General features: G+C 68.4%; 38 protein-coding genes and 1 riboswitch. Of the genes, 20 read left to right on the forward strand and 18 right to left on the reverse strand.

Translation table 11 applies throughout. The annotated features are described in order from the left end of the window. Nucleotides 1-153 precede the first annotated feature (153 nt). Nucleotides 154-1,233 (reverse strand): histidinol-phosphate transaminase, encoded by a 1,080-nt coding sequence (hisC, locus tag ACIF80_RS19435; protein ID WP_399806056.1) that lies wholly within the window; start codon nucleotides 1,231-1,233, stop codon nucleotides 154-156. 557 nt (nucleotides 1,234-1,790) lie between these two features. Here hisC and ACIF80_RS19440 point away from each other — a divergent pair. From ACIF80_RS19440 to ACIF80_RS19450, 3 genes are all read left to right on the forward strand, one after another. After that, nucleotides 1,791-2,903 (forward strand): LacI family DNA-binding transcriptional regulator, encoded by a 1,113-nt coding sequence (locus ACIF80_RS19440; protein ID WP_399806058.1) that lies wholly within the window; start codon nucleotides 1,791-1,793, stop codon nucleotides 2,901-2,903. Nucleotides 2,904-3,338: 435 nt separating this feature from the next. Next, nucleotides 3,339-4,430 (forward strand): metallophosphoesterase, encoded by a 1,092-nt coding sequence (locus ACIF80_RS19445; protein ID WP_399806151.1) that lies wholly within the window; start codon nucleotides 3,339-3,341, stop codon nucleotides 4,428-4,430. 183 nt (nucleotides 4,431-4,613) lie between these two features. Further along, nucleotides 4,614-5,483 (forward strand): hypothetical protein, encoded by an 870-nt coding sequence (locus ACIF80_RS19450; RefSeq protein WP_399806059.1) that lies wholly within the window; start codon nucleotides 4,614-4,616, stop codon nucleotides 5,481-5,483. A 197-nt stretch (nucleotides 5,484-5,680) separates the two neighbouring features. Here the strand turns inward: ACIF80_RS19450 and ACIF80_RS19455 are convergent, their stop codons facing one another. Both ACIF80_RS19455 and thiC read right to left on the reverse strand, forming a co-directional pair. After that, the gene (locus ACIF80_RS19455; RefSeq protein ID WP_399806061.1) at nucleotides 5,681-7,183 is read right to left on the reverse strand and encodes a VWA domain-containing protein; all 1,503 of its coding nucleotides are present in this window, start codon (nucleotides 7,181-7,183) and stop codon (nucleotides 5,681-5,683) included. 89 nt (nucleotides 7,184-7,272) lie between these two features. Further along, nucleotides 7,273-9,087 (reverse strand): phosphomethylpyrimidine synthase ThiC, encoded by a 1,815-nt coding sequence (thiC, locus tag ACIF80_RS19460; protein WP_399806063.1) that lies wholly within the window; start codon nucleotides 9,085-9,087, stop codon nucleotides 7,273-7,275. Further along, a riboswitch (TPP riboswitch) is annotated at nucleotides 9,080-9,268 on the reverse strand. (Overlaps the previous gene by 8 nt.) Before the next feature lie 274 nt (nucleotides 9,269-9,542). Here thiC and ACIF80_RS19465 point away from each other — a divergent pair. Then, nucleotides 9,543-11,180 (forward strand): YibE/F family protein, encoded by a 1,638-nt coding sequence (locus ACIF80_RS19465; RefSeq protein ID WP_399806153.1) that lies wholly within the window; start codon nucleotides 9,543-9,545, stop codon nucleotides 11,178-11,180. A gap of 236 nt (nucleotides 11,181-11,416) precedes the next feature. Here ACIF80_RS19465 and ACIF80_RS19470 read toward each other — a convergent pair whose 3' ends face one another. The 4 genes from ACIF80_RS19470 to ACIF80_RS19485 all read right to left on the reverse strand — a co-directional run bounded on the left by ACIF80_RS19470 (nucleotide 11,417) and on the right by ACIF80_RS19485 (nucleotide 13,658). Continuing rightward, nucleotides 11,417-11,851: an SsgA family sporulation/cell division regulator gene (locus ACIF80_RS19470; protein ID WP_042163260.1), complete on the reverse strand. Its 435-nt coding sequence runs from the start codon at nucleotides 11,849-11,851 to the stop codon at nucleotides 11,417-11,419. A gap of 98 nt (nucleotides 11,852-11,949) precedes the next feature. Then, the gene (locus tag ACIF80_RS19475; RefSeq protein ID WP_399806154.1) at nucleotides 11,950-12,675 is read right to left on the reverse strand and encodes an IclR family transcriptional regulator C-terminal domain-containing protein; all 726 of its coding nucleotides are present in this window, start codon (nucleotides 12,673-12,675) and stop codon (nucleotides 11,950-11,952) included. Nucleotides 12,676-12,977: 302 nt separating this feature from the next. Beyond that, nucleotides 12,978-13,190: a DUF5326 family protein gene (locus ACIF80_RS19480; RefSeq protein ID WP_399806065.1), complete on the reverse strand. Its 213-nt coding sequence runs from the start codon at nucleotides 13,188-13,190 to the stop codon at nucleotides 12,978-12,980. Nucleotides 13,191-13,340: 150 nt separating this feature from the next. After that, the gene (locus ACIF80_RS19485) at nucleotides 13,341-13,658 is read right to left on the reverse strand and encodes a cupin domain-containing protein (RefSeq protein ID WP_055592339.1); all 318 of its coding nucleotides are present in this window, start codon (nucleotides 13,656-13,658) and stop codon (nucleotides 13,341-13,343) included. Nucleotides 13,659-13,717: 59 nt separating this feature from the next. On the opposite strand from ACIF80_RS19485, the gene ACIF80_RS19490 reads away from it, so the two are divergent. The 6 genes from ACIF80_RS19490 (at nucleotide 13,718) to ACIF80_RS19515 (ending at nucleotide 18,498) form a co-directional block, all read left to right on the forward strand. Continuing rightward, on the forward strand, nucleotides 13,718-14,095 hold the full coding sequence (locus ACIF80_RS19490; RefSeq protein WP_399806067.1) for a phage holin family protein: 378 nt from the start codon (nucleotides 13,718-13,720) through the stop codon (nucleotides 14,093-14,095). 5 nt (nucleotides 14,096-14,100) lie between these two features. After that, on the forward strand, nucleotides 14,101-14,592 hold the full coding sequence (locus ACIF80_RS19495) for a low molecular weight protein-tyrosine-phosphatase (protein ID WP_399806069.1): 492 nt from the start codon (nucleotides 14,101-14,103) through the stop codon (nucleotides 14,590-14,592). Continuing rightward, nucleotides 14,589-15,761, forward strand: coding sequence for a cystathionine gamma-lyase (locus ACIF80_RS19500; RefSeq protein WP_399806071.1), 1,173 nt, complete (start codon nucleotides 14,589-14,591; stop codon nucleotides 15,759-15,761). Before ACIF80_RS19495 ends, ACIF80_RS19500 begins: the two co-directional genes overlap by 4 nt. A gap of 225 nt (nucleotides 15,762-15,986) precedes the next feature. Beyond that, complete coding sequence (locus ACIF80_RS19505) at nucleotides 15,987-16,889, forward strand: LysR family transcriptional regulator (protein WP_399806073.1); 903 nt, start codon at nucleotides 15,987-15,989, stop codon at nucleotides 16,887-16,889. Nucleotides 16,890-16,991: 102 nt separating this feature from the next. Continuing rightward, nucleotides 16,992-17,474, forward strand: a complete 483-nt coding sequence (locus ACIF80_RS19510) for an NUDIX domain-containing protein (RefSeq protein ID WP_399806075.1) — start codon at nucleotides 16,992-16,994, stop codon at nucleotides 17,472-17,474. 151 nt (nucleotides 17,475-17,625) lie between these two features. Next, nucleotides 17,626-18,498: a GNAT family N-acetyltransferase gene (locus ACIF80_RS19515; RefSeq protein ID WP_399806077.1), complete on the forward strand. Its 873-nt coding sequence runs from the start codon at nucleotides 17,626-17,628 to the stop codon at nucleotides 18,496-18,498. 56 nt (nucleotides 18,499-18,554) lie between these two features. Here ACIF80_RS19515 and ACIF80_RS19520 read toward each other — a convergent pair whose 3' ends face one another. Together ACIF80_RS19520 and ACIF80_RS19525 are read right to left on the reverse strand one after the other, a co-directional pair. Further along, nucleotides 18,555-18,995 carry a heme-binding protein gene (locus ACIF80_RS19520; protein WP_399806079.1) on the reverse strand — a complete coding sequence of 147 codons (441 nt, stop codon included), beginning with the start codon at nucleotides 18,993-18,995 and terminating at the stop codon, nucleotides 18,555-18,557. 160 nt (nucleotides 18,996-19,155) lie between these two features. Next, the gene (locus ACIF80_RS19525) at nucleotides 19,156-20,364 is read right to left on the reverse strand and encodes an MFS transporter (protein ID WP_399806081.1); all 1,209 of its coding nucleotides are present in this window, start codon (nucleotides 20,362-20,364) and stop codon (nucleotides 19,156-19,158) included. 143 nt (nucleotides 20,365-20,507) lie between these two features. Between ACIF80_RS19525 and ACIF80_RS19530 the strand changes: the two genes are divergently transcribed. After that, nucleotides 20,508-20,972 (forward strand): MarR family winged helix-turn-helix transcriptional regulator, encoded by a 465-nt coding sequence (locus tag ACIF80_RS19530; protein ID WP_399806083.1) that lies wholly within the window; start codon nucleotides 20,508-20,510, stop codon nucleotides 20,970-20,972. Nucleotides 20,973-21,010: 38 nt separating this feature from the next. Continuing rightward, a complete protein-coding gene (locus ACIF80_RS19535) occupies nucleotides 21,011-21,463 on the forward strand; it encodes a GNAT family N-acetyltransferase (protein WP_399806085.1) in 453 nt (150 codons plus the stop codon). A gap of 93 nt (nucleotides 21,464-21,556) precedes the next feature. On the opposite strand, the gene ACIF80_RS19540 is transcribed toward ACIF80_RS19535, so the two are convergent. The 3 genes from ACIF80_RS19540 to dnaB form a co-directional block, all read right to left on the reverse strand. Beyond that, entirely contained in the window at nucleotides 21,557-22,942 is a 1,386-nt protein-coding gene (locus tag ACIF80_RS19540; RefSeq protein ID WP_399806087.1) for a serine hydrolase domain-containing protein, read from the reverse strand. Nucleotides 22,943-23,033: 91 nt separating this feature from the next. Next, the gene (locus ACIF80_RS19545) at nucleotides 23,034-23,804 is read right to left on the reverse strand and encodes a methyltransferase domain-containing protein (RefSeq protein ID WP_399806089.1); all 771 of its coding nucleotides are present in this window, start codon (nucleotides 23,802-23,804) and stop codon (nucleotides 23,034-23,036) included. A 57-nt stretch (nucleotides 23,805-23,861) separates the two neighbouring features. Then, the gene (gene dnaB, locus ACIF80_RS19550; protein ID WP_399806091.1) at nucleotides 23,862-25,340 is read right to left on the reverse strand and encodes a replicative DNA helicase; all 1,479 of its coding nucleotides are present in this window, start codon (nucleotides 25,338-25,340) and stop codon (nucleotides 23,862-23,864) included. Between the two features lie 458 nt (nucleotides 25,341-25,798). Here dnaB and ACIF80_RS19555 point away from each other — a divergent pair, with 458 nt between their 5' ends. Continuing rightward, entirely contained in the window at nucleotides 25,799-27,136 is a 1,338-nt protein-coding gene (locus tag ACIF80_RS19555) for an MATE family efflux transporter (RefSeq protein WP_399806093.1), read from the forward strand. A 93-nt stretch (nucleotides 27,137-27,229) separates the two neighbouring features. On the opposite strand, the gene rplI is transcribed toward ACIF80_RS19555, so the two are convergent. The 4 genes from rplI to rpsF all read right to left on the reverse strand — a co-directional run bounded on the left by rplI (nucleotide 27,230) and on the right by rpsF (nucleotide 28,941). Further along, nucleotides 27,230-27,676: a 50S ribosomal protein L9 gene (rplI, locus tag ACIF80_RS19560; protein ID WP_399806094.1), complete on the reverse strand. Its 447-nt coding sequence runs from the start codon at nucleotides 27,674-27,676 to the stop codon at nucleotides 27,230-27,232. A gap of 18 nt (nucleotides 27,677-27,694) precedes the next feature. Next, nucleotides 27,695-27,931, reverse strand: a complete 237-nt coding sequence (gene rpsR, locus ACIF80_RS19565; protein WP_003949403.1) for a 30S ribosomal protein S18 — start codon at nucleotides 27,929-27,931, stop codon at nucleotides 27,695-27,697. Between the two features lie 42 nt (nucleotides 27,932-27,973). Further along, nucleotides 27,974-28,573: a single-stranded DNA-binding protein gene (locus tag ACIF80_RS19570; protein ID WP_399806096.1), complete on the reverse strand. Its 600-nt coding sequence runs from the start codon at nucleotides 28,571-28,573 to the stop codon at nucleotides 27,974-27,976. 77 nt (nucleotides 28,574-28,650) lie between these two features. Next, the gene (gene rpsF, locus ACIF80_RS19575) at nucleotides 28,651-28,941 is read right to left on the reverse strand and encodes a 30S ribosomal protein S6 (RefSeq protein ID WP_055571119.1); all 291 of its coding nucleotides are present in this window, start codon (nucleotides 28,939-28,941) and stop codon (nucleotides 28,651-28,653) included. Nucleotides 28,942-29,259: 318 nt separating this feature from the next. On the opposite strand from rpsF, the gene ACIF80_RS19580 reads away from it, so the two are divergent. The 3 genes from ACIF80_RS19580 to ACIF80_RS19590 all read left to right on the forward strand — a co-directional run bounded on the left by ACIF80_RS19580 (nucleotide 29,260) and on the right by ACIF80_RS19590 (nucleotide 31,982). Beyond that, nucleotides 29,260-29,574 (forward strand): hypothetical protein, encoded by a 315-nt coding sequence (locus ACIF80_RS19580; RefSeq protein WP_399806098.1) that lies wholly within the window; start codon nucleotides 29,260-29,262, stop codon nucleotides 29,572-29,574. Between the two features lie 163 nt (nucleotides 29,575-29,737). Beyond that, nucleotides 29,738-30,859, forward strand: a complete 1,122-nt coding sequence (gene femX, locus ACIF80_RS19585) for a peptidoglycan bridge formation glycyltransferase FemX (protein ID WP_399806100.1) — start codon at nucleotides 29,738-29,740, stop codon at nucleotides 30,857-30,859. A gap of 91 nt (nucleotides 30,860-30,950) precedes the next feature. Next, nucleotides 30,951-31,982: an alanine racemase gene (locus tag ACIF80_RS19590; protein ID WP_055592314.1), complete on the forward strand. Its 1,032-nt coding sequence runs from the start codon at nucleotides 30,951-30,953 to the stop codon at nucleotides 31,980-31,982. A gap of 170 nt (nucleotides 31,983-32,152) precedes the next feature. On the opposite strand, the gene ACIF80_RS19595 is transcribed toward ACIF80_RS19590, so the two are convergent. Together ACIF80_RS19595 and ACIF80_RS19600 are read right to left on the reverse strand one after the other, a co-directional pair. Then, nucleotides 32,153-33,661, reverse strand: coding sequence for a glycosyltransferase family 87 protein (locus ACIF80_RS19595; RefSeq protein WP_399806156.1), 1,509 nt, complete (start codon nucleotides 33,659-33,661; stop codon nucleotides 32,153-32,155). 99 nt (nucleotides 33,662-33,760) lie between these two features. Beyond that, on the reverse strand, nucleotides 33,761-36,454 hold the full coding sequence (locus ACIF80_RS19600; protein WP_399806102.1) for a transglycosylase domain-containing protein: 2,694 nt from the start codon (nucleotides 36,452-36,454) through the stop codon (nucleotides 33,761-33,763). Nucleotides 36,455-36,851: 397 nt separating this feature from the next. Here ACIF80_RS19600 and ACIF80_RS19605 point away from each other — a divergent pair, with 397 nt between their 5' ends. The 4 genes from ACIF80_RS19605 (at nucleotide 36,852) to ACIF80_RS19620 (ending at nucleotide 40,647) form a co-directional block, all read left to right on the forward strand. Further along, a complete protein-coding gene (locus ACIF80_RS19605) occupies nucleotides 36,852-37,535 on the forward strand; it encodes a helix-turn-helix transcriptional regulator (RefSeq protein ID WP_399806104.1) in 684 nt (227 codons plus the stop codon). A 43-nt stretch (nucleotides 37,536-37,578) separates the two neighbouring features. Continuing rightward, complete coding sequence (locus ACIF80_RS19610; RefSeq protein ID WP_399806106.1) at nucleotides 37,579-38,661, forward strand: inositol-3-phosphate synthase; 1,083 nt, start codon at nucleotides 37,579-37,581, stop codon at nucleotides 38,659-38,661. 95 nt (nucleotides 38,662-38,756) lie between these two features. Further along, complete coding sequence (locus tag ACIF80_RS19615) at nucleotides 38,757-40,019, forward strand: MFS transporter (protein WP_399806107.1); 1,263 nt, start codon at nucleotides 38,757-38,759, stop codon at nucleotides 40,017-40,019. 124 nt (nucleotides 40,020-40,143) lie between these two features. Continuing rightward, nucleotides 40,144-40,647 (forward strand): hypothetical protein, encoded by a 504-nt coding sequence (locus ACIF80_RS19620; protein ID WP_399806108.1) that lies wholly within the window; start codon nucleotides 40,144-40,146, stop codon nucleotides 40,645-40,647. Nucleotides 40,648-40,819: the final 172 nt, after the last annotated feature.

Consider the following 40,819-nt stretch of genomic DNA (forward strand, 5'->3'; position numbering starts at 1 on the left):
ATCCACATCAATTGCCCCCCCACGGTTTTACTGTGGGGGGGGGGGGGCCACCTGCCCCACCACCCCTTGGGGGCCCCCCCCCCCACCCCGGGGGGGGGGGGGGGGGGGGCCCCCCCCCCCCCCCACTCCCGGCCCCGCACCTGACCCGTGCGGCTACAGCTCCTTGTGGAAGGCTTCCGTCACCTTCAGGAAGATGTCGTTGGCCTCGGCCTCGCCGACCGTCACCCGCACACCCTCACCGGGGAAGGGCCTGACCACCACACCCGCCTGCTCGCACGCCTGCGCGAACGCCGTCGTACGCTCCCCCAGCCTCAGCCACACGAAGTTGGCCTGGCTCTCGGGCACCTCCCAGCCCTGCGCGCGCAGCGCCTCCATGACACGGTTGCGCTCACACACCAGCGAACCGACCCGGCCGATGAGCTCGTCCTCGGCGCGCAGCGAGGCGATCGCGGCCTCCTGCGCGACCTGGCTCACACCGAACGGCACCGCCGTCTTGCGCAGCGCCGCGGCCACCGGCTCGTGGGCGATCGCGAAGCCGATCCGCAGCCCCGCCAGACCGTAGGCCTTGGAGAAGGTCCGCAGGACGCAGACGTTGGGCCGGTCCCGGTAGAACTCCACACCGTCCGGGACCTCGGGGTCGCGGATGAATTCGCGGTACGCCTCGTCGATCACCACCAGGACGTCACGGGGTACCCGGTCGAGGAAACGCTTCAGCTCCGCCCGCCGCACCACCGTGCCGGTCGGGTTGTTGGGGTTGCAGACGAAGATCAGCCGGGTCCGTTCGGTGATCGCCTCGGCCATCGCGTCCAGATCATGTACATCGCCCGGCGTCAGCGGCACCTGCACAGCGGTGGCACCACTGATCCTGGTGATGATCGGGTACGCCTCGAACGAACGCCACGCGTAGATCACCTCGTCCCCGGGGCCCGAGGTGGCCTGCAGCAGCTGCTGGGCGACGCCGACCGAGCCGGTGCCGGTGGCCAGGTGGGAGACCGGGACGGCGAAACGATCGGCCAGTTCCTCCATCAGCGACGTACAGGCCATGTCGGGGTAGCGGTTGAAGGAGGACGCCGCGGACGTCACAGCCTCCATCACCCCCGGCAGCGGTGGATAGGGGTTCTCGTTGGAGGACAGCTTGTAGGCCACCGGCCCCCCGGCCGCCGCCGGCTTGCCCGGCTTGTACGTGGGGATACCCTCCAGCTCGGCGCGCAGCTTGGGGCTCGTCTCGCTCACCGCAGTCCTCCTCCGAAGACCGGCGGCCCTTGACCGCCGCCGACATCCAATACTGCTCACCTTATGAGGATTCGGCGTCACTGCGTAGAGGCGTACGGCGGCGGCGAAGGCGGACCTGCCGGGGCACGGGCCGAGGTCCGGGCCGGGACACGAGCCGTAGTGCACGTCGGCGAGGGCGTCTCGGGGCGTACCGGCCTCGTGCCCCCGTCAGAACGGTCACAGCCCCATGAGACACATCGGCCTCTTCAGGAACAGGGGTATCGCCCTACGAAGGCGCACAAAAGGTGTCCGGGCAGGGGGCGCGCCCCACATATATCTATGCGCCGGTGGCTTGCGCCGTGGCGCGCGTCCCTCGTGCAGGTGAGTTGAGACCTCTTCGCAACATCGCCCCCTCGACAGGTCCGCATGCATCGACGCGTCAGATCCTGGCATTGAAACGTTAAATACCCTTACTTTCCAAGGGGATTACCGCTTAATGATCATGCAGAAACGTGCCTGTCAATACGTGCATATGCGTCCGCCCTACCCCACCGCATGAGCCCTACTATCGGCTCGCCATGACAGCAGCAGGGAAGCACCAGGTGAGCCGCGCGGAAACCTCACGCCGAAGCAGCAGGCCGGGTCGGGCAGGCATCAGGGACGTGGCCGCCGCAGCCGGAGTATCCATCACGACCGTCTCCGATGCCCTCAACGGCAAGGGCAGGCTCCCGGACGCCACCCGGCGCCACGTCCGCGAGGTCGCCGACAGACTGGGCTACCGTCCCTCGGCCGCCGCCCGTACGCTCCGCACCGGCAAGTCGGGGCTCATCGGCCTGACCGTGACCACGTACGGGGAAGAACCTTTCACCTTCACCGAGTTCGCGTACTTCGCGGAGATGGCACGCGCCGCCACCTCCGCCGCCCTGGCCCGCGGCTACGCCCTCGTGATCCTCCCCGCGACCTCCCGCCACGACGTGTGGTCCAACGTCGCTCTGGACGGCACGGTCGTCATCGATCCCTCGGACCAGGATCCGGTCGTCAGCGAACTGGTCCGGCAGGGTTTACCGGTCGTCTCCGACGGCCGCCCGGCCGGCTCGCTCCCGGTCACGGCCTGGGTGGACAACGACCACGAAGCAGCGGTCCTCGGGATCCTCGACCACCTGGCCGACGCCGGAGCCCGCCGCATCGGCCTGCTGACCGGGACCACGACCGACACGTACACCCGCCTGTCGACCACCGCATACCTGCACTGGTGCGAACGCGTCGGCCAGGATCCGGTGTACGAGGCCTATCCCGCGCACGATCCGTGCGCGGGCGCCGTCGCCGCCGACCGGCTCCTCGCCCGCCCCGACCGCCCGGACGCCGTCTACGGCCTGTTCGATCCGAACGGCACCGATCTGCTCGCCGCCGCACGCCGCTACGGCCTGCGCGTCCCGGACGACCTGCTGCTGGTCTGCTGCAGCGAATCGACCGTCTACGCCAACACCGAGCCGCCCGTCACCACGCTCTCGCTCAAACCGCGCCGCATCGGCACGGCCGTGGTGCAGCTGCTCATCGACGCGATCGAGGGCGTCGATGCCGAGCACACGGTGGCGCAGGTCATACCCACCGAGCTGATCGTGCGCACCTCGTCGCAGCGCCGCCCACCGCGCACGACGGTCAGCCCACCACGGTCACCGGAACGGACCTGACGGACGGCGAGGGCCCGACAGCGGGGCGGAGGGGTCTCGGTGACAGCGGCTCCCGGAGGGGTGAAGCCGCCGCTTCCACGAGGGTGAGTAAGGCGGCGCCGCGCCTCCCGAGCCCCTCCGGCCCCTCCGCCGCTCCTCCGTCGTTTCTCCGGCCCCTCGGAGCTCTTCTCCGCGGAAAACGGGCCGGCCCTCCCGGAGGCGGGCGACCGCCGTTCCGTGAGGAGCCCGCACCGCCGGGCGGGACCTCGGCGACCAAAGTCATGAACAAAAGCCGATGACCTGGTCAAAATGGGATGAAATTCGCGGCGAACTGGACGCGTGCGCCGATTCACCACCCCTGGGTCATCACATGGCGCGATCCGCATTCCTATGATGGGCCCACGACACCGCGGGCCGCTGCGACCAGGCAGTCCGACGCGGTGCAGTTGCGGCTTGATGGTGGAGGGGTCGATGACTCAGGGGGCCGGTCAGGGACCCGCGGTGGAGCGCACAGCGACGGTGCGCGACTTCCGGGTACCCGCTTACGTCCACGAGACCGGTCCGTACGCCCACAGCATGCACCCCGGCAATGTGGTCCCACCCTCCGAGGCGAGCCACCCGGAGGGATACACGCCCACGCAACGGGACCTCCCGGTCATCAATCGGGGTGACACTGTGCAGGTGACCGTCGACCCCGCGCCCGCACCCGCACCGCAGCCCGCCACCGGGCCCGGTCCGCTGTACGTGGTCGGTGACGTCCACGGCTACCTCGACGAACTGGTGGCCGCCCTCCAGGAGCAGGGCCTCATCGACTCCGCGGGCCAGTGGTGCGCCGGCCCCGCGCGGCTTTGGTTCCTCGGCGACTTCACCGACCGCGGTCCGGACGGCATCGGCGTCATCGACCTCGTGATGCGGCTGTCCGCCGAGGCCGCCGCGGCCGGCGGCTACTGCAAGGCCCTGATGGGCAACCACGAACTGCTGCTGCTCGGCGCCAAGCGGTTCGGCGACACCCCCGTCAATTCCGGCGCGGGTACCGCCACCTTCCAGGCCGCCTGGCTGCTCAACGGTGGGCAGAAGACCGACATGGACCGCCTTCAGGACCACCACCTGCAGTGGATGGCCCGCCTGGACGCCGTCGAGGCCGTCGACGACCATCTGCTGCTGCATTCCGACACCACCGCCTACCTCGACTACGGCCGTTCCATCGAGGAGGTCAACGACACCGTCCGCGAGACCATCACCCGCAACGACGCCGACGAGGTCTGGGACCTGTTCCGCAAGTTCACCAAGCGGTTCTCCTTCCGCGACGAGGGCGGCGCCGAGGCGGTGCGCTCGCTGTTGGATACGTACGGCGGCACCCGGGTCGTTCACGGACACAGCCCCATTCCGTATCTGCTGGGCGAAGTGGGCTCCGAGGACGGTGAGGACGACAACGGTCCCGTCGTCGAGGGTCCGCACGTCTACGCCGAGGGACTGGCCATCGCGATGGACGGTGGCGTGACGATGGACGGAAAGCTGCTGGTCCAGCAACTGCCACTCGCCCAGTGAGCGGGTTCCGGGCCCGGCACCCCTGGCCCGGAACCGCACCGAACCGAGCCCAATTTCGGTAAACCCCCTGTCATGGTGCACCGTTGGCGCTCTACCATCGGCTTATCCGTAGCAGGCTCCCCTCCGTTTCTGCCCAACGGCTCGTCAGCATGCCGAGTCACAAGCCCTACGGAGCATCGGGGGATGCACATGAACAGCGTTCCGCAGCATCTGTTGACCGAGGACCGCCAGGATTACGCGCGGGTTCTCGATGAGGTGCTGCGCTCCGCACCACAACGCCCGGAACTGGCCGCTGTCGGACAACGGCTCACCTCCGAACAACTACGCACGATGGCGCTCAACGCCACCGCGATCATCACGGTGGCCGCGGCAACCGAGTACCAGCACTACACCAAGGTCCGCGAGGAACTGCGCCGGCCACCGGCGTCGTCCACCCCGTCCACCCGGGCGTCCGGCTCCTCCGAGCCGGGGCCGGAGACGGTGGGGCTCGCCACCACCATGGGAGAGGTCGCCGAGACCGCCGGCGCGGGCGCCGTCGCCGTCGTCGCCGTCCTGGCACCTGTTCTGGCCGGCACCGCGGCCGCGATATTCCTGCTCGTCGGTTACGTCCTGCGCATGCTCGATCCCAGCGCGGCCTTCGCCCGGACCATGCTCACCACGGGCTGGACATTCGGTGCCGTGACCGCGGTCGCCATCCTGGTCGCCGCGGTGGGCCTGCTGCTGACTGCCCTGCGCAACAAGCCCTCGGCCCGGAGCGGGCCGTACGGCGAAGCCGACAAGGAGCTGACCCTGGCCAGGGAGGCCTGGCACGAGGCACTGCGGGAGCAGGGGATCGTCCCGTTCCTGCGGGACGCGCTCGCCGACCCGGGTACGGCGGCCGCACTGCATTACGCGCCGCCGTCCGAACCGGCCGGTCGCATCCCGCATCTCGGCTACGACCGGCCGGGGTTCACCAGCCCCGGCGAGGGTACGAACCGCGGCCGGCGGCCGAGCTACTCGAGCCCGGACTACAGCAGCCCGGACTTCGGAGGACCGGAACACAAGCCCGAGTAACCGGAACAACCGGACAAGCCGGCCCCACCGGAGCCGGCCCCGCCGGACGGACCGAAGCATGCGGACGGCCCAGCCGTCGGCTTGCGCTCCCTCACCGGCGGAGCCTGCCCCAGAGGCTCCGCGCCGAGGGGCGTGAGCCGGGGCCGGGGTTGTCCGGGGCTCACGCCCCACGCCCGTACAGGCCTGGGCAGTGGTCGTCAGGGACGGAGAATGCCCGCCCGGCCCGCTGCGGTGATCCACTGGGGGAACTCGGACAGCAGGCGGTCGTACAACTCCGGGTCCGGCACGGTGCCGATGTCGTCGACGGCGAAGAACCCGACGTTGTCGACGCGTCGTCCGGTCAGCGTGTCGAACCGCTCCAGCACGCCGTAGTTCGCCCGGCCAAGGCCCACGAACTGCCAGAAGATCGGTTCCTCCACCGCCTCGCGGAGCTCCCGCTCGATCTCGGCATTCCGGTAGACACCACCGTCGGAGAAGAACAGCACGAGCGTCGGGGCCGCCGCGGGACTGTCCCTGACGAACGAGCGGACCTCGGCGATGACCTTCTGTTCCTCGTTCTGGATGCCGACCTCCCGCATGTCGGCCTGACGCGGGTCCAGCCCCTTCTTCCGCCCGCGCCGGAAGAGGCTCATCTCTCCCACCCGTACGTGCAGCCGGAGCCATTCGGGCAGCTCGCCCAGCCGCAGGTCCGGCAGCCGTGCCGGATTCGAGGCGAACGTCCAGGCCTGCATCTCACCGTCGTCGTCCAGCTGCGCGGCAACCGCGGCCATGCGTTCGACGACGTCCGCCACCACCCCCTTGGAGTACAGGAAGGACATGGAACCGGAGGCGTCCAGCACGAGGATGACGCGCGCGGTGACCCCGGCGGCTCCGTGCTTGCGCAGGCTGACCGCCACCTGCTCCTTACGCAGTGACAGCCGCTTGCGCATGTCCACCGGCAGCCGCTCCTCACCCTTGGTGAGCCGCGGAGCGGCCGACGGGCCGGAAGAGGGGACGGAGGACGGGGGCACCGGGGCGGAGGCGGCCGGCGCGACCGAGGGCCGGGACGGGGTGGTGGGTACCGCGGGCGGGACGACTGGCGGCACTGCGGCCGCGGCAGGGGGCGTCGTCACGCCGGGTGCCGTGGTGGAGCCGGCAGCCGCCGTGGAGTCCGCTGCCGCCGGGGGAGCGTCGTCCACGGTGATACCGAAGTCGGTGGCCAGCCCCGCGAGCCCCGTGTCGTACCCCTGCCCCACCGCGCGGAACTTCCACTTTCCCTGCCGCCGGTACAGCTCGCCCCCGATGAACGCGGTCTCCGTCCCGGCCACCATGTCGAACCGCGCGATCTCGGCCCCCGTACCGGCGTCGAGCAGCCTGAGCACCAGTCCCGGCACCTGGCCGAACGTCCCGCCGTCGGACGACGCGCACAGCACGACTCGCTCGACGGCCGGTTCCAGCCGGCGCAGGTCCACCTCGACCGTGTCGGTCGCGGCGCCGGCGGCGCTCCGCTTCCCCAGGTGCGTCACGGCGCCGGAGGTGTGCCGCGGCTGGTTGTAGAAGACGAAGTCTCCGTCGTCCCGCACCCGCCCGCCCTCCGTGAGCAGCAGAGCCGACCCGTCGATGTCGGGCACACCGGTCCCGGCGGCCCAAGCGAGCTCGACGCGCACCACCTGGGCGTCGACGGGAAGGTTGGACCCCTTGCTCATTGATCTCGCTGTCATGACATCCAGTCTGCCGACCCATCCGCCCGGGAGAGGAGAGGGCGGGCCCGAACGGCCCGCCCCTTTGTTCCTTCGGTCCGCTCGTTCGTTCAGTCCGTCAACGGCAGGTACACACGGTTGCCCGCCTCGGCGAACTCCTTCGACTTCCGCAGCATCCCCTCGGCGATCTCCTCGGCCGACGCACCCTCCGCCGAGGTCCCGCCGAACCGCTCCGTGATGCTCCGGCTGATCTTCATGGAGCAGAACTTCGGCCCGCACATCGAGCAGAAGTGCGCCGTCTTCGCGGGCTCCGCCGGAAGCGTCTCGTCGTGGAACTCCCGTGCCGTGTCCGGGTCGAGAGCCAGGTTGAACTGGTCCTCCCACCGGAACTCGAAGCGCGCGTCGGACAGGGCGTCGTCCCACTCCTGTGCCCCCGGATGCCCCTTGGCGACGTCGGCGGCATGGGCGGCGATCTTGTAGGTGATGACGCCGGTCTTGACGTCGTCGCGGTCCGGCAGGCCCAGGTGCTCCTTGGGCGTGACGTAGCAGAGCATGGCCGTACCCCACCAGGCGATCATCGCCGCACCGATACCGGAGGTGATGTGGTCGTACGCGGGCGCGACGTCCGTCGTCAGCGGGCCGAGCGTATAGAACGGGGCTTCATCGCAGATCTCCTGCTGAAGGTCGATGTTCTCCTTGATCTTGTGCATCGGGACATGCCCCGGGCCCTCGATCATGGTCTGCACATTCAAACGCCTGGCGATCCGGTTGAGTTCCCCGAGCGTGCGCAACTCCGCGAACTGCGCCTCGTCGTTGGCGTCGGCGATCGAACCCGGCCGGAGACCGTCACCGAGCGAGTACGTGACGTCGTACGCCGCGAGGATCTCGCAGAGTTCCTCGAAGTTCTCGTACAGGAACGACTCCTTGTGGTGCGCCAGGCACCACGCCGCCATGATCGAGCCGCCGCGCGAGACGATGCCCGTCTTGCGGTGGGCGGTGAGCGGCACGTACGCCAGCCGTACGCCCGCGTGGACCGTCATGTAGTCCACACCCTGTTCGGCCTGCTCGACGACGGTGTCCTTGTAGATCTCCCAGGTCAGCTCCTCGGCCCTGCCGTCGACCTTCTCCAGCGCCTGGTAGAGCGGCACGGTGCCGATGGGGACGGGGGAGTTGCGCAGCACCCACTCCCGGGTGGTGTGGATGTTGCGGCCGGTGGACAGGTCCATGACCGTGTCGGCGCCCCAGCGGGTCGCCCAGGTCATCTTCTCCACCTCCTCCTCGATGGAGGAGGTCACCGCGGAGTTGCCGATGTTGGCGTTGACCTTCACCAGGAACCGCTTGCCGATGATCATCGGCTCGGCCTCCGGGTGGTTGACGTTGGCGGGCAGCACCGCGCGGCCTGCCCCGATCTCCTCACGCACGACCTCCGGCGATACGTTCTCCCGGATGGCCACGTACTCCATCTCGGGCGTGACCTCACCGCGGCGCGCGTACGCCAGCTGCGTGACCGCCCCGCCCTCGCGGCCCCGGCGCGGCTGACGGGGCCGGCCCGGGAACACCGCGTCGAGATTGCGCAGTCCACCGCGCGGAGAGGTGTGCCTGATCCCGTCGTCCTCGGGACGGACCGGACGGCCCGCGTACTCCTCGGTGTCACCGCGCGCGATGATCCAGTTCTCCCGCACCGGCGTCAGCCCTCTGCGCACATCGGTGACGACCAGGGGGTCGGTGTACGGGCCCGAGGTGTCGTACAGCGTGACCGACTGCCCGTTGGTGAGGTGCACCTGACGGACCGGCACCCGCAGGTCGGGGCGTGTGCCCTCGACGTACGCCTTGTGCCAGCCGATGGACTTCCCGGCCTCCTCCCCCGCCGACGCTTCCGTCGGATTCTGAGTGGAGACAGGCGTGCGTGCATCCTTGTTGGTCATGAGACCTACTCCCTACGCCGGCATTACCCGGTAACAGGTTCAGCGGTCGGCGCAGCGGCTTCCGTCTGTCGACGTTCCGTGTGAAACATCACTCGGACAAGTGGTGTTTCATGTGAAACATCGCTGGGACGGAGGTCAGCGCCCTCTCAGCCCGGTGCTCCGAGCTCCCGCGTGTACAAAAAGGTGCCTCCACGCTAGCGGGAATCCTGGCGCGGTGAACAGAGGGCCTTCATTGTTCTTGCGATGATCAGGCGGTGACCTCGACGCAACCTCCCCCGTACCCGCCGCCCGAACCGTCACGTGGCCCCGGCGCCCGAATCGGCGGCGGCCGTGGCAGAGGACCCGCAGCCGGCACCGGCCCGGGCCATGGGGGCGTTCAGGGAGACGGCCCCGGCTCCGAAGACTGGTTCGGGCGTGGACACGGCCCCGGCGAGGCGCCGGCGACACAGAACCACCTGCCCGGCCCTGGAGGCCCTGGTTCCAGAGGCTCCGACGGGCCCACCGGCCCGGGGCCCGTAAACCCGGCTTTCGGACCACCCGGTCGGGCTCCCGGGCCCGGCGCGGGCCGGCCGGGCCCGGGCCATGGACAGGGGCAAGAAGGGCAGGGGCAAGGTCGAGCCCGCGGCCGGGACCACGGTCCGGGTCATGCCCACAGCCCGGGCCTCGGTGCCGGCGGCCGTGGACGTGGCCCGAACTCCGGCGACGGCCCGAATTCGGGCGGCGGGCACGGCGGTCCGCCTCCGGGCGGCGGGCACGGGCATGGTCCGGGCGACGACGGTGGGCACGGCCACGCGCACGGGCACAGTCACAGCCACGGTCCGGCCGCTCCCGTCTCGAAGCACCTGCGCAAGGTCATCGCGGCGGTCCTCATCCCGTTCGGCGCGGCGGTGCTGATCGGCCTCGCGGTGCTGTGGCCGGGTGGCACGCCCGATCACGAACGGACCGGCGTCGGTTTCGACCGGCAGACGCAGCAGGCCACGGTCACCAAGGTGGTCGAGGTGAGCTGTTCGTCCGTCAACGCGTCCGGGGGCGTCCCGACCGGTGACACCTCGACGGCCGAGGGGTCCTCCGCTCAGCAGCAGGCGGACGGCACGTGCAAGAAAGCGACGATCCGGGTCGACACCGGCGACGATGTGGGCCGCACCTTCACCGAGATCGTGCAGCCGGACCAGTCACGGCAGCTGAGCGAGGGCCAGGAGGTCGTGGTCGCCTACGAGCCCTCCGCACCGAAGGACCTCCAGTACTCGGTGGCGGATGTGAACCGGCGCGTACCGCTGGGCCTGCTCGCCGGCATTTTCGCGGTCGCCGTCGTCGCTGTCGGACGGCTGCGCGGTGTGATGGCACTGGTCGCGCTGGCGGTCAGTTTCCTGGTGCTGAACTTCTTCATCCTGCCCGCGATCCTGCAGGGTTCGAACCCCCTGGTCGTGGCGGTGGTAGGGGCGAGCGCCATCATGCTGCAGGCCCTGTATCTCTGCCACGGACTGTCGGCGCGCACCTCCGTGGCCGTTCTCGGCACCCTGATCTCGTTGTTGCTGATCGGTTTTCTGGGCTCGGTCTTCATCAGCTGGGCGGCGCTGACCGGCGACACCGACGACAACACCGGTCTGATCCACGGCCTTTACCCGGACATCGACATGAGCGGCCTGCTGCTGGCCGGTGTCATCATCGGATCGCTCGGTGTGCTCGATGACGTGACGGTCACGCAGACGTCGGCCGTATGGGAATTGCACGAGGCCAACCCGTCGATGGGCTGGCGCGGGCTGTATCGCGCGGGCATCCGCATCGGCCGCGACCACATCGCGTCCGTCGTCAATACTCTGGTGCTCGCCTACGCGGGCGCCGCGCTGCCCTTGCTGCTGCTGTTCTCCATCGCGCAGAGCAGCGTGGGCACGGTCGCCAACAGCGAGCTGGTGGCGGAGGAGATCGTGCGTACGCTGATCGGCTCGATCGGTCTGGTGGCTTCAGTGCCGGTCACCACGGTGCTGGCCGCCCTGGTGGTCTCGGCCGACCGCCCGGCCGCGCAGGCGGCGGCCGAGGAAGGCGTCCGGTCGGCTCCGGCACGCGGCGGTCGGGGCAGGCGCCGGAAGCGCTGACCCCGCGGCGCCGGTCCGCGCGCCGCCGACTTCCGATCGTCCGCGGCCGCTCTCCCGGCAACCCGCCCTCCGGCAGTCGGTAGTCGGTAGTCGGTAGTCAACCGTCGACCACCGTCTGCCGTCTGCCGGTCAATCCGGCACCGAATCCGCTCGGTCACCACTGCGGAAGCGTTCCTGCATGATCTGGCGGAACACGGTGAAGGGTTCCGCCACAGGATGGCCGGATGCGGAACGCCTCAACCGGCGCTCTGCTCCGCCAGGATGCGGTCCAGTGCGTCGTCGAGATGGGCGTCGAAGTCGGCGAGCGCCCCCTCCTGGCCCAGCGGTACCAGTTTGTCGGTGCGATCGAGGAAGGCCACGAGGGGCGCCGTGGACGAACGGAACAGCGCGTGGTCACCTCCGACCTGAAGCCGGATCAGCACCTCGCCCAGGGCGTCGGGGTCGACCGGTGAAACGCGTACGTCGCCCTCACCGCACGGTCTGCCCACCCCGTCGATCAGCAGCTCCCGGCCGAACGCCCAGGTCACCGGCGCGTCACCGGGAAGATGGAAGGTCAACCGTACGGCGTAGGGATCACAGGTGTCGTAGCGGAGCTCCACCGGGATACGGAAGGACAGCTCCTCCGACACGAGAAAGCTCATCATGACCTCTGCCTGCACGGACTCGCGCATCGCCTACCCCGTCATTCGCTACGGACCGGCCGGGAATGGACCCCTGACACTGGATGAATCTTGCTCAACGTGCACAGCGAATCACAAGGAGTGAGTTTTCAGATACTGATAGAGGGTGCCAACGGCCCCAGCAGACGGCCCACTTCCGCTTGCAACTGCTGAGCGGCGGGGTGCAGCCGATGGACCTGATGAACCGGCAGGGAGACGGCGATCGTCGCGGCCGTGGCACCGGCCGTGATCGGCACGGCCGCGCACACCGTCCCCAGCGCGTACTCCTGACGCGCAAACACCGGCTCCATGCGACGCGTCCGCTCCAGGCGCCGGAGCAGGCTGTGCCCGTCGCGCACGGTGTACGGCGTGACGGGCTGCACCGGGTAGCGGTCGAGGTGGTCACGGCGGGCGGCCTCGTCGAGCTGGGACAGCAGACACTGTCCGATGGCGTGGGCGTGGCCGGTCGCCCGGAAGTCTGCCCATTCCTGGACCGCGGGATTGCCCGGAGTGTCGGAGACGCACACCAGATCGATCTCGCCCTCGCGGTACACCGCGTAGTACACGGGGGCTCCGATCGCGTCACGCCAGTGCGCGAGTGCGGCAACGACCGTGCTGCGACGTTTCTGCGGGGCTCCGCTGCTGTTCAGTCGCTCGGCCGCGTCGCCGAGGAAGAACAGCCCCTTGTCGCGGCGCAGATAGCCCTCGTACACAAGGGTGCGCAGCAGGTGGTAGGCCGTGGGAAGCGCCAGCCCGGTCTCGCGGGCCAACTGTTTGGCCGGGGCCCCGGACTCGTGTCCCGCGACGGATTCCAGTAGACGCATCGCGCGCTGCACCGAGCCGATGAGGGTCGCGGTGGGCGCCGGCTCGGACGCTGGGCGCGCATGGGGCTGGCAGGGAACGGCGGACAGATGTGCGGGGACGGTGGCGGCCGTGGCCAAGGGTCACTCCCGGAGCGAGGGGGCAGCCCGTGCGGGGGAACACGGGTGGGGGTGTACGCCGCTCGCGGGGATCGTCCCCGCATGGCCTTCCGGACTCTAACCGTCTGTCACCGCACACAGACGGTCCGTCCGGGAAACTTCCCCCACCCGAGGGAACCGGCGCCGGCTGTTACCGCTTCACCGGCTCCCCGTGAGGCTCACCAGTCGCCGCGCGACGTCGAACTCGATGTGAACTTCCGTACGACGTAGATGAGTCCGCCGACCAGGGCGACGAAGACCAACACCTTGAAGAGCAGCCCGATCACGAATCCGACCACACTGACTATCAGGCCGCCGAACACGACCAGGGCGATGACCGGCACCGCGATCCACTTCACCCACCACGGCAGTCCCATGAAGATCTCTCGCATCGTCTTCGTCCTTACCTGCTCCGCCCGTCTCGTACCGGGTCGCGTGAATGATGTGCTGCACTCGATGCTAGGGCGGCAGGAGCCCTGCCGGGGGCCCCTGATCCCTTGTCCTCCCCTGAGTGGTCCCCTAGGGAACCCGGAGACCGCGGCTCAGCTCTCGGGCGGAGAGAACACCACCAGGACCCTCAGGTCCTCACTGATGTGGTGGAACTTGTGCGCGACGCCGGCCGGCACGTACACGATGCTTCCGCGGGCCACCTGCGTGGTCTCCATGCCGACGGTGATCGCCGCCCTGCCACTGACGACGAAGTACACCTCGTCCTGGCCGTGCGGCTGCTGTGGATCCTGCTCGCCCGCGTCCAGGGCATACAGGCCGACCGACATGTTCCGCTCCCGCAGGAACTGGAGGTAGGCGCCCTCGTTGGCGGCGCGTTCGGTCTCCAGTTCGTCCAGCCGGAATGCCTTCATAGCCTTGTCCGCCCCTGCCTCACTGCTCGTGTCCGGTCCTGTCTGCCACGATCAGACACATGAAGAATTTCGTAGTCAAGACGATCGCCAACGCCGCGGCCCTCGCGGTCGCGGTGTGGCTGATCGACAAGATCACCCTGACCGGCGACAGTACGGGCAAGGAGATCGGTACCCTCATATTCGTCGCGTTGATCTTCGGCGTGGTGAACTTCCTGGTCAAGCCGCTCGTGCAGCTCCTCAGTCTCCCGCTGCTCATCCTGACTCTCGGACTGTTCACGCTGGTGGTGAACGCTCTGATGCTGCTGCTCACCTCCTGGCTCGCCGACGTGTTCGACTTGAGCTTCCACGTAGAGGGCTTCTGGACGGCCGTGCTGGGCGGTCTGGTCGTCTCGGTCGTCTCCTGGGCCCTCAACGTCGTTCTGCCCGACGGAGACTGAGCACCATGGCCTACCGCGTCTGTTTCGTCTGCACCGGCAACATCTGCCGCTCCCCGATGGCCGAGTCCGTCTTCCGCGCGCGCGTCGCGGAGGCCGGCCTCGACGGCGTGGTCGAGGCCGACAGCGCCGGCACCGACGGCTGGCACGAGGGCGACGACGCCGATCCGCGCACGGTGGCCGTCCTTGAGGAGAACGGCTACGCCGCCGACCACACCGCCCGGCGGTTCGACCCCTCCTGGTTCGCCCGCCTCGATCTGGTCATCGCCCTCGACACGGGCCACCTCAGGACCCTGCGCCGCCTGGCCCCCACTCCGCGGGACGCGGACAAGGTGCGCCTGCTGCGCTCGTACGACCCCGAAGCGGGCGACGATCTGGACGTACCGGACCCTTACTACGGGGAGGCGGACGGTTTCCACACATGTCTTGAGATGGTGGAGGCGGCGAGCACCGGGCTGCTCTCCTCGGTACGTGAGCAGGCGGAAGGACGGGCGGCATGAACGATTCAAGGACGACCAGCGGCTACGAGACGGGCGCGGGGGGATCATCTCCTGGTGAGGGCACGCGCGCGGTGCGGGCCGGGCTGCCCGAGCCGGTCAAGCACGAACCGACCCTGCCCGGCCCCGTCTTCGCCGCCCACTTCCACCTGCCCGGCGATCCCACCGGCCCCTACACCTACGGCAGGGACGAGAACCCGACCTGGACGCTGCTGGAGCGGGCCATCGGAGAGCTGGAGGCACCGGGGCAGGACGGCGTCGAAACCCTGGTGTTCCCCTCGGGCATGGCCGCGATCTCCTCGGTGCTCTTCTCCCAGCTCCGCACCGGGGACGTGGCTGTCCTGCCGAACGACGGCTATCAGGCACTTCCTCTGGTGCGCGCCCAGCTGGAGGCGTACGGCATCGAGGTGCGCACCGCACCGACCGGGGGCGACGCCCAGCTCGATCTCCTCGACGGCGCGAGGCTGCTGTGGATCGAGACTCCGTCGAATCCCGGGCTCGACGTGTGCGACGTGCGGCGGCTCGCCGAGGCGGCCCACGCGCGTGGTGCGCTGGTCGCCGTCGACAACACCCTCGCGACCCCGCTCGGCCAGCGTCCGCTGGAGCTCGGCGCCGACTTCACCGTGGCCAGCGGTACCAAACAGCTCACCGGGCACGGCGACATCCTCCTGGGATACGTCGCCGGCCACGACGCCGAAACGATGGCCGCCGTACGCCGCTGGCGCAAGATCTCCGGCGCCATCACCGGCCCCATGGAGGCCTGGCTCGCGCACCGTTCGATCGCCACGCTCCAGTTGCGGGTCGACCGGCAGAACGCCACGGCGCTGACGCTCGCCCGGGCGCTGCGGGAACGGCCCGAGGTGACGGGGCTGCGCTATCCGGGGCTGCCGGACGACCCCTCGTACAAGATCGCCTCGCAGCAGATGCGGCGTTACGGATGCGTGGTGTCCTTCACACTGCCCTCACAGGCACGTGCGGACCACTTCCTCGACGCCCTGCGGCTCGTGGACGATGCGACGAGCTTCGGCGGTGTGCGGTCCACAGCCGAACGACGGGGTCGTTGGGGTGGGGACGCGGTGCCGGAGGGCTTCGTCCGCTTCTCCGTCGGCGCCGAGGACCCTGCCGACCTGGTGGCGGACGTGCTGCGCGCACTGGACGAGTCAGCCGGCTGACCGGTCCGTCCGGGCGGGTCGTCAGGCTCCCGGATCCCGACGACGGACGGTCCGAGCCTCCCCCCTCGTGGCTCGGACCGTCCCGGTTCTACGCGCGCGAAGAACCGCGCGACCAAGGCTAGTTGACTCAGTGTCAGTGTCCAATCACTGTAGCGACAGCGACCTATCGACATATTTATAGTTGTGCCGGAGCGGCAGCGGGGCCGGCAAACAGGAGGGTGTGCTGTGGATCTGGCCTTGTTGCGGACCTTCGTGACCGTCCACCGAGCCGGTTCCTTCACCCGTGCCGCCGCCCTGCTCGGTCTCTCCCAGCCGGCCGTGACCTCTCAGATCCGGACCCTGGAGCGGCAGCTGGGGCGGCCGCTGTTCCTGCGGCAGGCCCGCGGTGTGACCCCCACGACCATCGGGGACGAACTCGCCCACAAAGCCGCGCCCCACCTCGATGCCCTGATGGAAATCACCGAGACCGGGCTCGACGAGGACTCCTCCTCGCGGACGCTCCACCTGGCAGGACCTCTGGAGTTCACGTCCGAGCGGGCAGTGCCCGCGCTCACCGCACTGACCCGGAACGGCCAGAGCTTCGCCCTGCGCGCCTCCTTCGGAACCGCCGAGGAGACGCTGGAAGGACTGGCCGCCGGGCGGCACGATCTGGCCATCAGCACGGTCCGGCCACGCGGTGCACTGCTCTCGGCGACTCCGCTCTGCGACGAGGAACACGTCCTGGTCGCCGCGCCCCACTGGGCCGAGCGGTTCGGTGCCGACGGAGTTCACCCCGCCGGGCTGTCCGCTCCCGAACAGATCCCGGTGATCGAGGTGCACGAGTCGCTCCCTCTCGTCTCCCGTTACTGGGCCTCCGTCTTCGACTCCCGGCCTGTCACCGCGGGCGCTGTCGTCGTCCCGGATCTACGCGCGGTGCTGGCCTGCACCGTCGCGGGTGCCGGAATGGCTGTGCTGCCCCGGTATCTGTGTACGGCCGCACTCGAACGGGGGGAGGTCACCGCCCTGCACGAGCCCGCAGTGCCACCGTTGCGTACGTACTTCCTGGTGGCCCGGAGCGGCACCCTGGCCATGCCGCATGTCGCACGCGCCCATCAGGCACTGCAGCAGGCGGCCACCGAGTGGTGCTGACCCTCCCGGCCGGGCGACCCACGCCGGGCGGCCCACGCCGAAAACCCGGCCGGTGACGTCTCACGATGTTTCACGTGGAACAAGCTGGGCCACATTTCCTCCATGACCGTCCGACCCGTGGTCAAGCGCACCGCTCGAGCCGTTCTGCTGGACGGCGACCACCTGATCCTGATCAAACGCACCAAGCCCGGTGTCGATTCCTACTGGATCACCCCGGGCGGCGGTGTCGAGCCGGAGGACTCGACCGTCGTCGACGCTCTCCACCGAGAGGTGTACGAGGAACTCGGCGCCAAGATCATCGATGTGGTGCCCTGCTTCGTCGACACGGTGGAGCACATCGGCGCGGACGGCGGTGCCACCGGCGTGAAGGTGCAGCACTTCTTCGTCTGCCGCCTCGAGTCCATGGACCCGTCCTTGCGACACGGCCCAGAGGTCGACGAACCAGCCGGCGAGTACCAGATCGTCCGCGTACCGTTCACCCGTGTGGGCATCGCCTCCGTCCACCTCGTCCCGCTGTCGCTGCGACACTATCTGGACGGCAACATCGAGGGTGTGCGCGCTCTGCAGGCCGCCGACCTGGCCTGACCCACCCGGCACTCACCGGTTTCATGCGTTTCACGTGAAACATCCCGTACCGGCGACCGCACCCCACATCGACCTCCGAGTGACCGAAAGGTCGCCTCGGTCTCCGCAAACAAGTGGACGCCGCCGGTCGGCGTCGGACAGCCTGACCTGCGTGCCGACACTTCCCTTTTCCTCTCTGCCCATCCGCCGTCTGACACTCCGCGATCTCTCGGCCTGCGCCGACTTGTCCGAGAACCGGGGATGGCCACGCGAAGAGCACAAGTGGGGACTCCTTCTCTCCGCCGGAAAGGGCTACGGCATCGATGATCCCGACGGCGGGCTGACCTCCGCCTGCGTCGTCACCGAATACGGCCCCCAGGAACGACCCGCGCTCGGCGCCATCGGCATGGTTCTGGTCGCGGAACGGCATGCCCGGCAGGGCGTCGGACGCCGTCTGATGCACCATGTGGTCTCAGCGATGGACTCCACGCCACTGACGCTGTACGCGACGCCAAACGGCCGCCCGCTCTACGAAGAGCTCGGCTTCAAGGTCACCGGCCGGGCGGAGATGCTTCGCGGGCACTTCGTCCCGGGCGCGGACGACCCCGTGGTGGGGGTGTCCACCCGAGCCGCGACCGCCGAGGACCTGCCCGCCCTTCTCCGGCTCGACGAGGAGGTGTTCGGGACGGACCGCACTCACATCGTCACCCGGCTGCCTGCATTCGCCGACCAGTTGCGCGTGGCCGAGGGGGACGGCCGGATCGTCGGCTACGCCGCCGCGTGGCCCAATATGGACACCCACGTCGTGGGCCCGCTGATCGCCCGCGACACCCCCACGGCCACGGCGCTCCTCGCCTCGCTCGCCGCCCGCACCGACCGGCCGTTGCGCACCGACATCGACGTACGGCACGAAGAGTTGCTGGCCTGGGCGAAGGGCCACGGTCTGGAGTCCATCGCCTTCAACGCCGTGATGACGTACGGAATCACGGAGCTACCCGGTGACTGGACCCGAAGGTTCGCCCCTGTGACGGTCGCGGCAGGCTGACACCTTCCGGACGCGACGGCGCCGGTTCCCGGAGGTGTCGGGAACCGGCGTACGCGCTACGGGAGCCGCGAGTCCTGGACGAGGGCGTCCACGGCAGCCGTGGCGAAGGAATGATCCTGCTCCGGTGCACCGCCACCGACGCCGATCGCGCCGATCGGACGGCCGCCACGCCGGACGGGTACACCCCCCGCAATGAACAGCAACGGCCGGTCGAGCGCGGTGGGCAGGGTGTGGAAGGCCCCTCCGGGCTGTACGGCGTCGACGAGGTCTGCGGTGGGCGTGTTCAGCTGAAGAGCGGTATAGGCCTTGCGGGTGCTGGTCTCGCCGGAGATCAGCACGGCACGGTCGTCCCTCCGGAAAGCGAGCAGATGTCCGCCCGCGTCCAGGACGGTCACGCTCACCGTGACCCCGGCGGCCTCGGCGGCCTGGTGCGCTGCCATGACAAGGGCCTCGGCCTCGGCGGTGGTGAGCGGGGCGGCAGCGGTGGTGGTGCTCATGAACAGGTACTCCTCGTGTACGGGGATATCGCTTGAAGCGGTGAGGTCCGGGGGAAGCGATGTCGGTGGTGAAGGTGGTGTCGGTGGTGGCGACGAGGAAGTCTGTGGACACGGAGGCCACGGGGCGGCCTCGCACCCACCGTGCCCACAGGCGTCCCGGTCAGTGGGGAACTGCGGCCTGCCGCTCGGTGGGTACCTGGTCGCCGTCCACGGCGTTGAGGCCCTTGTCACGACGGTCGAGGGCGGCGGAGACGAAGGCCAGTACCAGGGCGCTCGCGGCGAGGACGGCGCCGACCCAGTTGGGCGCGGTGTAGCCGAGGCCCGCCGCGATCACCAGGCCACCGAGCCAGGCGGACAGGGCGTTGCCGAGGTTGAAGGCGCCGATGTTCACGGCCGAGGCCAGGGTGGGGGCCCCGTGGGCCTGGTCGAGAACACGCTTCTGCAGAGGCGGAACGGTGGCGAAACCCAGGCCGCCGATCAGGATGATCGTGACGGCGGCCAGGACCTTGTGGTGCGCGGTCAGAGTGAAGAGCGCGAGGACGACGGCGAGAGCGCCCAGGGACACGTACAGCAAGGGCATCAGGGCGCGGTCCGCGTACCTGCCGCCGACGAGGTTGCCCCCGACCATGCCCAGGCCGAAGAGGACCAGCAGCCAGGTGACGGATCCGTCCGCGAAGCCGGCGACCTGCGTCATCATCGGCGCGATGTAGGTGATGGCCGCGAAGACACCGCCGAACCCGAGGACGGTCATCGCCATGGCGAGCAGTACCTGGACGTTCTTGAAGGCGGCCAGTTCATGACGCAGCCGTACGCCTTCGGGCGCGGGAAGGTCGGGGACGAGCCCGGCGATGCCGGCCAGTCCGATGACACCGAGCACGGCGACGAGCCCGAACGTGATGCGCCATCCGGCCGACTGGCCGACAAGGGTGCCCAGGGGGACACCGACGACATTGGCCACGGTCAGCCCGGTGAACATCAGGGCGATGGCGCCGGCCTTCTTGTGCGGGGCGACCAGACCGGCCGCGACCACCGAGCCGATCCCGAAGAAGGCGCCGTGGGCCAGCGAGGCGATCACCCGCCCGAGCAGCATGAGGCCGAAGACCGGGGCCAGGGCCGAGAGCAGGTTCCCGGCGATGAACAGGCCCATCAGCAGCATCAGCATCCGCTTGCGGGAGATCTTGGTGCCGAGCACGGTCATCAGCGGGGCCCCGAACATGACGCCCAGGGCGTAGCCGGTCACCAGATGACCGGCGGTGGGGACGGAGACGCCGAAGTCGTCGGCGACCTCGGGCAGCAAACCCATGATCACGAACTCGGTCGTGCCGATCCCGAAGGCCCCGATCGCGAGAGCCAGAAGCGCGAGAGGCATGAGGAGACAGCCCTTCCCAAACGATTGCAGAATCACTTTGTGCGCTCTGACAATAGTTGCACACGCGGACTACACGCAAACGCGGTCTACCTCGTTACTGCTCTACTCTGGTTCCAGCAACTCCTGGACGGAGGAAAACGCCCATGACAGCCACGGACCCCGCACTCACCGCCCTTGCGCAGGGCTGGTGCGCGCTCTCCCTGCTGCACGGGAGAATCGAGGCCCACATCGAGCGGGCCCTCCAGGCCCAGCACGATCTGAGCGTGCGGGAGTACTCCCTGCTCGACGTGCTGAGCCGACAGCACGACGGCGAAGGGGGGCATCTCCAGATGAAGCAGGTGGCAGACGCGGTCGTACTCAGCCAGAGCGCCACCACCCGCCTGGTCACCCGGCTCGAGGACCGCGGCCTGCTGGAGCGCTACCTGTGCCCAACGGACCGGCGCGGCATCTACACCAACGTCACGCAGGCCGGCCTCGCTCTTCTCGAGAAGGCGCGGCCGACCAACGACTCCGCACTGCGCGAGGCGCTCGACACGGCGGCGAAGAACCCCGACCTGGCTCCGCTGGTCCGCACGGTGGAGACATTGAAGGCATCCGTACCTGCCTGAGCCGACCGCGTCGGCACGGGTCTGCGTAAGGTGCCGCCATGGAAGATCTCGAGATACGTGCCGCGGCCGCCCCCGACGTCCTCGCGATCGTCGGCATGCTCGCGGACGACCCCCTGGGGGCGCAGCGCGAGTCTCCGGACGACCTCGGTCCGTACCTGGCCGCGTTGGAGCGGCTCAGCGCCGATCCGAACCAGCATCTGGTCGTCGCGGTCCACAAGGACCGCGTCGTCGGCACACTCCAGCTCACGATCATTCCCGGGCTGTCCCGTCGCGGCTCCACCCGATCGATCATCGAAGGCGTCCGCATCCACGCCGACGAACGCGGCAGCGGTCTGGGAACCCGGCTCATCGAGTGGGCCATCGACGAATCCCGCCGCCAGGGATGCCAATTGGTCCAGCTCACCTCCGACAACACCCGCACCGAGGCCCACCAGTTCTACGAACGGCTCGGCTTCTCGGCTTCCCACGTGGGCTTCAAGCTGGCGCTGTAAGGACGCCGCAGGGCTGTTTCACGTGAAACAGCCCTGCGGCCCCGGAGCCTCTCGGTCTCCGACATATCCCCGGGCAGGCCGGGTGCGCGAGTCCTAGCCGATCCCCCGCCATCCCTCGGGGTCCACTCCACCCGGCACAGAAGCCCCGTCCTCGTACGGCTGACGGCTGAACACGAAGGACCCGAGGTCCAGATGGCTCACTGATCCGTCCGGCCGCCGTACGGGCCTCAGAAGCTCTCCGGCGTAGTAACCCTCCAGTCCGGTCCAGGTTCCGTCGCCGTTCGAGCGGAAGCGGGCACGACGGCCCGTGCCGGACAGCGGCTCCAACGACAGCAGCCCGTCGGCCGGCAACCGCAGAGCGAAGCCCTGCGTCCCCCAGTACCACTGCCCCACCAGCTCCAGCACCGTGGAATCAACCTCCCGTGACGGTCGCCAGGGAGCAGGGATACGCGGTTCCGCCTCGGCGACGATCCGGACCAGATCGGCAGCGACCGGGAACAGCATGGGCCCCGAAGTGCAGTTGGCCAGGACCACCGCGGCCACGTCGTCCTCCACACCGATCGCAAGACAGGCGAGGAAGCCCGGCAGCGATCCGGTGTGGCCGACGAGAGCCCGCCCGTCCCGGTGACGCAACTCCAGCCCCAGACCATAGGCATAGCCACTCGCCACGTCCGCCGCCTCTGCAGGCGCCGCCGGTCTCCTCATCTCCCGCAACGACTCGATACCCAGTACACGGGCGTCCCCGTTGGCCAGGAAGGCCGCGAAGCGCGCCAAGTCACCTGTTGTGGACCAGAGTTGTCCCGCCGGCGCCATCCTCCCCAGATCCTCGGCCGGCTCGCGCAGCATCACGTCGGCCCACGGATGCACCGCCCAGCCACCCGCATGCGGCGCCTTCGGACGTACACCCGTCCGGCGCAGGCTCAAGGGCTCAAGCACATCACGTCGGAGCACCTCCTCCCAGGTGGCACCGCGCAGCTTCTCCACGAGCGCGCCGAGCAGCGCGTATCCGGGATTCGAGTAGTGGAACCGCCGGCCGGCCGGGTGCACCAGAGGCCGCTCACCCAGGACATCGGCCAGGTCGGGCCGCAGTGAGCCGGGGGTGCGCTCCCACCAGGACCCCGGTGTCTCGGCCACCAGGCCGCCGGTATGCGAGAGCAGCTCGGCAAGGGTCGCCTCCCCCGCGCCCGTACCCGGCAGATATTTCTCCAGCGGGTCCCCGAGGTCGATCACCCCCTCATCGCGCAACTGGAGGACCAGTACGGCGGTGAACGTCTTGGTGATGGAGCCGATGCGGTACTGCACGTCCTCGTCCGGCGCGTGTCCCTCCACCGACGTCCGCGCCCCTGTCCACACGGCCTCTCCGCCCCGTACCACGGTCGCGACGAGCGAGGGAGCACGCTCCTTCGCCTGGGCAACGGCGATCCGGTGCAGCAGTGCCCGACGCGTACCGGCCAGCAGCTCTTCCCGATGTGTCGTCATACCCTCAGTCCACCAGGTACGGGCTTCGCCGGTACGAAGTCGGCGGCCGGAACGCCGGAGCGGCCGCCGCCGCGTCCGTCCTCCGTGCTCGTCAGCGGGAGCAGATCACGCTGACGAGCATGAAGGAGGCGAAGAAGGCTCCCTCGGAGAGAGAGGTGAACCAGCGACGGCCACGTTCTTCGTCGATGTGACCGTCCTGGATGGCCTGTTGCATGTTGCGGCCCAGGCCCAGTGTGTGATCCGCGTCCTGGAAGTCGAGGAAGACCGGTGTCGTGGCGATCACCGTCTCGACGGTGAAGCCGGCTTGCTCTGCGCGGCGGGCGAGGCTGCGGCCGATGGTGGCGTGCCGGACCACTTCCGAGGTGGTGTAACGGGTGAAGGCGCGGCTCGTGCCGAGATCCTCCGCGTCGACGGTCAGGGTGTCCCAGTCAGGTTCGGCAAGACCGATCCGCGCACCCGGCCGGGTGACCGAGTGGAGTTGTGCCAGGACATCGGCGGGCTCGGCGACGTGCATGAGAACCCGGTCGATCCTGGCCCGGTCCACCGACCCCGGCGCGACGGGCAGGGAGTGGGCGTCTCCCTCCCGGATCTCCACCGTCGGCAGGTCTGTCGTGCGCCGACGGGCCTCGGTGAGCATCGCCGGGTCACGGTCGACTCCGATCACCGTGCCGCTGACGCCGACGCGTTCGGCCAGCGCCGGCAGGTCGGCGCCGGGACCGCATCCCACGTCGAGTGCCGTCTGCCCCGGCCGGACGTCCAGCAGGTTCATCAACTCCCGTTTGTAGCCGCGGCCGGCACCGGCTGCCGCTCGGAGCATGTAGGCGGCCTGGTCGGGTCGGGACACACCAAGAGTCGTTGGCATGCGGAGGAGTCAAGCACTGCGGCTGCCGGCCGGGCTACTCGGCGGGGGGAGAACCGGTCAGGTCTGCGCCATGTCCACGAAACGGGAGTAGTGGCCCTGGAAGGCGACCGTGATGGTCGCTGTCGGGCCGTTTCGGTGCTTGGCCACGATCAGGTCGGCCTCGCCCGCGCGCGGGGACTCCTTCTCGTACGCATCCTCGCGGTGCAACAGGATGACCATGTCGGCGTCCTGCTCGATGGAACCCGACTCACGTAGGTCGGAGACCATCGGCTTCTTGTCGGTGCGCTGCTCGGGACCACGGTTGAGCTGGGAGAGCGCGATGACCGGCAGCTCCAGTTCCTTGGCGAGCAGCTTGAGGTTACGCGACATGTCCGAGACCTCCTGCTGACGGCTCTCCGCCCGCTTGGAACCGCCGGACTGCATCAGCTGGAGGTAGTCGATGACGACCAGCCGCAGGTCGTTGCGCTGTTTCAGCCGACGGCACTTGGCACGGATCTCCATCATCGACAGGTTCGGGGAGTCGTCGATGTAGAGCGGGGCCGCCGACACGTCCGGCATCCGGCGCGCCAGGCGGGTCCAGTCCTCGTCGGTCATCGTGCCGGACCGCATGTGGTGGAGGGCGACCCGGGCCTCGGCGGACAGCAGGCGCATCGCGATCTCGTTGCGCCCCATCTCGAGCGAGAAGACCACACTCGGCAGGTTGTGCTTGATGGACGCGGCACGGGCGAAGTCCAGCGCGAGCGTGGACTTGCCCATCGCGGGGCGCGCGGCGATGACGATCATCTGTCCGGGGTGCAGCCCGTTGGTGAGCGAGTCGAAGTCCGTGAACCCCGTGGGTACACCGGTCATCTCACCGCTGCGTGAACCGATCGCCTCGATCTCGTCGAGCGCGCCCTCCATGATGTCGCCGAGCGGGAGGTAGTCCTCACTGGTGCGCTGTTCCGTGACGGCGTAGATCTCGGCCTGCGCCCGGTTGACGATCTCGTCGACGTCGTCGTCGGCCGCGTACCCCATCTGTGTGATGCGGGTACCGGCCTCGACCAGGCGGCGCAGCACGGCGCGCTCGTGCACGATCTCCGCGTAGTACGCCGCGTTGGCCGCCGTGGGCACCGTCTGGACGAGGGTGTGGAGATACGAGGCACCGCCGACCTTGTTGATCTCACCGCGCTTGGTCAGCTCCGCGGCGATCGTGATGGGGTCGGCCGGCTCGCCCTTCGCGTAGACGTCGAGAATGGCTGTGTAGACGGTTTCGTGAGCCGGCTTGTAGAAGTCGTGGCCCTTGAGGATCTCCACGACGTCGGCGATGGCGTCCTTGGACAGCAGCATGCCGCCCAGAACGGACTGCTCGGCCTCGAGGTCCTGCGGCGGCACCCGCTCGAACGCGGAGCCCGCGCTGTCCCATCCGCCGGAATCCCGGCCGCGGTCGTGCTGCTCGTCACGGCTTCGGCCTCCGCCCTCACGGCGTCGGGAGGCGGGCAGACGATCACTGGGTCCGCTGTCGGCCCACGGGTCGTCCAAGGGCTCGGAAATGCTCACCGAGCCACCTCCTCCCGTCCGCCGAGCGGACCTCGCCGTGCCCCTCTTTCTACGGCACGGCACTGACAAATAGGACGCCCGACTCCGGTTGTCGCGCGCCGGTTTTATGACTTTTTGGAAACCGGCAGACGGAGCGGGCGCCGGACCACCGTAGGCCCGTATGCACCGTCAGCCAATCTGGTTATCCACAGGGCATGTGGACGACGGGCCCAATGCTGTGGAGAAGTCCGCCAAACCTGTGCACGACCCGGTGGACAGCCCTGTGAACAAGAGCCGTACTGATCCGCAAGGAGGGCGCTGACCTGGCATTTCATCATCCACCGCCTGTGCAGAACAAAAAAAATCCCTCTCCGGCCAAGATCCCCTCAAGTGCTGTATGCAAGCACACACCCTGCGCCATGACGTAAGGGTCTAAGAAGCATTGCATCTCTTACCTGTGGACGATTAGATTGGTGCGCATGACACAGGCCCCCGCGCGCCCTCGAGCCGCCCGACGGCAGCACGACCGAGAGATCGTCATGCTGGCCGTACCGGCATTCGGCGCCCTCGTCGCCGAGCCCCTCTTCGTCATGGCAGACAGCGCCATCGTCGGCCATCTCGGCACAGCACAGCTCGCCGGACTCGGCGTCGCTTCGGCCCTTCTGATGACCGCCGTCAGTGTCTTCGTCTTCCTCGCCTACGCCACCACGGCCGCTGTCGCCCGGCGAGTCGGTGCCGGCGATCTCCCCTCAGCCATCCGCCAGGGCATGGACGGAATCTGGCTCGCCCTGTTCCTCGGGGCCGGTGTCGTCGCCGTGCTCCTGCCCACGGCACCCGCCCTCGTGGATCTGTTCGGCGCCTCGGAGACCGCGTCCCCCTACGCGATCACTTATCTGCGTATCTCCTCACTCGGCATACCAGCCATGCTGATCGTGCTCGCCGCGACCGGCGTCCTGCGCGGACTGCAGGACACCAGGACCCCTCTCTACGTCGCCGTCGGCGGCTTCGCCGCCAACGGCGTTCTCAATGTCGTGCTGGTCTACGGCGCCGGTTTCGGCATCGCGGGCTCCGCCTGGGGCACGGTCATCGCCCAGTGGGGCATGGCTGCCGTCTATCTGGTCGTGGTGTTGAAGGGCGCACGCAAACACGGCGCCTCACTACGCCCGGACCTCGCGGGGATCAGAGCCTCTGCCCAGGCCGGCATGCCCTTGCTGGTACGGACCCTCTCGCTCAGAGCCATCCTGATGATCACCACCGCCGTTGCCGCCCGACTCGGCGATTCCGACATCGCGGCTCACCAGATCATCCTCTCCCTGTGGAGCCTGCTCGCCTTCGCGCTGGACGCCATCGCGATCGCCGGGCAGGCCATCATCGGCCGCTACCTGGGAGCCGGAGACGCCCAGGGGGCCCGCCAGGTATGCCGTCGCATGGTGGAGTGGGGCTTCGGGGTCGGGGTTGTCCTCGGCGTGGTCGTGGTGCTCGCCCGGCCGGTCTTCCTGCCTCTGTTCACCAGCGATTCCACGGTCACGGACACCGCACTGCCGGCTCTGATGATCGTCGCGCTGTCCCAGCCGATCTCCGGCATCGTCTTCGTGCTGGACGGGGTACTGATGGGTGCGGGCGACGGGCCGTACCTGGCGTGGGCGATGCTGGTCACCCTGGCGGTCTTCACCCCGTTCGCCCTGCTGGTCCCGGCGTTCGGAGGTGGGCTCACCGCGCTGTGGGGGACGATGACGCTCATGATGACCGTTCGGCTGCTGACCCTGTGGTTCCGTACCCGCTCGGGCCGCTGGGTCGTCACCGGCGCCGCCCGCTGACCGTTTCACTTGAAGCCACGCGTTTCACGTGAAACGGCGATGGGGCCGCACCTGAAAGGTGCGGCCCCATGCCACTGCTACAACGAGCAGCACTTACTCCGAGACGACCTCGAGGTCGACCTTGGCGGCAACCTCGGGGTGCAGACGCACGAACGTCTCGTGGGCGCCGAGGGTCTTGATCGGCGTGCCGAGCTCGATGCGACGCTTGTCGACCTGAGGGCCGCCGGCGGCCTTGATCGCGGAAGCGATGTCGGCCGGCGTGACGGAACCGAAGAGACGACCGGCATTGCCGGAGCGGACCGCGAGGCGGACCTTGACGCCCTCGAGCTGGGCCTTCACCTGGTTGGCCTGCTCGATGGTCTGGATCTCGTGGATCTTGCGAGCGCGACGAATCTGCTCGACGTCCTTCTCGCCACCCTTGGTCCAGCGGATCGCGAGCTTCCGCGGAACCAGGTAGTTGCGAGCGTAACCGTCCTTGACGTCGACGACGTCGCCCGCGGCACCGAGGCCGGAGACCTCGTGGGTGAGGATGATCTTCATGAGTCGGTCACCCTTCCCTTATCGCGCGGTGGAGGTGTAGGGCAGCAGCGCCATCTCACGGCTGTTCTTGACAGCCGTGGCGACGTCACGCTGGTGCTGGGTGCAGTTACCGGTCACGCGACGGGCACGGATCTTGCCGCGGTCGGAAATGAACTTCCGCAGCATGTTCGTGTCCTTGTAGTCCACGTACGTGACCTTGTCCTTGCAGAATGCGCAGACCTTCTTCTTCGGCTTGCGCACAGGCGGCTTCGCCATGATGTATCTCCTGTGTGATCAAGAAGTGTGGTGCAGCCCCGCCTAGAAGGGGGGCTCGTCCGAGTAGCCGCCGCCACCGCCACCGCCGCTGCCGGAGCCTCCGCCCCAGCCGCCGCCACCCTGGCCACCGCCGCCCTGCTGGCCGCCGGCGGGAGCGCCGGATGCCCAGGGGTCGTCGGCCGGAGCGCCGCCACCCTGCTGGCCGCTGCCGGAGCTTCCGCCCCAGCCGCCACCACCCTGGTTGCCGCCGCCGCTGTAACCACCCTGGCCACCGCGGCCGGTGGTCTTGGTGACCTTGGCCGTGGCGTTGCGCAGACTGGCGCCGACTTCTTCGACGTCCAGTTCGTAGACCGTGCGCTTGACGCCCTCACGGTCCTCGTAGGACCGCTGCTTCAGCCGGCCCTGCACGACGACGCGCATGCCTCGCTGGAGCGACTCGGCGACGTTCTCCGCCGCCTGACGCCAGACCGAGCAGGTCAGGAACAGGCTCTCGCCGTCCTTCCACTCGTTCGTCTGGCGGTCGAAGGTGCGGGGAGTCGACGCGACACGGAACTTCGCGACGGCCGCACCGGACGGGGTGAAGCGCAGCTCGGGGTCATCGACAAGGTTGCCGACGACCGTGATGACGGTCTCGCCTGCCATGGGGGAACCTCTCGGCGGGTTTGCTGCTGGCTGCTTGTGCTGCTACTCGGATCCCGGGACCAGCTGAGCGGAAGGGCTCAGTGGTTCTCGGGGCGAAGGACCTTGGTCCGGAGGACCGACTCGTTCAGGTTCATCTGGCGGTCGAGCTCCTTGACGACCGCAGGCTCGGCCTGCAGATCGATGACCGAGTAGATGCCCTCGGGCTTCTTCTTGATCTCGTACGAGAGACGACGACGCCCCCAGGTATCGATCTTCTCGACCTTTCCGCCGCCATCCCGGACGACAGAAAGGAAGTTCTCGATCAGCGGGGAGACAGCGCGCTCCTCGAGATCGGGGTCGAGGATGACCATCACCTCGTAGTGACGCATGTGGAACCCACCTCCTTTGGACTCAGCGGCCACGGTCGTTCCGTGGCAGGAGGGTCGTGATGCGTTGCGCAACGATGCCTGTCAGTAGAACAGCCGCCACTGACAATCGAGGTCGGGTGGCGGTTTCTCCAGCTCGGCCGGGATGGACCCGTGGTCCTGTCCTGAACGTGACTGGATCCGTCCGGACAGACACCGGTGCAGACGGTACAGAGTACCTGCACAGCGGCTTCCGGTTGAAATCCGGCCCGGAAGCCCGTCAGTCTGTACACATCGGGTGTGTACGGCGCTACGATGCGCCGCCTTTCGCAGGAGGTGCCCATGGCACAGGCATTGCGACCCAACACCGCCGGAGGCCTTTTCGCCACGGACGGCAAGCCCCACCCAGTCCAGGGCGTCCTGCTCGCGGTGACCCTGGTGCTGGGGGTCACGTCCCTCGTCACCGCGATGTTCCAACATCTGCACCTGCTCAGCTCCTGGGCCGGCCTGGTGGGAATCCTCACCGGCGCGTACGGCCAGTGGATCTCGGAGACGACGCGGGAGCGCTTCGGCCTGATCCTGGGGCTGGGTGCCGCGGCGATCGGTTTCTTCCTCGGCATGTCGCACGGCGGTCTGTTCGGCGGGCTCATCGACTGACACCCGGCGCCTCCTCCCGCATACCGTGGAGCGCCCCGGCCGTGACGGGCCGGGGCGCAGGTCCCGTGTGCCCAACCGAGGCGCACCCGCGGCGCAGTAGGCTTCGCGCGAGAGCCGGAGCCCCTGAACCCATGGGGACACACCAGCCCGAGGAGCGCCCCGAATGAGCCTGACCCTGAGGACCATCAGCCGAGAGCAGCATCTGGCATACGTCCAGAGCCTGCCGTCGGCCAGTCACATGCAGGTCCCGGCCTGGTCGGACGTCAAGGCGGAATGGCGCGCGGAGAACCTCGGATGGTTCGACGACCGGACCGGCGAGATCGTCGGTGCCGGCCTCGTCCTCTACCGGCAGCTCCCCAAGATCAAGCGCTACCTGGCCTACCTCCCCGAAGGCCCGGTCATCAACTGGTTCGCGCCAAATCTTCAGGAGTGGATCGAGCCGATGCTCGCGCACCTGAAGCAGCAGGGCGCGTTCTCCGTGAAGATGGGCCCGCCGGTGATCATCCGACGCTGGGAGGCGACGACCATCAAGAAGGGCATCCAGGACCCGGACGTGAAGCGTCTGCGCGACCTGGAGGCCGACTTCATCGAGCCCCGCGCCTTCGAGGTCGCCGACAAACTGCGCCGTATGGGATGGCAGCAGGGCGAGGACGGCGGGGCCGGTTTCGGCGACGTACAGCCCCGCTACGTCTACCAGGTGCCGCTGGCGAACCGCTCCCTGGAAGAGGTCCACAAGAACTTCAACCAGTTGTGGCGCCGCAACATCAAGAAGGCCGAGAAGGCCGGTGTCGAGGTCGTCCAGGGCGGTTACAACGACCTGCCCGAGTGGCAGCGGCTGTACGAGATCACCGCCGTGCGCGACCACTTCCGGCCGCGCCCGCTGTCGTACTTCCAGCGCATGTGGACCGCCCTCAACACCGAGGACCCCAACCGCATGCGGCTGTACTTCGCCCGGCACAACGGCGTCAATCTGTCGGCGGCGACGATGCTGATCGTCGGCGGTCACGTCTGGTACTCCTACGGCGCGTCCGACAACATCGGCCGTGAGGTCCGGCCCTCGAACGCGATGCAGTGGCGGATGCTGCGCGACGCCTACGCGCTCGGTGCCACCGTCTACGACCTGCGCGGCATCTCCGACTCGCTGGACGAGACCGACCACCTCTTCGGCCTGATCCAGTTCAAGGTGGGCACGGGCGGCCAGGCCGCCGAGTACCTCGGCGAGTGGGACTTCCCGCTGAACAAGCTGCTCCACAAGGCGCTCGACATCTACATGTCGCGCCGCTGACACCGGCTCCGCACGCAGCTCGCTCCACCAGTTCCCACAGCTCTCAACCCTTCTACACACCGCAGCCACGAGAAAGGTTCCAGGTCCGGCCATGGCGCTCACGCTCTACGTCGACACCGCGCGCTGGCGGGCGCATCACAAGCACGTGCAGCAGCAGTTCCCGGGACTCGTCCCGGTCTGCAAGGGCAACGGCTACGGCTTCGGACACGGGCGGCTGGCCGAGGAGGCCACCCGGCTGGGCTCGGACGTCCTCGCCGTCGGCACGACGTACGAGGCTGCCCGGATCAAGGACTGGTTCGGCGGCGATCTGCTCGTACTGACGCCGTACCGGCGCGGCGAGGAACCCGTCCCGCTGCCCGACCGGGTCATCCGCTCGGTTTCGTCGGTCGACGGCGTGTACGGCCTGGTCGGCGCCCGGGTGGTCATCGAGGTGATGTCCTCGATGAAGCGGCACGGCGTCAGCGAGCAGGATCTGCCCCAGCTGCACTCCGCCATAGAGAACGTCCGGCTCGAGGGTTTCGCCATCCATCTGCCCCTGGACCGCACCGACGGCTCGGACGCCGTCGAGGAGGTCATCGGCTGGATGGACCGACTGCGAGCAGCCCGCCTTCCCCTGCACACCATGTTCGTCAGCCACCTCAAGGCCGAGGAACTCGCCCGGCTGCAGCAGCAGTTCCCGCAGACGCGGTTCCGCGCCCGGATCGGCACGCGGCTGTGGCTGGGGGACCACGAGGCCACCGAATACCGCGGTGCCGTCCTGGATGTCACGCGCATAGCCAAGGGCGAGAGGTTCGGCTACCGGCAGCAGAAGGCCGCGTCCGACGGTTTCCTGGTGGTCGTGGCGGGGGGCACGTCGCACGGGGTGGGTCTGGAGGCTCCCAAGGCTCTGCACGGCGTCATGCCGCGCGCCAAGGGCGTTGCCCGTGCCGGACTGGCCACGGTGAACAGGAACCTCTCTCCGTTCGTCTGGGCCGGCAAGCAGCGCTGGTTCGCCGAGCCGCCGCACATGCAGGTGTCGATCCTGTTCGTTCCCTCGGACGCGCCGGAACCGCAGGTCGGTGAGGAGCTGGTGGCCCACCTGCGGCACACGACCACGCAGTTCGACCGGATCCTCGACCGCTGAGCGGTACGAGGCGCGGAGAGCACGGAACAGGCGGGGAAGACAGTCGCAGCGCCTGAGCCGGCATCAGGACACGAGAAGGGCCGTACACGGTGCTCCCGTGCACGGCCCTTCCCCGTGCCTTCACCAGTGTCCGGGGTAACCTGCCACCCGCCCGGCCGCCGGCCGTTCGCTCAGAGCGAACCGCCCGGGGCGTCGGTCCTGCCCCACTCGACCTGCGGCCCGTCGAAGTGCACGGCGTCCCGAGCGGGCCGAGCAGCGGGACCGAGCACGAAGGCGTCCTCCGCTCCGTTCAGCACCCCGCCCGAGGGATCGTCGTCACCGGACCGACGCACCGGGTCCCGGTCCGGCATCAGGATGTCGCGCACGATCATGACGCACAGGTAGAGCGTCCCGAGCAGGTGCAGAGCGATGGTCCAGTGGTAGCCGTCGGCAGGCAGTCCCTTGTGGGCGTCTCCGCTGGTCGTGTACGCGAGGTACATCCAGATGCCGAGGAAGTAGGCCACCTCGCAGGCCTGCCAGATCAGGAAGTCCCGCCACTTCGGCCGGGCCAGGGCGGCCAGGGGCACCAGCCACAGGACGTACTGGGGCGAGTAGACCTTGTTGGTGAGGATGAACGCCGCGACGACCAGGAAGGCGAGCTGCGCGAAGCGCGGTCGGCGGGGAGCCGCAAGGCCCAGCGCGGCGATCCCCGCGCAGCACAGCAGCATCAGCAGTGTGGCGAGGGTGTTGACGGTCTCGGTACTGAGCGGGTCGGACGAGTTCTGGGCGATGATCAGCCAGAAGGAACCGAAGTCGACGCCCCGCTCCTGGCTGAACGTGTAGAACTTCGACCAGCCGTCGAAGGCGAAGAACATCACCGGCCCGTTCACCACGGCCCAGGCGACGACGGCACCGCCCAGGGCCTTCCCGAACTCCCGCCAACGTCCGGCACGCCAGCACAGCACCAGCAGCGGTCCCAGGAGGAGCACGGGGTAGAGCTTGGCGGCCGTGGCCAGCCCCAGGAGGATTCCGAAGGCCAGAGGCCGGCTACGCGACCACATGAGCATCGCGGCGGCCGTCAGCGCGACCGCCAGCAGGTCCCAGTTGATGGTCGCGGTCAGGGCGAAGGCCGGCGCCAGGGCGACCAGCAGGCCGTCCCAGGGCCGCCGGGCATGCGTGCGGGTCACGCAGACGGCGATGACGGCCGCGCACACCATGAGCATTCCGGCGTTGACCATCCAGTACCACTGTTCCTGGTCCTGGATGCTCCCGCTGCCGGGGGTGAGCCAGGACGCGACCTCCATGAACACACCGGTCAGCACCGGGTACTCGAGGTACTGCATGTCGCCGGGGAGCTGGTCGAAGTACGGTACGAGACCGTCGGCGAAGCCCCGCCCCTGGTAGAGGTGCGGGATGTCCGAGTAGCACGCGTGGGTGTACTGGGAGCCTGCACCGAAGAACCACGCGCCGTTGTAGCAGGGCGCCTTCTGGACCAGGCCGAGGGTGAACATACCGATCGCCACGAGCGCGATCACCCGGACCGGGGTCCACCAGGACGTCCCCAGCAGGGCACGCCGCCCGAGCGGACCGCCGATCAGCTCGCTGCCGGCCTTGGCGACCTTGTCCTCCCGGGTCGGCCCCACCAGATCCGGCTCGTGGACGCTCGCTTGCGTCGATTCTCCACTGGGCATGCCGCACATCCTGCCGTACGTACCGGGGCCCATGCCGAGGGCCGCCGCACCCGAGGGGTACGGCGGCCCATGTTTCACGTGAAACACCCGAGTCGGGCGAAAGCGCGGCTACCCGGCCGGGCCTCCGAAAAGAGCACCATTGCCGTTTCCGTTGCCGTTGCCCCGGTTGGCGCCTTCCTCTTCCGATTCCGAAGCCGACGGTGAACTGGTCACCCCGCCGTCCGTGCCACCGGCGTCCGAGCCACCTGGCCCGGTGCCGCCCGTGTCGTCCTCGTCCTCACACTTGAAGTCGAAGACTCCACAGGTAGCGGTCTCACTCGCCGTGGGACGGCTGGGCTCCGGCTGCTCCGGCTCCGAAGTGGTCGGAGACGCCGACGGAGTCTCCTCCTCGGTCTCGGTGGGGGAGGCAGAGGCGGTCGGCGACGGAGTGTCGTTGACGATCTCGCCGATGGGCTCCGGCGTCGGGAAGGGCACCGCCTTCTGGCCCTTCAGCGCGTCCTCCATGTAGTCCGCCCAGATCTCGGAAGGGAACGAGGCACCGTGGATCGACTCCTGGTCACCTGTTCCGTACATCTCCAGGAACTGGCGGTTCTTGATGGTCTCGTCGTCGGGGTACCGGAACATGCTGATCGCGGTGGACAGCTGCGGGGTGTAGCCGACGAACCAGGCGGACTTGTTGCCGTCCGTGGTACCGGTCTTGCCGGCCACCTCGCGGCCCTCGAGCTGGGCATTGGTGCCGGTTCCGTCCTCGACGACGGTCTTCAGGACGTCCGTGACGTTGTCGGCGACCAGAGCGGTGAACGCCTGCTTGGTCTGGGTCTTGTGCGTGTAGACCGTGCCGTCCTTGCTCGTCACCTTCTTGACCGAGAACGGATCGCGCTGATCGCCACTGGCCGCGAAGGTGGCGTACGAACCCGCCATGCGGATCGCACTGGGGCTGGAGGTACCGAGGGAGAACGACGGGTAGTTCGTTCCGGCGAGGCTGCTCTCCAGGAGCCCGGAGTCCATCGCGGAGGCCTTCACCTTGTCGAGGCCGACATCCACGCCGAGCTGAACGAACGCGGAGTTCACCGAAAACTGCATCGCCTCGCGGAGGTCGATCTTGTAATCGGGCGGGGTGCCGCGTGACTCGTCGCCGTCATTGACCTGCTGCCACTGCTCGCCCTTCTCGTTCTGCCAGACCGAACCGTCGTACTCCTTGATCTTGAGCTTGTTCTTGCCGCTGTACAGGCTCTTCTCGGACACCTTCGTACGCTCGTCCTGGGCCTGCACCGGGTCCCCCTCGGGGTCCCGGACGCCCCACTTCATGGCAGCCGCCAGCACGTACGGCTTGAACGTCGAACCGACCTGGGCACCGGTCGCGTCCGCGTTGTTGGTGAAGTGCTTGGTCGCGTCGGTGCCGCCGTAGATGGCCTTGATCGCACCGGTCGCAGGATCCACCGAGGCTCCGCCGAACTGGACGTGGGTGTCCGTGTCCGGGCGTTCCTCTGGCTTGATGTTCTTCTTGTAGACCTTCTTGACCGCCTTCTCGAGCTCCGCGACCTTCTTCTTGTCGAAGGTCGTATAGATCGAGTAGCCACCCTGTTCCAGCTGGCTTGCGGTGATACCGGTTTCCTCGCTGTTGTTGACGATGTACGCCTTGGCGAGGTCCACGAGGTAACCGATCTGCCCGCTCAGCGCGGTGTTCGACCGAGGGTTCTGCACCTTGGGCAGCTTGGTGTACTTGGCCCTGTCCGCAGGATCCAGATGGCCGTACTCAACCATCTTGTCCAGCGTGTCCTGCATCTGGTTCAGAGCGCGTTCCTCGTTCTTCTCACGGGTGGCACCGACCGGGTCGATGGAGGTCGCACCGGCCGGATCGTAGTAGGTGGCACCCTTGAGGATCGCTGACAGGAGGGCGCACTCGCCCTCGTTGAGCTCGAGTGCGTCCTTGTCGAAGTACGCGCGGGCCGCGGCCTGGATCCCGTAGGCACCTCGTCCGTAGTACGCCGAGTTCAGGTAGCCCTCGAGGATCTTGTCCTTTTTAACGTCGGTGCCCACCTTGATCGAGACGAACATCTCCTTGACCTTGCGGGAGAGCGTCTGCGACTGGTCGTCCAGCATGGCGTTCTTGACGTACTGCTGGGTGATCGTGGACCCGCCCTGCGTCTCGCCACCCGTGGCCATGTTGAGCACGGCGCGGGCGATGCCCCTGGGGTCGATGCCGCTGTCCTGGTAGAAGGTCTTGTTCTCCTGGGAGATGACCGCGTTCTGCATCGCCTTGGGGATCTGCTCGAGGTTGACGATCTGGCGGTTGCGCTCACCACCCGTCGCGACCATCTGCGTATTGTCGGACCAGTAGTAGACGTTGTTCTGCGCCGTGGCGGTCTCGGCAACGACGGGCACGCTCACCAGTGCGTATCCGAGCCCCGCGGCAACCACCATGCTGCCGAAGAACGCGATGCACAGCCCGGTGACGAACTTCCAGGACGGCATCCAGCGATGCCAGCCGTCCTTGTCGTGGCGCGGATAGTCGATGATCCGCTTCTTACCGGGAGGCGCTGACCGCCCCCGGCCGGGCCCGGTGGAACCGGCCCGGCGGCCCCCGCCTCTCTGTGCCGCGCGTCGCGCTTCGGCGCGGCTTCCATAGGTATGGCCCTCACCACCCGAGTCGCGGGAGTCCGACCCATAGGAATCGGACGGAGACCCGGTGGCGCCTCGCGGTGCCGCGCGGCGGCCGGAGGACGAGCCGGACTGGCCGCGTCGGGCCGCGGCACGTCCGCCTCCCTGCGGCTGCTGCGGTTTGCGACGGTGCTCGCTCATCGAACGACTACTCCTCGGGCAGGCGCATTCTCGCGCGCCTGGAAACGGCAACTGGTTTCCGGTCCCCCCGAAGTACGGATGCGGTGGGTCCCGCATTCATCCCGTACTGCACCAGGGACGAGGACGCCCCCACGCGTAACTCGGTTCCCGGTGTTGTGCATGGCGCACAGACTACGCACCGCCAAAACCCGTCGAGCACAGAAGTTCAGCTCAAATCAGGCAACTTGCTCGCATTGAATCGATGATGTGACCCCGTTCACCCCACCCCCTCTTGCCCCAGCCGCGAGGCCGTTCTATCGTCGCGATGTATCGAGTCGATACATCAGCTCGGCATAAAGATGGCGATGAGCCACCCCAGAGACCGTCACGGCACGACCGCGGCAGAGAGGAGGCGACGATGAGCCGGCGTTCCGGGATCCTCGAGTTCGCCGTCCTCGGCCTGCTCCGCGAGTCCCCGATGCACGGCTATGAGCTGCGCAAACGACTCAACACGTCACTGGGTGTGTTCCGTGCCTTCAGCTACGGAACGCTCTACCCCTGCCTCAAGACGCTGGTCGCCAACGGCTGGTTGATCGAGGAGCCGGGGAACACCACCGAGGACGCCCTCGCCGCTCCGCTCACGGGCCGCCGCGCCAAGATCGTCTACAGGTTGACGGCCGACGGCAAGGAGCACTTCGAGCAGCTGCTCTCCCAGACGGGCCCCGACGCGTACGAGGACGAGACCTTCGCTGCGCGGTTCGCCTTCTTCGGACAGACATCACGCGACGTACGCATGCGTGTGCTGGAAGGCCGCCGCAGCCGGCTGGAGGAGCGCCTGGAAAAAATGCGCGCTTCACTGGCCCGGACCCGGGAGCGTCTCGACGACTACACGCTCGAGCTCCAGCGCCACGGGATGGAGTCCGTGGAGCGGGAAGTGCGCTGGCTGAACGAGCTCATCGAGAGCGAGCGGGCCGGTCGGGACCTCAAGGGTCCCGCCTCCGGGGCGCCCCCTCGACAGGACACGACAACTGGAGCGTCGGGCGACCTGCCCCGGTCCGGGGACCATCCCCGGCCGGATTCGCCCGACGACACCGCCACGTGAGTCCCGCTCAGGGCCTCACTCGTACACACAGGGAGCAACCGGAATGGGTTCGGTTCGCGTAGCCGTCGTCGGTGTGGGCAACTGCGCCGCGTCGCTGGTGCAGGGCGTCGAGTACTACAAGGACGCCGACGCGGCGTCCAAGGTGCCGGGCCTGATGCACGTCCAGTTCGGCGATTACCACGTCAGCGACGTCGAGTTCGTCGCCGCCTTCGACGTGGACGCCAAGAAGGTCGGCCTCGACCTCGCTGACGCCATCGGCGCCTCCGAGAACAACACCATCAAGATCTGCGACGTCCCCAGCACCGGTGTGACGGTCCAGCGCGGCCACACCCTCGACGGGCTCGGCAAGTACTACCAGGCCACCATCGAGGAGTCCGCCGAGGAGCCGGTCGACGTCGTCCAGGTCCTCAAGGACAAGCAGGTCGACGTCCTGGTCTGCTACCTGCCCGTCGGTTCCGAGGCCGCGGCGAAGTTCTACGCCCAGTGCGCCATCGACGCCAAGGTCGCCTTCGTCAACGCCCTCCCGGTGTTCATCGCCGGCACCAAGGAGTGGGCGGACAAGTTCACCGAGGCCGGGGTGCCGATCGTCGGTGACGACATCAAGTCCCAGGTCGGCGCCACCATCACGCACCGTGTCATGGCGAAGCTGTTCGAGGACCGCGGTGTCGTCCTGGACCGCACGATGCAGCTGAACGTCGGCGGCAACATGGACTTCAAGAACATGCTCGAGCGGGAGCGCCTGGAGTCCAAGAAGATCTCCAAGACGCAGGCCGTCACCTCCCAGATCCCCGACCGGGACCTCGGCGAGAAGAACGTCCACATCGGCCCGTCCGACTACGTGCCGTGGCTGGACGACCGCAAGTGGGCCTACGTGCGTCTCGAGGGCCGCGCGTTCGGTGACGTCCCGCTGAGCCTGGAGTACAAGCTCGAGGTCTGGGACTCCCCGAACTCCGCCGGCGTCATCATCGACGCCCTGCGCGCCGCGAAGATCGCCAAGGACCGCGGCATCGGCGGCCCCATCCTGTCGGCCTCCTCGTACTTCATGAAGTCCCCGCCGGTGCAGTACTTCGACGACGAGGCCCGCGTGAACGTCGAGAAGTTCATCACGGGTGAGATCGAGCGCTAGGGCCGCCTCCTGCGGGTGAGGACCTGACGTGTGGTGGTCGAGGGTCCCCGGGGCGTATGTCCTGGGGGCCCTCCCCGTATGTGAGGCTGTGCCCCATGGCCGTCGTCCGTGACCTGCGCGTCCTGCTGCGTTTTCAGGGCTTCAGACGCCTGCTCGCCGTCCGGCTGCTCTCCCAGGGTGCCGACGGCGTCTTCCAGGTCGCACTCGCCTCCTATGTGGTCTTCTCACCGGAGAAGCAGACGTCGGCCGTGGCGATCGCCTCCGCGATGGCGGTCCTGCTGCTCCCCTACTCCCTGGTCGGCCCCTTCGCCGGAGCCCTGCTCGACCGCTGGCGCCGCCGCCAGGTCTTCCTGTACGGCAACCTTCTGCGCGCTCTGATGGCTTCGGTGACCGCCGTCCTGATCCTCGGCCAAGTCCCGGACTGGCTGCTCTTCGCCTCCGCCCTGTGCGTGACCGCCGTCAACCGCTTCGTCCTCGCCGGCCTCTCCGCCGCGCTGCCGCGCGTGGTGGACTCCGAGCGGCTGGTCGTCGCCAATTCCCTCTCCCCGACCGCCGGAACACTCGCCGCGACCGCGGGCGGCGGACTCGCCTTCCTCGTACGCCTGGTCGTCTCCGACTCCGATGCGGCCGTGGTGCTCGTGGGCGCGGCGCTGTACCTGTGCGCGGCTCTGGCGTCGCTGCGCATCGCGAAGGACCTGCTGGGCCCCGGCCGGGCACTGGTGCAGCCGGGGCTGGTCACGACGCTCACCGGCACCGCTCACGATCTGCTGGCAGGTCTGCGCCACCTGGCAGCGCCCTCGCGCAGGGAAGCCGCCTGGGCGCTCGCCGCGATGTCCCTGATGAGGTTCTGCTACGGCGCCATGCTCGTCATGCTGTTGATGCTGTGCCGGTACGCCCTGACCGACACGACGGAGGAGGGACTCGCCCTTCTGGGTCTGGCATTGGGTGTGTCCGGCGCCGGTTTCTTCGTCGCCGCCGTCGTGACCCCCTGGGCCGCGGGACGCTTCGGGCCCGGCCGCTGGATCATGCTGTGCGCGGCGGCCGCCGCGGTCCTGGAGCCCGCGTTCGGCCTGCCCTTCGCCAGTGGCCCCCTGCTGATCGGGGCATTCGTCCTGGGCCTGACCACCCAGGGTGCGAAGATCGCCACGGACACCATCATCCAGTCCACCGTCGACGACGCCTTCCGTGGCCGGATCTTCTCCCTCTACGACGTCCTGTTCAACGTGGCCTTCGTCGGTGCCGCCGCAGTGGCCGCCCTGATGCTGCCGCCGGACGGCCGATCGGTCCCTCTGGTGGTAACAATCGCCGTTATCTACGGGGGAGTAGCTGTAGCTATCAGCCGTTTTGAACGGCAGTAAGTGTCACATCAATGCCACAGAGCTCCCGCACGGGAGGACGCTGTCAGTGGTGCCCGGTAACTTACGTGCGTCTGATCAACGCGTACTTTCACGCCACGCATTCGTGTTCCAGGGGGACTTCCAAGTGACCACTCCGCCGCCTCAGGGCAACCCGTTCACTCAGGGCCAGCAGCAGCCCCAGGGCCAGAACCCCTTCGCCCAGGGTCAGCCGGGCTTTCCTCAGCAGGCCGGTCAGCCTGGATTCCCCCCGCAGGGCACCCCGGTCCCCCCGGAGCAGCCGCGCCGCAAGATCGGCTTCAAGACGATCAAGAACATCGCCATCGTCGTGGTGGTCGCCGGTGTGGCCATCGGCGGTTTCATCGCCAGCCGGGACGACGCCAACACCGCTGCCGTCGGCGACTGCATGCACCGCGGCAGCACCAGTGACAACAATCCCGACCTCGAGGTCGTCGACTGCAACTCCTCGAACGCTCAGTACGAGGTGCTGGCCAAGATCGACGGTTCGTTCCTCTCCGACACTCTGTCTTCCAGCAAGTGCGAGGCCGAGGCCAAGGACTTCCAGTACGTGTACACCCAGAGTGGCGACGGCAAGGACTTCCTGCTCTGCCTGAAGGACTACAAGAAGTAAGGCAGGCGCGGGGGGGGGGGGGGGGGGGGGGGGGGGCCCGCCCCGGGGGGGGGGGGGGGGGGGGGGGGGGGGGGCCAACGCCCCGGGGAACGGAAGGGGAATACGAGATTTTCTCGGCCGGTTAGGTTTCCGCGGAAGGGAGCTTGGGGAGGACGGGTTTTACATCCCGCGA

Source organism: Streptomyces sp. NPDC085927 (assembly GCF_044540975.1).
GTDB lineage: Bacteria > Actinomycetota > Actinomycetes > Streptomycetales > Streptomycetaceae > Streptomyces > Streptomyces hirsutus.

Bases quoted from the DNA above. Each gene is read 5' to 3' on its own strand.
- ACIF80_RS19610 (WP_399806106.1), top strand. From the start codon at position 37,579: ATGGGTTCGGTTCGCGTAGCCGTCGTCGGTGTGGGCAACTGCGCCGCG.
- ACIF80_RS19440 (WP_399806058.1), top strand. From the start codon at position 1,791: ATGACAGCAGCAGGGAAGCACCAGGTGAGCCGCGCGGAAACCTCACGC.
- ACIF80_RS19600 (WP_399806102.1), bottom strand. From the start codon at position 36,454: ATGAGCGAGCACCGTCGCAAACCGCAGCAGCCGCAGGGAGGCGGACGT.
- ACIF80_RS19555 (WP_399806093.1), top strand. From the start codon at position 25,799: ATGACACAGGCCCCCGCGCGCCCTCGAGCCGCCCGACGGCAGCACGAC.
- ACIF80_RS19590 (WP_055592314.1), top strand. From the start codon at position 30,951: ATGGCGCTCACGCTCTACGTCGACACCGCGCGCTGGCGGGCGCATCAC.
- ACIF80_RS19455 (WP_399806061.1), bottom strand. From the start codon at position 7,183: ATGACAGCGAGATCAATGAGCAAGGGGTCCAACCTTCCCGTCGACGCC.
- ACIF80_RS19525 (WP_399806081.1), bottom strand. From the start codon at position 20,364: ATGCCTCTCGCGCTTCTGGCTCTCGCGATCGGGGCCTTCGGGATCGGC.
- ACIF80_RS19530 (WP_399806083.1), top strand. From the start codon at position 20,508: ATGACAGCCACGGACCCCGCACTCACCGCCCTTGCGCAGGGCTGGTGC.
- ACIF80_RS19535 (WP_399806085.1), top strand. From the start codon at position 21,011: ATGGAAGATCTCGAGATACGTGCCGCGGCCGCCCCCGACGTCCTCGCG.
- ACIF80_RS19595 (WP_399806156.1), bottom strand. From the start codon at position 33,661: ATGTGCGGCATGCCCAGTGGAGAATCGACGCAAGCGAGCGTCCACGAG.
- rpsR (WP_003949403.1), bottom strand. From the start codon at position 27,931: ATGGCGAAGCCGCCTGTGCGCAAGCCGAAGAAGAAGGTCTGCGCATTC.
- femX (WP_399806100.1), top strand. From the start codon at position 29,738: ATGAGCCTGACCCTGAGGACCATCAGCCGAGAGCAGCATCTGGCATAC.
- thiC (WP_399806063.1), bottom strand. From the start codon at position 9,087: ATGACCAACAAGGATGCACGCACGCCTGTCTCCACTCAGAATCCGACG.
- ACIF80_RS19480 (WP_399806065.1), bottom strand. From the start codon at position 13,190: ATGCGAGAGATCTTCATGGGACTGCCGTGGTGGGTGAAGTGGATCGCG.
- ACIF80_RS19540 (WP_399806087.1), bottom strand. From the start codon at position 22,942: ATGACGACACATCGGGAAGAGCTGCTGGCCGGTACGCGTCGGGCACTG.
- ACIF80_RS19485 (WP_055592339.1), bottom strand. From the start codon at position 13,658: ATGAAGGCATTCCGGCTGGACGAACTGGAGACCGAACGCGCCGCCAAC.
- ACIF80_RS19615 (WP_399806107.1), top strand. From the start codon at position 38,757: ATGGCCGTCGTCCGTGACCTGCGCGTCCTGCTGCGTTTTCAGGGCTTC.
- ACIF80_RS19520 (WP_399806079.1), bottom strand. From the start codon at position 18,995: ATGAGCACCACCACCGCTGCCGCCCCGCTCACCACCGCCGAGGCCGAG.
- ACIF80_RS19570 (WP_399806096.1), bottom strand. From the start codon at position 28,573: ATGGCAGGCGAGACCGTCATCACGGTCGTCGGCAACCTTGTCGATGAC.
- rpsF (WP_055571119.1), bottom strand. From the start codon at position 28,941: ATGCGTCACTACGAGGTGATGGTCATCCTCGACCCCGATCTCGAGGAG.
- ACIF80_RS19445 (WP_399806151.1), top strand. From the start codon at position 3,339: ATGGTGGAGGGGTCGATGACTCAGGGGGCCGGTCAGGGACCCGCGGTG.
- ACIF80_RS19495 (WP_399806069.1), top strand. From the start codon at position 14,101: ATGGCCTACCGCGTCTGTTTCGTCTGCACCGGCAACATCTGCCGCTCC.
- ACIF80_RS19470 (WP_042163260.1), bottom strand. From the start codon at position 11,851: ATGCGCGAGTCCGTGCAGGCAGAGGTCATGATGAGCTTTCTCGTGTCG.
- ACIF80_RS19605 (WP_399806104.1), top strand. From the start codon at position 36,852: ATGAGCCGGCGTTCCGGGATCCTCGAGTTCGCCGTCCTCGGCCTGCTC.
- ACIF80_RS19450 (WP_399806059.1), top strand. From the start codon at position 4,614: ATGCACATGAACAGCGTTCCGCAGCATCTGTTGACCGAGGACCGCCAG.
- ACIF80_RS19580 (WP_399806098.1), top strand. From the start codon at position 29,260: ATGGCACAGGCATTGCGACCCAACACCGCCGGAGGCCTTTTCGCCACG.
- rplI (WP_399806094.1), bottom strand. From the start codon at position 27,676: ATGAAGATCATCCTCACCCACGAGGTCTCCGGCCTCGGTGCCGCGGGC.
- ACIF80_RS19545 (WP_399806089.1), bottom strand. From the start codon at position 23,804: ATGCCAACGACTCTTGGTGTGTCCCGACCCGACCAGGCCGCCTACATG.
- ACIF80_RS19500 (WP_399806071.1), top strand. From the start codon at position 14,589: ATGAACGATTCAAGGACGACCAGCGGCTACGAGACGGGCGCGGGGGGA.
- ACIF80_RS19510 (WP_399806075.1), top strand. From the start codon at position 16,992: ATGACCGTCCGACCCGTGGTCAAGCGCACCGCTCGAGCCGTTCTGCTG.
- ACIF80_RS19490 (WP_399806067.1), top strand. From the start codon at position 13,718: ATGAAGAATTTCGTAGTCAAGACGATCGCCAACGCCGCGGCCCTCGCG.